General features: G+C 64.5%; 47 protein-coding genes and 1 riboswitch (1 of these 48 running past the window's edge). Of the genes, 17 read left to right on the forward strand and 30 right to left on the reverse strand.

Going from position 1 to position 57,671, the window contains the following annotated elements; genetic code table 11:
* Positions 1 to 663: 663 nt before the first annotated feature.
* Together ASG27_RS26495 and ASG27_RS05280 are read right to left on the reverse strand one after the other, a co-directional pair.
* Positions 664 to 1,257, reverse strand: coding sequence for a hypothetical protein (locus tag ASG27_RS26495; protein WP_156371508.1), 594 nt, complete (start codon positions 1,255 to 1,257; stop codon positions 664 to 666).
* Between the two features lie 641 nt (positions 1,258 to 1,898).
* Positions 1,899 to 3,269 carry a hypothetical protein gene (locus tag ASG27_RS05280; RefSeq protein ID WP_156371509.1) on the reverse strand — a complete coding sequence of 457 codons (1,371 nt, stop codon included), beginning with the start codon at positions 3,267 to 3,269 and terminating at the stop codon, positions 1,899 to 1,901.
* Between the two features lie 274 nt (positions 3,270 to 3,543).
* Here ASG27_RS05280 and ASG27_RS26500 point away from each other — a divergent pair, with 274 nt between their 5' ends.
* Together ASG27_RS26500 and ASG27_RS26505 are read left to right on the forward strand one after the other, a co-directional pair.
* On the forward strand, positions 3,544 to 4,320 hold the full coding sequence (locus ASG27_RS26500) for a hypothetical protein (RefSeq protein WP_156371510.1): 777 nt from the start codon (positions 3,544 to 3,546) through the stop codon (positions 4,318 to 4,320).
* Positions 4,321 to 4,377: 57 nt separating this feature from the next.
* Positions 4,378 to 5,082: a hypothetical protein gene (locus tag ASG27_RS26505; protein ID WP_156371511.1), complete on the forward strand. Its 705-nt coding sequence runs from the start codon at positions 4,378 to 4,380 to the stop codon at positions 5,080 to 5,082.
* Between the two features lie 380 nt (positions 5,083 to 5,462).
* On the opposite strand, the gene ASG27_RS05290 is transcribed toward ASG27_RS26505, so the two are convergent.
* Entirely contained in the window at positions 5,463 to 10,388 is a 4,926-nt protein-coding gene (locus ASG27_RS05290) for an ATP-binding protein (RefSeq protein WP_235503968.1), read from the reverse strand.
* Positions 10,389 to 10,809: 421 nt separating this feature from the next.
* Between ASG27_RS05290 and ASG27_RS05295 the strand changes: the two genes are divergently transcribed.
* Positions 10,810 to 12,861 carry a DUF4238 domain-containing protein gene (locus ASG27_RS05295; protein WP_056414248.1) on the forward strand — a complete coding sequence of 684 codons (2,052 nt, stop codon included), beginning with the start codon at positions 10,810 to 10,812 and terminating at the stop codon, positions 12,859 to 12,861.
* Positions 12,862 to 13,243: 382 nt separating this feature from the next.
* Here the strand turns inward: ASG27_RS05295 and glmS are convergent, their stop codons facing one another.
* On the reverse strand, positions 13,244 to 15,184 hold the full coding sequence (glmS, locus tag ASG27_RS05300; RefSeq protein ID WP_056414251.1) for a glutamine--fructose-6-phosphate transaminase (isomerizing): 1,941 nt from the start codon (positions 15,182 to 15,184) through the stop codon (positions 13,244 to 13,246).
* Between the two features lie 136 nt (positions 15,185 to 15,320).
* Between glmS and ASG27_RS05305 the strand changes: the two genes are divergently transcribed.
* Both ASG27_RS05305 and ASG27_RS05310 read left to right on the forward strand, forming a co-directional pair.
* Positions 15,321 to 15,809: an Lrp/AsnC family transcriptional regulator gene (locus ASG27_RS05305; protein ID WP_056414255.1), complete on the forward strand. Its 489-nt coding sequence runs from the start codon at positions 15,321 to 15,323 to the stop codon at positions 15,807 to 15,809.
* A 282-nt stretch (positions 15,810 to 16,091) separates the two neighbouring features.
* Positions 16,092 to 17,144: a GGDEF domain-containing protein gene (locus ASG27_RS05310; RefSeq protein ID WP_056414256.1), complete on the forward strand. Its 1,053-nt coding sequence runs from the start codon at positions 16,092 to 16,094 to the stop codon at positions 17,142 to 17,144.
* A 139-nt stretch (positions 17,145 to 17,283) separates the two neighbouring features.
* Here ASG27_RS05310 and ASG27_RS05315 read toward each other — a convergent pair whose 3' ends face one another.
* The 3 genes from ASG27_RS05315 to ASG27_RS05325 all read right to left on the reverse strand — a co-directional run bounded on the left by ASG27_RS05315 (position 17,284) and on the right by ASG27_RS05325 (position 20,588).
* Positions 17,284 to 18,108: a sensor histidine kinase gene (locus ASG27_RS05315; protein WP_056414259.1), complete on the reverse strand. Its 825-nt coding sequence runs from the start codon at positions 18,106 to 18,108 to the stop codon at positions 17,284 to 17,286.
* Between the two features lie 137 nt (positions 18,109 to 18,245).
* Positions 18,246 to 19,673: a bifunctional UDP-N-acetylglucosamine diphosphorylase/glucosamine-1-phosphate N-acetyltransferase GlmU gene (glmU, locus tag ASG27_RS05320; protein ID WP_056414263.1), complete on the reverse strand. Its 1,428-nt coding sequence runs from the start codon at positions 19,671 to 19,673 to the stop codon at positions 18,246 to 18,248.
* A 156-nt stretch (positions 19,674 to 19,829) separates the two neighbouring features.
* The gene (locus ASG27_RS05325; RefSeq protein ID WP_056162864.1) at positions 19,830 to 20,588 is read right to left on the reverse strand and encodes a Crp/Fnr family transcriptional regulator; all 759 of its coding nucleotides are present in this window, start codon (positions 20,586 to 20,588) and stop codon (positions 19,830 to 19,832) included.
* Between the two features lie 138 nt (positions 20,589 to 20,726).
* On the opposite strand from ASG27_RS05325, the gene ASG27_RS05330 reads away from it, so the two are divergent.
* Entirely contained in the window at positions 20,727 to 21,125 is a 399-nt protein-coding gene (locus tag ASG27_RS05330; RefSeq protein ID WP_056162862.1) for a BLUF domain-containing protein, read from the forward strand.
* A gap of 136 nt (positions 21,126 to 21,261) precedes the next feature.
* On the opposite strand, the gene fabF is transcribed toward ASG27_RS05330, so the two are convergent.
* Positions 21,262 to 22,545 carry a beta-ketoacyl-ACP synthase II gene (fabF, locus tag ASG27_RS05335; protein ID WP_056414264.1) on the reverse strand — a complete coding sequence of 428 codons (1,284 nt, stop codon included), beginning with the start codon at positions 22,543 to 22,545 and terminating at the stop codon, positions 21,262 to 21,264.
* A 324-nt stretch (positions 22,546 to 22,869) separates the two neighbouring features.
* Between fabF and ASG27_RS05340 the strand changes: the two genes are divergently transcribed.
* Positions 22,870 to 23,466 (forward strand): TetR/AcrR family transcriptional regulator, encoded by a 597-nt coding sequence (locus tag ASG27_RS05340; RefSeq protein WP_056414268.1) that lies wholly within the window; start codon positions 22,870 to 22,872, stop codon positions 23,464 to 23,466.
* Positions 23,467 to 23,661: 195 nt separating this feature from the next.
* On the opposite strand, the gene ASG27_RS05345 is transcribed toward ASG27_RS05340, so the two are convergent.
* Together ASG27_RS05345 and ASG27_RS05350 are read right to left on the reverse strand one after the other, a co-directional pair.
* Entirely contained in the window at positions 23,662 to 24,072 is a 411-nt protein-coding gene (locus ASG27_RS05345; RefSeq protein ID WP_056414271.1) for a DUF2917 domain-containing protein, read from the reverse strand.
* Positions 24,073 to 24,177: 105 nt separating this feature from the next.
* Entirely contained in the window at positions 24,178 to 24,744 is a 567-nt protein-coding gene (locus ASG27_RS05350; RefSeq protein ID WP_056414274.1) for a DUF2917 domain-containing protein, read from the reverse strand.
* A 137-nt stretch (positions 24,745 to 24,881) separates the two neighbouring features.
* Here ASG27_RS05350 and ASG27_RS05355 point away from each other — a divergent pair, with 137 nt between their 5' ends.
* Positions 24,882 to 25,886: a LysR substrate-binding domain-containing protein gene (locus tag ASG27_RS05355; RefSeq protein ID WP_056414277.1), complete on the forward strand. Its 1,005-nt coding sequence runs from the start codon at positions 24,882 to 24,884 to the stop codon at positions 25,884 to 25,886.
* A 50-nt stretch (positions 25,887 to 25,936) separates the two neighbouring features.
* Here ASG27_RS05355 and tyrS read toward each other — a convergent pair whose 3' ends face one another.
* Positions 25,937 to 27,169, reverse strand: coding sequence for a tyrosine--tRNA ligase (gene tyrS, locus ASG27_RS05360; RefSeq protein ID WP_056414280.1), 1,233 nt, complete (start codon positions 27,167 to 27,169; stop codon positions 25,937 to 25,939).
* 205 nt (positions 27,170 to 27,374) lie between these two features.
* On the opposite strand from tyrS, the gene ASG27_RS05365 reads away from it, so the two are divergent.
* Both ASG27_RS05365 and ASG27_RS05370 read left to right on the forward strand, forming a co-directional pair.
* Positions 27,375 to 28,733: a M23 family metallopeptidase gene (locus tag ASG27_RS05365; RefSeq protein WP_056414283.1), complete on the forward strand. Its 1,359-nt coding sequence runs from the start codon at positions 27,375 to 27,377 to the stop codon at positions 28,731 to 28,733.
* A gap of 137 nt (positions 28,734 to 28,870) precedes the next feature.
* Positions 28,871 to 29,992: an anhydro-N-acetylmuramic acid kinase gene (locus ASG27_RS05370; protein WP_056414286.1), complete on the forward strand. Its 1,122-nt coding sequence runs from the start codon at positions 28,871 to 28,873 to the stop codon at positions 29,990 to 29,992.
* Between the two features lie 62 nt (positions 29,993 to 30,054).
* Here the strand turns inward: ASG27_RS05370 and mdtD are convergent, their stop codons facing one another.
* The 8 genes from mdtD to ASG27_RS05405 form a co-directional block, all read right to left on the reverse strand.
* Positions 30,055 to 31,482, reverse strand: coding sequence for a multidrug transporter subunit MdtD (gene mdtD, locus ASG27_RS05375; RefSeq protein ID WP_056414444.1), 1,428 nt, complete (start codon positions 31,480 to 31,482; stop codon positions 30,055 to 30,057).
* A gap of 199 nt (positions 31,483 to 31,681) precedes the next feature.
* Positions 31,682 to 32,047, reverse strand: a complete 366-nt coding sequence (erpA, locus tag ASG27_RS05380; RefSeq protein ID WP_056414289.1) for an iron-sulfur cluster insertion protein ErpA — start codon at positions 32,045 to 32,047, stop codon at positions 31,682 to 31,684.
* Between the two features lie 63 nt (positions 32,048 to 32,110).
* Complete coding sequence (locus ASG27_RS05385) at positions 32,111 to 32,509, reverse strand: bactofilin family protein (protein WP_056162836.1); 399 nt, start codon at positions 32,507 to 32,509, stop codon at positions 32,111 to 32,113.
* Between the two features lie 228 nt (positions 32,510 to 32,737).
* A complete protein-coding gene (locus ASG27_RS05390) occupies positions 32,738 to 33,448 on the reverse strand; it encodes a DUF6776 family protein (protein ID WP_056414292.1) in 711 nt (236 codons plus the stop codon).
* 3 nt (positions 33,449 to 33,451) lie between these two features.
* Positions 33,452 to 33,598 (reverse strand): hypothetical protein, encoded by a 147-nt coding sequence (locus tag ASG27_RS26510; protein WP_156370546.1) that lies wholly within the window; start codon positions 33,596 to 33,598, stop codon positions 33,452 to 33,454.
* Between the two features lie 139 nt (positions 33,599 to 33,737).
* Positions 33,738 to 34,130: a 30S ribosomal protein S9 gene (gene rpsI / locus ASG27_RS05395; RefSeq protein ID WP_007856955.1), complete on the reverse strand. Its 393-nt coding sequence runs from the start codon at positions 34,128 to 34,130 to the stop codon at positions 33,738 to 33,740.
* An 11-nt stretch (positions 34,131 to 34,141) separates the two neighbouring features.
* On the reverse strand, positions 34,142 to 34,573 hold the full coding sequence (gene rplM, locus ASG27_RS05400) for a 50S ribosomal protein L13 (RefSeq protein WP_056414298.1): 432 nt from the start codon (positions 34,571 to 34,573) through the stop codon (positions 34,142 to 34,144).
* Between the two features lie 204 nt (positions 34,574 to 34,777).
* Positions 34,778 to 36,775 (reverse strand): serine/threonine protein kinase, encoded by a 1,998-nt coding sequence (locus ASG27_RS05405; protein ID WP_056414301.1) that lies wholly within the window; start codon positions 36,773 to 36,775, stop codon positions 34,778 to 34,780.
* A 307-nt stretch (positions 36,776 to 37,082) separates the two neighbouring features.
* Between ASG27_RS05405 and ASG27_RS05410 the strand changes: the two genes are divergently transcribed.
* Complete coding sequence (locus ASG27_RS05410; RefSeq protein ID WP_056414304.1) at positions 37,083 to 37,970, forward strand: 23S rRNA (adenine(2030)-N(6))-methyltransferase RlmJ; 888 nt, start codon at positions 37,083 to 37,085, stop codon at positions 37,968 to 37,970.
* 153 nt (positions 37,971 to 38,123) lie between these two features.
* Here ASG27_RS05410 and ASG27_RS25760 read toward each other — a convergent pair whose 3' ends face one another.
* From ASG27_RS25760 to ahcY, 4 genes are all read right to left on the reverse strand, one after another.
* Complete coding sequence (locus ASG27_RS25760) at positions 38,124 to 38,732, reverse strand: septal ring lytic transglycosylase RlpA family protein (protein WP_235504174.1); 609 nt, start codon at positions 38,730 to 38,732, stop codon at positions 38,124 to 38,126.
* A 20-nt stretch (positions 38,733 to 38,752) separates the two neighbouring features.
* The gene (gene metF, locus ASG27_RS05420) at positions 38,753 to 39,604 is read right to left on the reverse strand and encodes a methylenetetrahydrofolate reductase [NAD(P)H] (protein ID WP_056414307.1); all 852 of its coding nucleotides are present in this window, start codon (positions 39,602 to 39,604) and stop codon (positions 38,753 to 38,755) included.
* The gene (locus ASG27_RS05425; RefSeq protein WP_056414309.1) at positions 39,601 to 40,605 is read right to left on the reverse strand and encodes a TlyA family RNA methyltransferase; all 1,005 of its coding nucleotides are present in this window, start codon (positions 40,603 to 40,605) and stop codon (positions 39,601 to 39,603) included. The genes metF and ASG27_RS05425 overlap by 4 nt, the downstream gene beginning before the upstream one ends.
* Positions 40,606 to 40,918: 313 nt before the next feature.
* Positions 40,919 to 42,355, reverse strand: coding sequence for an adenosylhomocysteinase (gene ahcY / locus ASG27_RS05430; RefSeq protein ID WP_056414449.1), 1,437 nt, complete (start codon positions 42,353 to 42,355; stop codon positions 40,919 to 40,921).
* A 68-nt stretch (positions 42,356 to 42,423) separates the two neighbouring features.
* Positions 42,424 to 42,503: riboswitch (S-adenosyl-L-homocysteine riboswitch) on the reverse strand.
* A 277-nt stretch (positions 42,504 to 42,780) separates the two neighbouring features.
* On the opposite strand from ahcY, the gene ASG27_RS05435 reads away from it, so the two are divergent.
* From ASG27_RS05435 to ASG27_RS05450, 4 genes are read left to right on the forward strand one after another with little or no spacing between them, the layout of a single operon-like run.
* The gene (locus tag ASG27_RS05435) at positions 42,781 to 44,409 is read left to right on the forward strand and encodes a peptide chain release factor 3 (protein ID WP_056414312.1); all 1,629 of its coding nucleotides are present in this window, start codon (positions 42,781 to 42,783) and stop codon (positions 44,407 to 44,409) included.
* A complete protein-coding gene (locus tag ASG27_RS05440) occupies positions 44,406 to 46,844 on the forward strand; it encodes an acyltransferase family protein (protein ID WP_056414315.1) in 2,439 nt (812 codons plus the stop codon). Before ASG27_RS05435 ends, ASG27_RS05440 begins: the two co-directional genes overlap by 4 nt.
* A gap of 28 nt (positions 46,845 to 46,872) precedes the next feature.
* Positions 46,873 to 47,184 carry an EamA family transporter gene (locus ASG27_RS05445; RefSeq protein WP_442854081.1) on the forward strand — a complete coding sequence of 104 codons (312 nt, stop codon included), beginning with the start codon at positions 46,873 to 46,875 and terminating at the stop codon, positions 47,182 to 47,184.
* A gap of 10 nt (positions 47,185 to 47,194) precedes the next feature.
* The gene (locus ASG27_RS05450) at positions 47,195 to 48,163 is read left to right on the forward strand and encodes a glycosyltransferase (RefSeq protein WP_056414318.1); all 969 of its coding nucleotides are present in this window, start codon (positions 47,195 to 47,197) and stop codon (positions 48,161 to 48,163) included.
* A gap of 131 nt (positions 48,164 to 48,294) precedes the next feature.
* On the opposite strand, the gene ASG27_RS05455 is transcribed toward ASG27_RS05450, so the two are convergent.
* Complete coding sequence (locus ASG27_RS05455) at positions 48,295 to 50,376, reverse strand: ArnT family glycosyltransferase (protein WP_156371512.1); 2,082 nt, start codon at positions 50,374 to 50,376, stop codon at positions 48,295 to 48,297.
* 101 nt (positions 50,377 to 50,477) lie between these two features.
* On the opposite strand from ASG27_RS05455, the gene ASG27_RS05460 reads away from it, so the two are divergent.
* On the forward strand, positions 50,478 to 51,266 hold the full coding sequence (locus ASG27_RS05460; protein WP_056414324.1) for an HAD-IIB family hydrolase: 789 nt from the start codon (positions 50,478 to 50,480) through the stop codon (positions 51,264 to 51,266).
* Positions 51,267 to 51,466: 200 nt separating this feature from the next.
* On the opposite strand, the gene ASG27_RS05465 is transcribed toward ASG27_RS05460, so the two are convergent.
* The 5 genes from ASG27_RS05465 to ASG27_RS05485 form a co-directional block, all read right to left on the reverse strand.
* Positions 51,467 to 52,702, reverse strand: a complete 1,236-nt coding sequence (locus ASG27_RS05465; protein ID WP_056414452.1) for an ROK family transcriptional regulator — start codon at positions 52,700 to 52,702, stop codon at positions 51,467 to 51,469.
* A gap of 52 nt (positions 52,703 to 52,754) precedes the next feature.
* Positions 52,755 to 53,207: an RbsD/FucU family protein gene (locus ASG27_RS05470; protein WP_056414327.1), complete on the reverse strand. Its 453-nt coding sequence runs from the start codon at positions 53,205 to 53,207 to the stop codon at positions 52,755 to 52,757.
* A gap of 24 nt (positions 53,208 to 53,231) precedes the next feature.
* Positions 53,232 to 54,044: an ATP-binding cassette domain-containing protein gene (locus ASG27_RS05475; RefSeq protein ID WP_056414330.1), complete on the reverse strand. Its 813-nt coding sequence runs from the start codon at positions 54,042 to 54,044 to the stop codon at positions 53,232 to 53,234.
* A gap of 2 nt (positions 54,045 to 54,046) precedes the next feature.
* Positions 54,047 to 55,006 carry an ABC transporter permease gene (locus tag ASG27_RS05480; protein ID WP_056414335.1) on the reverse strand — a complete coding sequence of 320 codons (960 nt, stop codon included), beginning with the start codon at positions 55,004 to 55,006 and terminating at the stop codon, positions 54,047 to 54,049.
* Positions 55,007 to 55,093: 87 nt separating this feature from the next.
* Positions 55,094 to 56,101: a sugar ABC transporter substrate-binding protein gene (locus ASG27_RS05485; RefSeq protein WP_056414454.1), complete on the reverse strand. Its 1,008-nt coding sequence runs from the start codon at positions 56,099 to 56,101 to the stop codon at positions 55,094 to 55,096.
* Between the two features lie 253 nt (positions 56,102 to 56,354).
* Here ASG27_RS05485 and ASG27_RS05490 point away from each other — a divergent pair, with 253 nt between their 5' ends.
* Positions 56,355 to 57,362: a PfkB family carbohydrate kinase gene (locus ASG27_RS05490; protein WP_442854082.1), complete on the forward strand. Its 1,008-nt coding sequence runs from the start codon at positions 56,355 to 56,357 to the stop codon at positions 57,360 to 57,362.
* Between the two features lie 78 nt (positions 57,363 to 57,440).
* On the opposite strand, the gene ASG27_RS05495 is transcribed toward ASG27_RS05490, so the two are convergent.
* Positions 57,441 to 57,671: the 3' end of an NYN domain-containing protein gene (locus ASG27_RS05495; RefSeq protein WP_056414338.1), read on the reverse strand. Its footprint extends 1,509 nt past the window's final position; only the last 231 of its 1,740 coding nucleotides appear in the window; its start codon lies off the right edge, out of view; its stop codon occupies positions 57,441 to 57,443.

Here is a 57,671-nt window from a genome sequence, read left to right on the forward strand (position 1 = left end):
TGCTGCTCAACAAAGCAGCAGGTTAGGGTTAGTACGTGGGTCAGGTTTGGATGGAAATCCTGGGGGTCAGTGGGTCACTTCTGCGTGGAAATCAACACACCGGGTGATCGCACGGTTGCCGAGCTGCTCCTCCATCCAATGAGGCGCTGCAGCCCCACCAACCTACTCAAGATTGCGCAGGCAGCAATGAGGTGGTTGTAGCTCCCAAACTGCGCATGTCGTCTTGCGTCCGCATGGATCTCGACGTGCACGACGTTTCTGGTGTTTGCTGATGCCGAATCGCGGAGCGTGAAGCGAGATGAAGCGTCCGAAGGCCGCCAAACGGGATCGTTGCGCGGTTGTTCCCTTGTCGGAATGCCCTGATCCGCCATAAAGAACGTGATTCTCGATGGTGTCGAGTGACCCGCTTGGATTGCTTCCCTGCCAGTTCAAAATGGCCTGCTGGAGGCGGTCAAGAGACAGTGGTGGGTAATGTGGCTTGCGCATTGCTGTGGTCCTTGATCTGAGGTTGATTACCGGCAGTCCAAAGATGTGCGCAATTGTTAACCCTTGACCATGTTTTGCAATCGTTCCGTGTTGGCGTTCTCGGTCAGCACTGCCTCAGACCCAAAGTCAGTGCGGCAGCACCGGAGAGACGGCATGGTCCATCGGATGCGCGGGATCCTACTTTTTAGGCCGAACGTACGCGGCGATTCTGGTTGTGATCGATGGCCAGTAAATGTGAGCTTTGATCCCTTTCGCCGCAGCTTCCCGCTTGATGCTGGTGGTAGCGCCCATGCCATGCAAGTGCAGTTCGGTCGCACCATATTGGAGCGCTAGTTCAAAAGCGTGCCGGCACGCACCTATCTTCGTTGGATATGCTGACGCCCGATGCTTCTCAGGCATGGCAATGGCCGCCGCCTCCAGCGCATGCGCCACACCCCAATAGCCCGAAGAGTCTTCAAAGATCGTGAACTCAGCTTTCACTTGTTCTTTGGCTGTTGAGTGCTCTCGCTGGAGGTTTTTGGTTTGAAGGAAAGCCTTTGAACTTTTAGCGGTTACGACGCGATTTTGCGAATCAACCATAAACTGGACGCCATGTGGGCCCCCGGTCCTCGGGAGGTCCTCGGCCGCAGCATCGGCAGCTTCCATCGATTCAAAAAGTCGTATCGGGGCACCGTTATAGAGCTTGCCATCGGGCAACCATGCGCCTGATTCCAGGTGATATTCCATTGAACCCATTCCGTAGAACCGAGCTATACCCCACGTCTTGCTCATATTCACCTCTTTCCAAGTGTTTCGACCACTGTGCCACCTCGCGAGTTGTGCGCATCCATTTCTCGCCACCGTGTTCCGCGACCGCATTGATTTTGACAGCACCGTGCGGATGCAGATGCACCGTGAGCAGTGCACAAGCCGGAAAAACGCCGACAGTTAGTCGGCCAACATTCACGCGCTAAGTTCCGCGGACATGGTCACTGCCATGCGTTTTGCTGGTGTGCGACACACATTCCGATTACCTGCAGCCATAGATGGCCCCTGCCTTCGCGCACGACTGCTTTCATTCACACCGGTCTTTCGCCGCGAGTCATGTGAGCGGCTGCTCGCAGCCTGAAGCTGACTTTGTGCAGCATGTGGTTGGTGGATGACATGCCGCGGACAGTTAGCCAGTATTGGATGGAGGCTGCATAAAATCAAGTGCGAGGCTAGAAGAAAGGTGCTGCTAGGTCCAGAACCTGCGCGGTCGCCGAAAATTCTCCCAAGCGGCGGCATGCTAAGCCCTCACAGCGGATTGGGTCACTACATTTGGTGAAGTTGGCATCAAGGAAAACTTTCATCGCTTGGCTCCTTCGCGTGGTTCGTAGTACTTCGCGGACATAGATACCGTTTCGTAAACTGCAGCTTAAAAGTCCAACGCACTAAAAGCCCGCGAATGACAAGGTGTAGCGCATGTAGCGGCCATAGTTGTCATTGGGAGATGTCGATTGGGTGTCGCGAACGGCGAGAACTACTCCTGCGCCATTCTGTGCAACGCTTCGGTAGTTCAAGTCGGTATCGCTTGGATCAAAAACCGACATGTACGCACCGGACTGCAAGTTGAACGCGCCAGAAAACGGATGGCCTTGCCCAAACTGTTGAAGGTGGCCTTCGAGTTCCAGCGGATTGGCGAGTGTGGTGCAGTAAGAAAAGTGAAGCGCACCTGGATACGCTACCCCAAACACCACGAACTTGCCTCCCACCTTGCGCACCGCTTGCGCCATGGCCATGTTGGCCATCCACTGGCCCGGCAAGTTGCCTCGGTAGAAAACGTATGGTTTGATCGGCGCCTCAGGCACGCTGGCATCGGCCCACTCCCACCGAGTGATGTACTGCCACGCTCCGGCGTTGTTAAAGATTTCCCAGTAGTGGCCGTTTCGGTTGTTGGGGTTACCGGTCTGCCCGAGCAACGAGGTGGCGCATCGCAAAAGCACGGGGCCGGCCTTGCCAGCTGGAGAGTCAGGTGCACCAAAAGGGTTGACCATCGTTGGGTTCTGGGTCGCAGGAATATGCTGCGCAAACGTGTAAACGTAGCCGTTGTCTTCGATGAGGTTGGACGGGTGCAAAAAACCATAGTGCGCCAACTTGCCCAGCCTGCCGTATTGGGGCAGCGCTGGGTGAATGATCATGTGATGGTCGCTGTGTGTGGTCGTGCCTGAGAAAGGCACGGGGTTAAACGCGTAGTTGAACTGGTCGTGATCGCCAGTTCGAGGCTCCGTCTTGAAGAGCGACAGGCTGTTAAACCACTGAAACGTACTGCTGCCCTCGTTGGGCCAGTAGGTGCCGGCATCTGCCGCGAGTTCGGTGTAATTCTCCGAGTGTGCAATGGCGAAAGCTTGGGTCTGATCCACGTTGAAAACCGAAAACAGCCAGTGCCGCATGTCCATGCTACCCATTTGCGGATTGCGTGCCGACGTCATCGTCATCGGTGCGACAGGTGACAAGCTGGGCGCCGCCATCGATCCCGGCACCAGATACATGGTGCGGTTCTCGCTGTGTGGAACCACCGCACGCATGACGTCTGTTGAGCTGCGGCGGTAGGGGTTCAAGGGACCATCTGCCCAGCTTCCGTAAGGCCTACCTGCACCTACATATGTCTTGTAGTCTGGCAACGCGTTGAAGTCATAGATGTTGCTGGCCGCAGCGAATGAGAGAGACACCGTGGGAGCAGACTGCGCGAGCACATTCCCAGACATTGAGACTGCGGCCAATCCCACAGTGCTGGCTTTAAGAAATTCACGACGATTGTTCAATGGACTCTCCCTTTGGTTGATCTATTCAGCCTACAGATTGCTGTCACAACGGCACTTTGGATCGTAGTGACGACGCTGGGATTTGCATGTAAGGGCTTGTTCCTTGTGTAACTACGCGGTGGTACTCGAAACATGTTTGCGCACAATTAAACAACTTGCGGATAGATTGAAGACGCGGGTCTTATTGCCAGTGCCCGTGCAGTTGGGAGGGTGCCTGCGCTCTTGTGCGTTGAGCTCCTAAAAATTTGTTCAACATCAATTTGGAAGCGTGATCATGATCAAAAAACTTCTGGCCATCACTTCGATTGCCTTAGCGCCATTGGTGGCCAGTGCAGGTGCGGAAAACGGAGTTCTGGCTCACCCTGGCGGCGGGCTGGACTTCCAATACCCCAGCACGTTTGCGAAAGCCCGTGCCAGCATTCAAAACGGTGGGCAAATCAAATTGCAATCGCGTTTCGTTTGGGGTGGTCCTGCCGGGAGTCCTATTGGCGGAGATGAGCACGCCATCGTTGCCTTTACGCAAGGCGCCAACAACAGTTACGTCAATGGATTTCTGCAACCGTTGTGGACTCACGGTGTGGGTGCATTTGTGCATCCCAACGGACTGCATCTGGAACTCTGGTTCCGCAACGATGACAACGGCAATGGAACCATCGCAGACGACGTGACCAAGGCGGACGTGTGGGGTCAATATCCCAACAACTGCCGTACCGAGATCAACGGGGTGGGGAACACCAATGTCGACTGCCTGGGGGGCACCCCACACTCTGGTGGCTACATCACCCCTTCGGCGTTTTCGCTGAAGAAAGGCGGCATCTACTGGGTGCGTATCACCGTCTCTGATATCCCGACGAATCCTCTGTTCGCATCACTGCAAGCCGACTTGTTGGAGGAAACACCCAGTGGCGTTGTTCTGCGCCAGCAGGGCCTCGTCAATTTCGACAAAGGACGTCACTTCCCAGACTACTCGTCCCCGCTGAAGGGAACCATTGCGCGCACGGGGGGCAGCGGAGAGGTCATCCAGTTCAACGCATTTGACTATGGCTTCTGACGCGCATGCCCGGATGTGTGAGCCGCTCACTAAGTTGAACTGTGACAAAGGAAGAATATGAAGAAAGCAATCGCTGGATTGGTGATCGCAACCGTTGCGTTGTTACCGAGCGTGGGGAGCGCCCAGACGGGGCACCCTTACTACCCAATGAATGCTGGCACGCAGATCGTCTACCAGGTCTATGAGATACAGGGGCACTGGGACGAAGCAACCATGCAGCTATCGGTGACCAGCCGCACTCCCTGGAATCGTCCTATTGCCATTCAGTACTCGAACACGACGTGTCCTGCTTACTTTGGCAACGGCCCCCTGTATCGCGCGACATACGTTGACTCAGGTACCGCTGGCGGTGCACTGATTGATGGCGGAGGTGTGAGTCCCGGCGGCATCTCCTACATAGGAGAGGCCATCAACGAGATTGGCTGGGTGCATGTACCGTTCATTGCCAAGCTCGCTGTTAATCCCTCAGCAGGACAAACGATAGATGCTACCTCGACCGTAACAAGAGGATGCAGTGATACAACGTTCCAACAGACCTTGCGGTGGCGAAATAGAACCATTGCACACGCCAGCAGTTGGGGGCCTTTTCAGGACGTGTGGAGAACCGGGCTGCACGAGTACGGCTCTGAAAGCGGCGGTGTGGATCGCGTCTACAACTATGTTTTTGCCAGAGGCAAAGGCATGGTGAATTTTTGGTACGGACAACTAGGACCAGACGGAACCATCACCAACGGACAAGAGTTCTACGCTATTCAGTACTAGGTATGAATGCGAATGAAGCCGCCTTAGGGCGGCATTTTTATGCTGTGTGACGCATGCGAGAAGACCGAGTGTCGACTTCCATACAAAACTGCCTCTGAGCGAAATTTGAGTCAAATACAAATCGAATTGCGTGTCCAAGAGCTGTCGAAAGCGGCCGTTGGCGATCGCAGCCAGCGTGAAGCTGACTTCCCAAGGTCATAGTCAGCTCTGCAGCGATTGCCGTCGCACAATCGCGAGAGCGCAGAGACCGCATTGCTCTGCCTTACCGTCTTTGGATCGAACTTAGACAGTTGACGTCGGCGTCCCAGCTATTGCCAGCTGTCCCATATATCCATGCGTGACGAAACGCGATCAATAATCGCCAAAGGACTGTTCGTCGTTCAAAGCTTGAGAAGCTCCTCTTCCAGCCGCGTGGCCTCAGGCACGCCGAGCGCAACGAGCGCTGCGACGAGGTTGTCGATGGCAGGCCGCAACGGTGCGTTGCTACTGAAGCTGGAAGGGCTATGTACACGGATGGTCTCCATCACCAAGCACCAGCGGTGGCCCACCCCGTGATCGATCCACAGCTGTCGGAAATCAGGATATGCCTCAAGCCATACACCTCCAGCCTTAACCAGCACATCCAGTTGCTCGGCTCGTGGAGCAATTTCAAGCAGGTTGAGTAATGCCATGGCGACGAAGAGTGACGGCCCTTTGCTGACCAGTTTGTCCAGAACAGGAAGAAACGGACCGACTCGCTCCACGCCCTTCTCAAACAGGTAGCACTTCGATCCCTGCCCGTACATGTAGTCGTTAAAAAACAAGACGGCGATTGCTGGGCCAATGTGTATTTCGATGGACAAGCCCCTGCTTCGGCTGAGGCGCTCCCATCCACGCGTTGTCAGCATGTGGTCGGCGAGTGCACTCCGAATGTCTACGGCCACCTGCGTCGGAATGCTGTCGCCCCCGAAGTACACCGCATCGAGGCTGCGCAAGAAATCGACGAGCACGTCGTAGAAATGCCGGTCTGGAAGCCCAACGATATGCCGCACTGCCAGTTCAGTAGCCTCAGACGTTGACGGACCGACAATGCAGCGCGCAACCGCCGCAAAGAACGTATCGTTCCACTCAGATGGCGGACGGTCCGTTTCGTCTCCGTCGTCTAGGTTCGCTCCATTCGCGAGGGCCGTCCAAGGCATGTAGGCTCTCACGATCTCACTGAGCCAAGGGCGGGTGTCATCATGGGAAAGAGCGTGCGCTTGGCGCAACCAGAGAGCCGCTGCCTGATGATTTACATGCTCTGCTAGCGAAAGCGCCGACGCTTCCGGTGCAGCAATCTGGGTTTCGTACAAGCTTAGTTGCCTTCTCGACCGAGCTCGCTCTACCGGGAATTTTGGCCACGTTGGCTCTGAGCCTTTACCTTCAAGCCACGCCATCTCAGCCGCAACGGCAGCCAGTACCCGTTCATGACTGCGCGCTTTGCTAGCGTCGACTTCTTCCTGTGACGCATTCCAAACTCGATCCTCTACGACACTCGCGCTGAATGCACATCGGAGCACAGCTCTCGGCAGGCGAATATCGACATCCGCGAGGACTGCGGCGGACGTCCCAAAGCCGTGCGCTGCAGCGTGGTTTCCTGTCGCCGCTACTTCAAGAAGCGACCGCACGTCTTCCGGCGTTGTCTGATGTCGCAACGCGTGGATCAATCCGGCATAAGCGATTGCGGTCGGATTGAAGCGCAGCCCCCCTCGCATCTGACGTGCAGGACCATCGTCGAGAGCTGCAAGAGTCTTGTCCAGTTGAGATCGGGCCCATTCTCCGTGCTCGGCGCGAAAGGCGTCATCGCCGTCCCGCATGACGATCATCGCGGCCGTCACGACCGCTTCCTCTTGCATGCGCCGCTCTCCGCCGTCGTCGTCAGATTCGACTTCTGCCATAGCTGTCGCAGAACGCCGCGCCCAAGCCACCGCTGCAGACCGACCTTCTGGTAGCAACCGAGGGGGATCCTCGACCGCAAGGGCCAGCGCAGCCCGCGTGGCGAAGTCTGAATCTCGCTCAGTCGCGGCGTCTCGCAAAGCTTGTAGATGGGTCTGCTCTGCCGTTGGCGATAGATACTGGCGCGCAGTCGCGGATGATCCGTCCTTGAGCGTCACTTCAACTTCCTGCCAATTTGCGGCATCCGAGAGGTTTAGCGCGTACTGAACCATGAATTCCGGATTGCCCAAATGCGCGCTCGCGGCAGGTTCACCCAATCGTGCTGCTGCGGTCGCCAACAGGGTTCTCAGTGTCGCGAGTTGATCCGGAGATGCCAGGAACGTGAAGTTGCCAATCAGTTCGTCGAGCGTTGTCCGTCGGGATGGCCGGCACTTCAGGTCAGCGGCGGTCACGCTGCCACGCGGTTCGCTATGCAAGGCGCCAAACCCGAAGAAATCCGGCATTTCGACGCGATCATGCACCTGACGTGTGTGATCGATGCACAACAGTTCGGGGTTACTGAGAAAAGCTGCCGCCACGTCAAGCGACTTGGGCCAATGCGAAATGATGAGATCAACTGCCACCAGCAAATACGCAGCACACGAGCCCTGCGGTCCGAGCACGTCTGTTAGCACACCTTCGAGTGCTTCGCCTGCCTCGATGCGGCGGTGCGCCCATGCTTCGAGTGCCATCAGCGCCGACGTGACGGCGTAGAAGTTGCTGTTGCGTGACCAGAAGTAGGTCTGCGCCCACGGGAATGTGCGCGCACCTCCTGGCAAAGCCAAGTCGAATCCATTCGTTCCTGGGTCTGCACCTAGGCTTCGGTGTGCGACTGCGTGTGCGACCAAGCGATGAACCAAGGCTAACCCGTTCTTGGGCGAGTTGGTCAACAAATCGAGGAATGGACCTTGTGCCGGCGATGCTGGAATGAACTGATAGTCGAGATAGGTAAACGCCTCTTCGCGCTCCCGGTTGAAGCGGTGCTCGTGTCGCCGGGGCTTTGTGATCAACGCCCGTGCAGTCAGGTTAGCCAGTTCTGCCGGAGCTGCTTGCGCCAGCGTGCCGCGCATCTTCAAGATGCTGCGCACGATATCTTCGTTGTGCTCACTTTCCCCCACTGCCGTCAGGTATTCAGCGGCAAGCTCTGGCGTAGTCTCCGCGAACATGACGAACGCTTCGCGAAGATCCGATTTCAAGCCCCCGCTTCGCATCGACATTGAATCTATTGGCTCCACCAACCTCAGCCAACGGTAAATCTGTCGTGTCGTAAACGGCGTGATATCGGAGGCGCCAAGCGTGCCAAGCGAGAAATTCGTGTATAGCTGAACAACCTCTGGGATAGCATCTTTAGGAATGCCATTTCCTACACCCAAGAGCCAAACAATCAATGTCGTCCATGCCAAGCCGCGCGGGACGTTGATTGATGAGGGTATGAGCGCAGGGTCGACTCCCGCAGCCGCAAAGACTTGTGTGGCAGGAAGCACTTCGACAGCAATGACCGTTCGGATGAGTTCGCGCAGCAGTTCGGCGCCATTGGCGAGAAGCTCGGGCGATGCGCGATGGAGAAGCGCTTCCGCAGCTTCGGATCGAGCGATGGCAAGCAACGCGGCGCGGCGCCAAGAACGATGAACTCCCGCTTGGCTCAGCCGATCAACGAGCGTATACCACCTCACGCCATCAGTCGCCCGCTCGATTGCCATACGCGCTGCCAGCTCAACACCACGTGCAAACATTGCCGTGGCCGGCCGATCTAGTTGTAGCCTGTCGACGAGTTCGGAGTGGGCGTGCAGGGTGCCTGCAATTGCCCACTCGCGCAGTACGTCATGACGAAACGCGACCCGGTCAATACCCAAATCCCGCAGAGTGCCGCTGAATACCAGCGCATCGATTGGCGCCGCAGCTTGGCCTGTAACGTCAAGGAAGTCAGCGCCAGCCAGGGTTTGCGTTGCTGCGGCTTGCAGCAGCCGCGCCCGATCACGCCAACCGGCATCGCGGGAGCCATCCGCTGTGGTCCACCACTGCTCAGCCATATCGACTTCAGTGCGCGGTACGGGATCAGATGCTGGCTGACTTGCTAGGCGTGCGAGGCGAAACAGGTTTCTGGCGACCTGGCGTGCGGGATGGCTGTCCGTTAGAAGGGAGGCAAGCGCAGGATCAGTCACCTTCAACTGCTCAATCTCCACCTTGCTCAGCTCACCGAGCATGACGGGGTCGGTTTCACCCAGGCGTGCCAGTGCATCGCTCGGCAGCCAACTGGGCTCATCAATCCCAAATTCGCTCCGAGCCGTCGCAACAACGGAAACTCCCGGAACGACAGAGGCTTCCCCGAGGACATCGACGACCGTGAGCCTCTCCTCTGTGCTGAAAGAGTCGAGGTTGTCGACAAAGATCGTGGCGCCGCCGTCATTGGCCAGTTCGACAAGCAACTCGCGAAGCGTTCCGTCGAAGCCGAGCTGTGCGCGCAACGCGGTCCACCCGCGGGGAACACACCGTCCTGGGCTGAGAACGATGACCTGACTTTCGGCTTGCATGGCCTCGGCCATCTGCCGCAAGACACCAGATTTGCCGACGCCTGCATCACCACGGATCTCCACATAGCGTCCACGATCCAATGCTTCACGCATTGCGGCCACACGCTCCTGTCGTGGAAGTACGACCTTGCCCACGCGATTACGAATGTCAGCAAGTGCCAAACGGGACGACTCGGCTAGCGCTGCTCGGGCCATAGCGTGCCGACGTTCGCCTAGGAGCCGATAGCCCAGCTGCGCAAGAGCTTGCAATGCTGTCTCGCGAGTTCTGTCGCCACCACTTTTCGCCACATCGATTGCTAGTTCAATGAGGCTGCCCCAGAAGGCGCCGACGCGCGATCCATCGTCAGTGTGCAGCACACGCACAGCGCGTTCTAGCGCCAGGTCATGAGATGCAGAGCCTGGGGCCGTGAAATCGAAGGTCAGAATCTGCAACCGGCGCAGCAATAGCCAGACGGTCTCGTTGTCGTCTGGCGAACCTTCGTCTCGCATGTGGCTTTTGAACGTCTTGACGAGGGCGCGCATGTCGTCGTTTGCCACTCCCGCCAGATCAATTTGAGCGGCGAACGTAGCCGCGTCGCCAATCTGGCGCGCGAGCGTGAGTACATCCTGATATGCCCCATCGATCTTGCGCGATCCCTTCGTCGTTGCAATCGCCAGCTCATATCGCTGAGTCAGGAAGTCAGGCCGTTGCGATGCTTTGACGATTTGGCCTACGACTTTGCGAAAGATGGGATCGGCGGCAGCGAAGGTGATGGATCGCTTGACCTGAACCTCCAGCACCGCCAGCTTCCCAGACACATTGTCGTGGGCATAGATGACCACGTCGTCGAGCGGACGCCCCGCATTGGCTTGCTGTAGCGCCACTCGATCTATCGTGGCACCGGGAAGGCCGCGGGCGGGTGCCCTGGCGAGCATGGCTAGCAAGTATGACGCACCGACCTGGGCTTCGAAATGGGCGCCCGCTGGCCCACTGGCCAACGTGCTCGTTCCTGGACTACTGTCAGTTGGAGGTATTTCCTGCTCGCTCATGCTTCGCTTCGTTGGCATGCTTGCTATTGTGGCGGCATCGCAGAGTCTTCGAAGGACAGGGTGCCGGAGATGTTTCCCGGATCGACCACTGCAGTACGCCAACCCGTTCGGAACTTCTGAAGGTCAGTTAAGCATGCCAGCCGGTGGCAACGAAGCGCAGGCGCCAATACAAAGCCACCGGCCCCATAGCGCTGGAAATTTACGCACGAGGAGCATGAACAAAATGGCAGGTCGAAAGCAGCATTTCATTCCGCAAGCCCTTCAACGCGGCTTCGGGGTGGCCAAGGGGAAGAAAACACAGGTGTATGTCTTTAAGAAAGGGCAAGAGCCCTATCATTCTTCAACCGAGGGAGTTGCGGCGCAGCGAGACTTCTACTCTGAGCCTTCGGACGAACAATCGCTCGATGACAAGATCACGACTTATGAGCGCTTAGTCTTGTCCCCTGCCATCAACGCGCTGCGTGAGGCCCCAGTCGGACCTGTTGACTCACACGTGGCAGCAGCGGTGGTTGTTCATCTGTCAATCCGTTCAGCATTCTTCAGGGACAGTTCCTCCGCTATCGCGACCCAGATTTTGGGTAGTCTCACAGACGCTATGCGCAGCGACGAGACCGCGCGCGTCTTTCTCGAAATTGACTCACTCCAATCCGAGGCGGCTTTCGTCAAGTTGATTGAAGAAGAACTTTTTCTACAATTTGAAGCTATTCCTGAAAGCGGCAGAAAAGTGCTTGCAAAGCTGGTTCACTTCCGGGCACGAGAGAAGTTTCCCGAGATGTTTCCGGCCATGGCCACGATGTTTTTGCAACAGCTCGGGATACTGCTCGATAGAGTTCCCCAGATGATTATTAGCGGACACAGCAAGGCACTGGATACAAATATGGCTCCACCGCCTCGCGTGGAACGCCTGAAGGCGATGAACTGGCAAATCTTCGGAGTTGAACCGCCGAACCACTTCATACTCCCCGATTGCCTTGCGGTGGGATCAAAAACATCGGACTTCCGGGAAGTGTTGCCATATTCCCTCATGAGCGACGATGAATTTTCCGGAGTAGCGATGCCTATTGGCTCCACGAAAGTGCTGGTGGGCAGCTTCAGTAGTCCAGAGGTCAATGTGACATCTCTGAACCGCTGTCTCGCCCAGTGTTCTTTGAACTTCTTTATCAGTTCGCAGGTTGACGAGCAAACGCTCGATGCCGCGCAGTTCCTCGGAAGCACAGTTTCCAAGTACGTTGACAGTTTGGTTGAGGAACAGCCGTTTGACGCACCTGAGAGTAGTGTCGAATCGCAAAAAACCAATGGTCAAGTGCCGGAACTGGTCAGGGTTCCCATCATGTTCGATCCAACGAGTCGCAAGAGCGGCAAGGCACAGGCCGCTGTTCGCAATCTGATGGGCGCACCCGAACTTCAGGCTGGTTTGCGAATCGTTGAAACCATCGTAGTTACAGACAACATAGTACGCTCCATGCGCGAGCGCGGAGTGCTTGTGAACGACTACACCGCTCAAGCCGTGCAGCTAGGAACCTGCCATGTGAATGCACGCCAAGACGGCGTCTCCTGTCAACTCTTCGTCACTACGCAAGCTGTCAATCTAGTCGCCAAGAGGCATCCGCTTGCCCGCGCTGCAGCAGCACTGATTCGTCACCAAGCAGGACGGGCGGTGTACTACGCCGCGGTGATCTCTAAGATTCCCCAGGAAATAATGGAACGACAGAGGCCACCGCTTGAAGCGATTGGCTTGCGCATCGCACACCTCTTCTGCTCGCATTACTTTGGTGGTCGGCTGTCGGGGCTTGGCCGCATGTCGGACGAGGATTTCACAGCCGCCGACGACCTCTACAGCCAGACTCTGGCTGCTTGTTTTCAAGGAATTGCCGATGCACGTTTGCACTTCATTCGGCATCGGGATGTGGATGCAGCCCTGCTTCCAGCGCTTTGCCATGTGGAGCAAATGCTTTGCGCCACAGCCAGTGCATGCGCGGCTACTTGCGGTGAAGTCGGCCGCTGGAAGGCCAGCAAGAGCATTGAGATACTGAAGGCGGTCAGCCTAAGTGACTGGTTCGAACTCCTTTCTCTTGACCTAGGGCGCTTCTTTGACTCCCACAAGGACGTCGCAGGAGACGCCGACCTTGTACTTCTCGGCAGTCACGTCGAGCGCGTGCTTTGGTCTTTCGGTATCGCGCTGTCAACACCGACTCCGGAACAGGTCTGGATGGATGTATTTGTGGACGAGCAATTCGATAATGTGCGTCTGATGCTAAGGGCCTGATGCGGCGAACTCGGTGCTTGTCTGTCAATGTCGCATTACCGCGAAAACTGACATTCCCGACGCAAATCAGAACGGCCACTGTCAGCCTCTTGCAGTCATCGGAGCATTTTGGGGCTGCTCGGACCGCAAGAACTTCTGGGAAAACCAAAGAAAAAGAGCGCTCACCTTGAGCGCTCTTTTTTGTATAGCAACAAGTCCAATCCAGACCAAGGCGACATTCGCATGTATTGGTCTTCTTTACCCGTTGAATTCGAGTTTACGACTTTACAGTTACAAATGGCCGCCCCGCAAACCCGCATGAATGCTAGAGGTCTGTTTACGACTTTATTTGCGAGTTTACGACTTTAATTACCCGGATTAACGGATCAACTGCTCCCTCCCCTCACTCCACCGTCACACTCTTCGCCAAGTTCCTAGGCTTGTCCACATCCGTCCCCCGCGCACACGCCGTGTGGTACGCCAGCAGCTGCAGCGGCACCACGTGCAGCAGCGGGCTCAGGGGGCCGTAGTGTTCGGGCATGCGGATCACGTGCAGGCCTTCGCCGCTTTCGATGCGGGTGTCGCCATCGGCCAGCACGTACAGCACGCCGGCGCGAGCGCGCACTTCCTGCATGTTGCTCTTGAGCTTTTCCAGCAGTGCGTCGTTGGGCGCCACCGTGACCACGGGCATGGCGCTGGTGACCAGCGCCAGGGGGCCGTGCTTGAGTTCGCCGGCGGGATACGCCTCGGCGTGGATGTAGCTGATCTCCTTGAGCTTCAAGGCGCCTTCCAGCGCGATGGGGTAGTGCAGGCCGCGGCCCAGGAACAGGGCGTTTTCCATGCGGGCGAAGTCTTCGGCCCAGCTGATGAGTTGGGGCTCCAGCGCCAGCACGGCCTGCAGGGCCACGGGCAGGTGGCGCATGGCCTTGAGGTGTTCGGCCTCCTGCGCGTCGGTCAGGCGGCCCTTGGACTGGGCCAGCGCGAGCGTCAGCAGGAACAGGCCCGCCAGTTGAGTGGTGAAGGCCTTGGTGCTGGCCACGCCGATCTCCACACCCGCACGGGTGATGTAGGCCAGCTTGCATTCGCGCACCATGGCGCTGGTGGCCACGTTGCAGATGGTCAGCGTGTGCAACATGCCCAGGGACTGCGCGTGGCGCAGCGCGGCCAGCGTGTCGGCCGTTTCGCCGGACTGGCTGATGGTGACGACCAGGGTGCGGGGGTTGGGCACACTGGTGCGGTAGCGGTATTCGCTGGCCACTTCCACCTGCGTGGGGATGCCGGCGATTTCTTCGAGCCAGTATTTGGCGGTGCAGCCGCTGTAGTAGCTGGTGCCGCAGGCCAGGATGAGGACGCTGTCGATCTCCTTGAACACGCGCCAGGCGGCAGCGCCGGGCTCGCCGTGCAGGCCTGCACCGTCGAACAGCTCGGGCACGATGCCTTCCACGCCTTCGAGCGTGTCGGCGATGGCGCGCGGCTGCTCGAAGATTTCCTTTTGCATGTAGTGGCGGTAGGGGCCCAGCTCGGCCGCGCCGCTGTGGGCCTGCACGGTGCGCACGGGGCGCTGCGCGGGGGTGAGCGCGGTGCGGTCCTTGCCGACGATCCAGTAGCGGCCCAGTTGCAGGTCCACCAGGTCGCCCTCTTCCAGGTACACGATCTGGTCGGTGACGCCGGCCAGGGCCATGGCGTCGCTGGCCAGGAAGTGCTCGCCCGCCACCGAGCCCGCAGTCCCGGAGCCCACGCCCAGGATCAGCGGCGAGCCGGCGCGCGCGCCCACCACGCGGTGCGGCTCGTCGCGGTGGATCACGGCGATGGCGTAGGCGCCATGCAGCTCGGCCACGGTGGCCTGCACGGCCTCGAACAGGTCGCCGCTGTAGTGGCTGTCCACCAGGTGGGCGATGACCTCGGTGTCGGTCTGGCTGGCAAACACGTAGCCGCGGGCCTGCAGCGCGCGGCGCAGTTCTTCATGGTTTTCGATGATGCCGTTGTGCACCAGGGCCACGCGGCCCGCGCTGTGGGCCTGGGCGTCGGCACCCGTGCCGTGGCTGAAGTGCGGGTGGGCGTTGTGCACCACGGGCGCGCCGTGGGTGGCCCAGCGGGTGTGGGCGATGCCGGTGGCGCCGTCCAGGTGGTCGGTCTGCACCTGCTCCAGCAGTTCGGCCACGCGGGCGGTGCTGCGGGCACGCTGCAAGCCACCGCGCTCGGTGCCGTGGCGGGTAGGGTCCAGGCTGGCGCCGTGCACGGCCACGCCGCAGGAGTCATAGCCCCGGTATTCCAGCCGCTGCAGGCCTTGCACGAGGATGGGAACGATGTTGCGCGTGGAGACTGCGCCGACGATGCCGCACATGGAGATGCCTTTGTGTGAAACGGATGAGGGATGGTAGGCACCCTCCCAAACAATTTCTCATCGATATTTGCACCGGTATGAACTTAAATTTCATCCATCCACCACCGTGAATTTAAGTTTCATAATTGCGGGCAATATGGAATCTATAACACTCGATGCCACCGACCTGCAGCTGCTGAACCTGCTGCAAACCGACTCCGCCCAGAGCAACCAGTCGCTGGCCGAGCAGGTGCATGTGTCCCCGCCCACCTGCCTGCGGCGGGTCAAGCGGCTGCAGGAGGCCGGGCTGATCGAGCGCCAGGTGGCCATCCTGCAGCCCGACCGGCTGGCCGCCATCCAGGGCCACGGCCTCTCCTGCATCGTGGAGGTGTCTCTGGACCGCCAGGGCGCCGAGCACCTCGATGCCTTCGAAGCCCGCGCGGTGGCCGACGACGCGGTGCAGCAGTGCTGGCGCGTGTCGCCGGGGCCCGACTTCGTGCTGGTGGCGCACACGCGGGACATGCCGGGGTATCTGGCGCTGTCGCAGCGGCTGTTCACCGGCGATGCGAATGTGCGGAACGTGAAGGCCTTCTTTGCCACACGGCGGGCCAAATTCGATACCAAAGTGCCTGTATCGCTGGATTAGCAAGCGCCAGAAGCTATACAAAATATAGCAAACCAATCACCAATTGAATCGTGGCTTGGGCCGTGGTGAAGTGGCGGTTGAGTCGTGGGCGCTTCAGGATCGATCCGCGGCCGACCTGTGCAGCGAGGTGGCGACCTGTCCGCCCCGCGTCAGATGTAGGTCATTTCTCTCTGGCCTGCGTCAGCGGCCCACGGTAAGCTCCCCGGCAGCCCTTTTTTACACAGACCTCCGCCCCATCGCACGCCGCCCCCGGCGGGCGCGGCCCACACCCCTTCGCCATCGATGCCGACACCCGAACGCCAGATGCCCCGCCGTATCTACCCGCTGCGCGTGTTGGGTATGGGCCTGGGTGGCGCAGTGGTCGGCGTGGTGCTGTGGGAGCGGCACGCCTCGTTGTACGCCTGGCTGGGCATGGTGCTGCCGGCCTTTGTGTGGCCGCACGTGGCCTATCTGCTGAGCCGGCGCAGCACCGACCCGTACCGGACAGAGATGCGCAATCTGCTGGTCGATTCGGCGGCGGCGGCGGCCTTTGTGCCGCTGATGCATTTCAACCTGCTGCCCAGCGTGCTGCTGCTCACGCTGACCCTGGTGGACAAGGTGACCACCGGCATCCGCGGACTGTGGGCGCGGTCCATTCCGGTGATGCTGCTGGCGGGCGTGGCCAGCGCGGTGCTCACGGGCTGGCACTGGGCACCCGAGACGTCGTTCGCCGTGCTGCTGGCCTGCCTGCCGGTGATGACCTTGCACACGCTGTCGGTCAGCGTGGTGAGCTACCAGCTCATCCGCCAGGTGTCACGCCAGAACCAGATGCTGGACGAGCTGCGCCGCATCGATTCGCTCACCGGCCTGTTCGGCCGCGGGCACTGGCAGGAGCAGGCCGAGGCCGCACTGCGGCGCCACCACACCACCGACGAGCCCGCCTGCATGCTGATGATGGACATCGACCACTTCAAAGAGGTCAACGACGAGCACGGCCATGCCGTGGGCGACGAGGTGATCCGTGCGCTGGCCCACGTGGTGCGCGGCCATGTGCGGGCGGGCGACTGTGCGGGGCGCTATGGCGGCGATGAGTTCGCCATCATCCTGCCCGGCATGCGCGCACAGGATGCGCTGGCCATTGCACAGCGTATTCGCGCCCAGGCCGAAGGCGTCCGGCTGCGCGAGCTGCCCGATCTGCGCCTGACCAGCAGCATCGGCGTGGCCCCCGCCGACCACCGCCACAGCAACCTGCGCGCCTGGATCGAGTCTGCAGACGCCGCGCTGTACGCCGCCAAGAAGGCGGGCCGCAACCGCGTGGCGGGGTGCATGGAGCCGGAGCTGGTGCCTGCGGTGTGATGACCACCGACATGGGACGGCACCCAGCCCTTTCACGCTGAGCGCGTAGAAGCGCCGCGCAAGGTTTCGACAGGCTCAACCCGAACGGTTTGGGGCGATCCACCGCGGGTCCGTCTCAACCACTGCCTGAACCACGGCATCAACCACCGCCCCAACCACCCGCAGCAGCACCGGGCAGCGCCGCCGGCCATTGCACCCGCACCGTGCAGCCCGCGCCCACCCCCGCCGTAGCGGTGATGGCGCCGCCATGGCGCTGCGCGATCACCCGGCACAGTGCCAGGCCCGCGCCCACGCCGTCGAACTCGGTCTCGCGGTGCAGCCGTTGGAACACGCCAAACAGCTGGCCCGCACGTGCCGGGTCGAACCCCGCGCCGTTGTCCGTCACCGTGAACCCCACCTGACCCGGCGCATCCGCCGCCACGGCCTGCACGCTGATGAGGGCGGGCTGGGCGTTGTTGCGCGTGAACTTGAGGGCGTTGCCCAGCAGTTGCCCGAGCAATTCCTGCAGCAGCTCCGGGTCGGCATTCAACGTGGGCAGGTCGGGGGCGATGCGCCACTGCGCGTCACGCCCTGCCTGCGCGCTGGCAAGGGCTGCGCGCGCCTGCGCCACCGCTTCGGCCAGCGGCACCGGCTGCCAGCGCACGGGGGCCTTGCCGGCGCGCGCCAAGGCCTGCAGCGCGTCGATCATCAGGCCCATGCGGCGGGCCGACTGGTCCATGGTGGCCAGGAAGCCCAGCGCCTCCTGCACCTCGGCCCCCTGCACCACGGCGGCAGGCAGGTCGCCCAGCGTCTCGCGCACCAGCGTGCCGTACGACGTGAAGTGCCGCAGCGGCGCGCGCAGGTCGTGCGAGACCGCGCGCAGAAAGTCCTCGTGCGCCGCGGCCATGTCGGCCACCTGCTGCTGGCTGCGGGCCAGCTCGGTGCGCAGTTGCAGCAGGGTCTGCGCGGTGTCGTTGTCGCTCATCGTTCACACCCCTTGAAGTTGGCGCGACGCCCGGGCCAGGGCCAGCCAAAGCGCCATCGGCCGCACCGGGCCACCGGGCGCATTCTTGCCCCGCACCATCAGGGCGGAGGAAGGCGCGCAGCGGCTCACAGCGCTCCTCACTTCTTCGGCCGCGCCCAGTTGGCGATGCTGACCTGCTTGCCGCGCGCCACGCTCAAAGCGCCCGGTGCCGTGCTCTTGGTGATGGTGCTGCCGCCCCCCACCGTGCCACCTGCGCCGATGGTGACGGGCGCCACCAGCACGCAGTTGCTGCCGATGTGCACGTCGGCCTCGATCACCGTGCGGTGCTTGTTCGCGCCGTCGTAGTTGGCGGTGATGCTGCCGGCGCCGTAGTTCACGCGCTCGCCCACCGTGGCGTCGCCCAGGTAGGCCAGGTGGTTGGCCTTGGCGCCGTCGGCCAGCGTGCTGTTCTTCACCTCGACGAAGTTGCCGATGTGCACCTCGCGGCCCAGTTGCGCACCGGGGCGCAGGCGGGCGAACGGGCCGATGAGCGCACCGGCGCCCACGCTGGCACCGGCCTTTTCGCCGTCGATGTGGGTGTAGGGGTGGATCACCGCGCCCGCGGCGATGGTGGCGTTGGCAATGCAGCAGTGCGCGCCGATGCTCACGCCGTCGCCCAGCTCCACGCGGCCGGTGAAGATGCAGTTCACGTCGATCTCCACATCCTGGCCGCACTGCAGCTCGCCGCGCGCGCTGGTGCGGGTGTCGTCGCGCACATCCAGGCGTGCCGGGTCGGCCAGGCGCACGCCCTGCTCCATCAGGCTGCGCGCCACGCGCAGCTGGTGCGCGCGCTCCAGCTCGGCCAGTTGCAGCGGGCTGTTCACACCGGCCACCTGCAGCGCATCGGTGATGCGGTGCGCCACCACGGGCACACCGTCGGCCACGGCCATGGCGACGATGTCGGTCAGGTAGTACTCGCCCTGGGCGTTGTCGTTGGTCAGGCGTGCCAGCCAGCCTTTGAGCTGGCGCGTGGGCACGGCCATGATGCCGCTGTAGACCTCGGTGATGGCGCGCTGGGCCTCGCTCGCATCTTTATGTTCGACGATGCCCTGCACGGCGCCCTGGGCGTCGCGCACGATGCGGCCGTAGCCGGTGGGATCGGCCAGCGTGACGGTGAGCAGCGCCAGGCGCCCGCCGCCATCCTGCGTGCTCGCATCCACCAGCGCGCGCAGCGTGCCGGCGTGCGTGAGCGGCACGTCGCCCGACAGCACCACGGCCGTGCCGTCGTCAGCCACCAGCGGCGCCGCCTGCTGCACCGCGTGGCCCGTGCCCAGCTGCGGCTCCTGCCGCGCAAATTTCACATCCAGACCACGGCTGCCACTCGCGGCCCCCGTGCAGGCGGCTTCTACTTCGGCAGCACCGTGGCCGGTGATGACCACCGCGCTGCGGGCCTGCAGGTGTGCGGCCTGGTCGAGTACGTGGTGCAGCAGCGGGCGCCCCGCCAGGCGCTGCAGCACTTTGGGGATGCGGCTTTTCATGCGCGTGCCCTTGCCGGCCGCCATGATGAGGATGTCGAGTTGCGTCATGAACGATGAGGGAGAGTGCGGGCCGCGCCACGGTGCGTGCGCAGGTCGGTACGGGATTATCGGCTGCAGCGCACACCACGCCGCATGCTATGCAAAACATAGCGCCTGGCGCTTGCCAGATGCGCGGCAAGGCCGTTTTTGATGCCTGTCGGCAGGCTACAGCAGCGGCAGCAGGCGCGGGGGCGTGTCGTAGTACTCGGCGATGCGGGCCAGCGCGCGGGTGTTGAGCAGGCGCAGCCGCCCGTCTTTGAGCTCGTGCAGGCCCAGCATCGACAAGCGCCGCAGCGTCTTGTTGGTGTGCACCAGCGACAGCCCCAGGGCATCGGCGATGTGCTGCTGGGTGAGCGGAAACGCCACGGTGCCGCCCTCGGCCATGCCGATGCGGTCGAGCCGCCGGTACAGGTGCATCAGCAGCATGGCCACGCGCTCGGTGGCGTTGCGCCGCCCGGCGGTGAGCAGGTTGTCGTCCACGTGGCCCTCTTCGTGCGCGGCCAGCCAGGTCATGTCGTAGCCCAGGCGCGGGTGCTCGCGGAACACGGCCCACAGGCTGTCGTTCTGGAACACGCACAGCGAGCACGCAGTCAGCGCCTCCACGCCATGCGCCGAGGCATCGCCGAACTCCTGCTGCAGGCCCACCAGGTCGCCCGGCAGCAGGAAGTTGAGGATCTGGCGGCGCCCGTCGCTCAGCGTCTTGTAGCGAAACGCCCAGCCCGAATACAGCGTGAACAGCCGCGCATTGCCCTGCCCTTCGCGCACCAGCGCGTCGCCGGGCTGCACCGCCATGGTGTCGCTGCGAAACCCCTCGATGAAGTCCAGCACCTGCGGCTCCACCAGCGTGAACGCGCCGGTCTTGCGAAGTCCGCAGGCTCGGCAGGCAGGAGGGCAGGCGGGGACTACAGGGGGGACAGCGCTCATGGTGCGGCGATTTTAGAAGCGGTCCTTGCGCGCGCAACACAGCAAGAGCGCAGATGTTGCGCAAGTGACGCGCCAATGCCGCGTATGTCTTTTGACATTGCGCGACCGCGCTGCCCCGGCCTACATTGGGGCATCCCTATGAACCTTTCCCCCGCACTGTACGAGGTGCTGTACGTCAGCATGCTCGCGCCCGACCAACCCCTGAGCGTCGTGGCCGAGATCGCCGCCGCCGCCCGCGTGGCCAACACCAGGATGGACATCACCGGGCTGCTCATTTTCGACGGCCAGCGCTTTTGCCAGCAGTTCGAGGGGCCCAAGAAAGCGGTGCTCAAGCTCATCGAGCGCATCCGCAACGACCCGCGCCATGTGAACGTCGAAGTCCTTCACCACGGGCTGCTCGCAGGCCGGCGGTTCCAGAACTTCAACCTGGCCTTCAGCACCGTGGAAGACGTGGACGCGCTGGCGCGCATGGAGCAGCTGGACGGCGAGGCCGCGCTGGCCGCCTTCACCGCCGTGTGCGAAGAACTGGATTACTGAGACCTACCCTCCCCCGGTCACCCGCGCACGGCCCGGCCGCCTTCCCAACGCGCCTGGCCTGGCCAGGCCAAGCAGTTGCACGGCAACCCGCCCGACGCTCACGCTGCCACTCAGGCTTGTCGCCAAGGTCTTCCGTTCAGGCCTGCCCGTGCGGCCAGCGCCGCAGCACCAAGGTGGCATTCACCCCGCCAAAACCGAAGCCGTTGACCATGGCGTGCGACAGCGCCATGGGCCGGGCTGCCAGCGCCACCATGTCCAGGCCCGCCGCCTGCTCATCGGGCGTGTGCAGGTTGAGCGTGCCGGGCACCACTTGGTCGCGCAGCGCCAGCACCGTGAAGATCGCTGCCACCGCACCTGCCGCACCCAGCAGGTGCCCGGTGGCCGACTTGGTGGAGCTGACGGCGATGCCGCCGTCAGTGCCGAACACGCGGCGGATCGCTGCCAGCTCGCCCCGGTCTCCGACCATGGTGGAGGTGGCGTGGGCGTTGAGGTACTGCACCTCGCCAGCGCGCAGCCCCGCCTGCGCCAGGGCTGCCTCCATGCTGCGGGCCGCCCCATCGCCATCCTCGGGGCCCGAGGTGATGTGGTACGCGTCGGCCGACGTGCCGTAGCCCACCAGCTCGGCCAGCGGCTGCGCGCCGCGGGCCAGCGCGTGCTCCAGCGCCTCGATGACCAGCATGCCCGCGCCCTCGCCCATCACGAAGCCGTCACGCTGCGCATCGAACGGGCGCGAGGCCTCGTGCGGCGCATCGTTGAAGCCCGTGGACAGCGCCTTGGCCGCAGCGAACGCGCCCAGGCTCACCCGGTCGATGGCGGCCTCGCTGCCGCCGCACACGGCGATGTCGGCCTCGCCGCAGCGGATCATGCGGGCCGCATCGCCCAGCGCCTGCACGCTGGCGGCACAGGCCGTCACCGGCGCACCCAGCGGGCCCTTGAGCCCGTGGCGGATGGACACATGCCCCGCCGCCAGGTTGACCAGGAACGACGGCACGGTGAACGGCGACAGCCGCTGCGGCCCGCGCGTTTCGGTGGTGCGCACCGCATCGGCAATGGCGCCGAACCCGCCGATGCCCGATGCGATGACGGTGGCCGTGCGCGCGAGCGCAGCCGCATCGCCGCCCGCCACGGGCCAGCCGGCCTGCGCCAGCGCCTGCTGCGCTGCGCCCAGCGCGAACGGGATGAAGCGGTCCATCTTGCGCTGGTCCTTGGGCGAGACGATGGCGTCCACATCCCAGCCGCCCTCGGGGTCCTCGGCCAAGCTCAGCACACGCCCTGCGACCTGGGCGGGGACGCCTTCTGCGACCCCGTCCGGCAGGCGGGTGATGCCCGAGCGCGCGGCGAGCAGGCGCTGCCAGGCCAGTTCCACCTGGCTGCCCAGGGGCGAGACCAGACCCATGCCGGTGATGACGACGCGGCGCATCAGCCGATGGCTCCAGGGCAGCGGGCGGCGGTCAGCGCGCCAAGGGGGGTCACAGTGGATTTCATGAAAACATCTCGCTGGTAATGGGCCTGCCCTGCAGCGCCCCTGGCGGCGGCTGCAGCGTCAAAGCGGCGCGGCCCTCACGACCTCACTGCGTGAAGGCCACGCGGTGCACCGCCCGCGCGGGCCCGAGGGACGGCGCAGCATCACCACCGCATTCACAGGGGCAAGGCTGGATTTCAAAGCCGAGGCTTATGATTGGAGCCGTCATCATAAGCACAAAACAACTTATTGCGTACGACCGCAATCATTAAAAGGTTTTCCATGAAGGTGTCCAAAGCACAGGCCGCAGAGAACCGCCAGGGCATCCTGGACGCGGCGTCGCGGCTGTACCGCGAGCGCGGCCTGACGGGCGTGGGCGTGGCCGACATCACCCGCGACGCCGGGCTGACGCACGGTGGGCTGTACCGGCATTTCGCGTCCAAGGACGCCCTGGTGCGCGAGGCCTGCGCGCGTGCGTTCGACTGGTCGATCGCGCCGCTGGACGGGCACACGCCCAACGCCAACATGGCGGACCGCATCAAAAGCTATCTCTCGCCACAGCACCGCGACGAACCCGGCAACGGTTGCCCGGCCGCTGCGCTGGCGGTGGACGCGGCCCGCGCGGGGCCCGAGTTGTCGCAGGTGTTTGCCGAAGGCATCGAGCGCAACATCCAGCGCTTCACACAGTTGCTGGCCGACCACGCGCCGGGCGCCCCACCCTCGGCCCAGCGTGCACGGGCCATGGAAGTGCTGGCCACCATGGTCGGCGGCCTGGCGCTGGCGCGGGCCACGGCTGCGGGGCAGCCCGAGCTGTCGCAGGAAATCCTGGTCACGCTGCAGGCGCAGCTGATCGACCTGCTGGAGACCCCGCCACGCTGACGCAAGGCGCGCACCCCGCTGCCTTGGGCGTGTCGCGTCTTGTTTGCTATCAAAAAAATAGCTTCTGGCGCTTGCGGGACAAGCGGCAGAAGCTCTCAGGGCATTGATTTCCGGGTCGTTCCCTGCCGTGCCGGTGATGGCACGGCGTCGACACCCTGGCGCAGGGTCTGCAGGGCAGCCCCGGGCCGGCGTGCCTCAGGCGCAGCAGGCGTCCGTGGACACGCGCTGGTCGGAGGCTGCGGCACTGCCGAAAGCCGCGCGGCGCCACCAGGGTGCAGCGCCTTCGGCATGCGCCGCTGCGGCGGCCACCGCGGCCACGCGGTACTGCAGGCGCTGCGTGCCCAGGGGCTCGACCACGGCATGCTGGCCGGCAGCGATCTGCAGCGTCTGGCCGGCGTGCAGGAAGAAGTCGCCGGCCTCGGCGCCCGTGCCGTACGGGCCGGCATCGAGCGTGACCCAGGCGTGGCCTTCGGCGACGCGCAGGGCCAGGGCCGCGCGGGGTGTCAGGCTGACTGCGTTGCCGGGCAGCACGGTGGTGGCGCCCTGGGCGGACTTTGCCGTGGCAGCGGCGGATTGGACTTGGAAGGTGTGCGAGGTGGTGTTCATGGCGTTCTCCGGGTTTACCCTTGATGGACTCTATGGTGCGGCGTGCTAGACACGGCGTCCAATGAAAAGGAATGTGCCGATTGATGCTCTTCTTGCATGTCGCCCTCAAGCCGTGGTGCGAGCACGGGGCGCTGCTATCCGAAAGAGAGCAAACCGCGCGATTCCGACCGCCAGCCGGCTGCCTGCGCCCAACACCTGCACGCCCGCCTGGCCCACGGCACGGCCGCCCTGGCCCAGGGCCTGCATCAGGTCGCGCAGGGGCAAGGCGACGCTGCATTCCCACTCGGCACCGGGCCGCAGCAGGCGCTGTGCTGGTGCAGCGGGCTGCGCCGCCCACTCGAAGGCCACGGTTTCAGGCAGCGCGCCCGCAGGGCTCCAGGCTTCCATCACCACATGCTGGCCGGGCGCGACCACCAGGCGCTCGCCGGCCTGCAGCACGTGGTCGGCCAGGCACAAGGGCAGGTCAGAGCGCAAGTCCGCCGGCAGCCCGGCCAGCGACGCGCCCCGCAGGGTGACCCAGGCGCGGCCCTGCGCGATGGCCAACACGCCGTGCTCGCGCGGGTGCAGCGACAGGGCTCGGCCAGGGTTCAGTTTCCAGCAACCGGCCGCAGGTCGGCCAGCCGATGGGGCTTGGGCGGATTGTTGCGATTCCAGAACGTTGCGGGCTGGCATGACGGACTCCTTCAGGTGCGCTCAATGCGCGTTGATGAGCATCAATGTTGCCGCCAGCGCCCTACCCAGTCCAATGAAAACGCGGTACGCTATTCATTCCATCGACGCATGAATCTGGACCTCCTCAGGAACCCGCCATGGCCTCAGCCGAGTACTCTCCCGCCGTCCTTCGCACCCGCGCCGTGGCCACCGGCCACTGGCGCGCCTTTCTGGCCGTGGCGCGGCACCTGAACTTCCGCGCCGCCGCCGACGAGCTGTCGCTCACCCAGTCGGCCGTGAGCCGCCAGATCCAGGCGCTGGAAGAAGAAGTGGGTGTGGCGCTGTTCCTGCGCCACACGCGCGCGGTGGAGCTGACCAGCGCGGGTGCGCAGCTGCAGCGCGCCGTGGCCCCGGCCATCGAGCGCATGGACGCCGCCGTGCGCCTGGTGCGCCAGACGGCCGGCCGGCGCAGCGTGGCCATCACCACCTGGGCCAGCTTTGCATCGATGTGGCTCATCCCGCGCATGGAGGAGTTCCAGCGCGACAACCCGGGCATCGACATCCGCATCGATGCAAGCGACGTGCAGATCGACCTGGACACCTCGGATGTGGACCTGGCGCTGCGCTACGCCATGCCCGGCGGCGCCACGCAGGGCGGCACGCGCCTGTTCGGCGAGCAACTGGCCGTCGTGGCGAGCCCCTGGCTGCTCAAAAGCGGCAAGCCCCTGCGCACGCCGGCCGACGTGGCGCAGTTCACCCTCATCGAGGCGGGCGACGCCCACCGCACGCATTACCTGGAGTACCTGAGCTGGCGCCGCTGGTTCGACGCGCGCGAACTGGCCAAGCTGCAGCCTGAGCGCTGGCTGTACTTCAACTACGCACACCAGATCGTGCAGGCCGCGCTGGCCGGCCAGGGCCTGGCGCTGGCCCGCATGCCGCTGATCGCAGACGCCCTGGCCTCGGGCGACCTGGTGGAGGTGCTGCCCGGCCACCGCATCGACTCGCCCCTGACCTACTGGCTGATGGTGGGCCCCCGCAGCGCCCAGCGCCCGGAGATCAAGGCGTTCTGCGCCTGGCTGGAGCTGCAGGCCCAGGCGACGCGCGAGGCGATTGGCGATGTGCCGGACCCGGATCTCAATGACGACCTGGACGGGGCCGATTAGCTACCAATTGAATAGCTGGCAGCGCCCCTAAAGCGAGCGCTGCAGGCCCGTCAAGCCAGCGTCACCCGTGCGAATTTCCGCTTGCCCACCTGCACCACGTAGGTGCCCGCGTCGAGCTTCAGGCCCTTGTCGCTGACCACGCTGCCATCCACGCGCACGCCGCCGCCGTCGATCAGGCGGCTGGCCTCGCTGCCCGACGGCGCGAGGTTGGCCTGCTTGAGCAGCGCACCGATGCCCAGCGGCGCGCCCGACAGGCTCACCTCGGGAATCTCATCGGGCACGCCGCCCTTGCTGCGGTTGATGAAGTCCTGCTCGGCCGCCTCGGCCGCGGCCGCGCTGTGAAAGCGCGTGGTGATCTCCTTGGCGAGCATCACCTTGGCGTCCTTGGGGTTGCGCCCGCCGGCGATCTCGGCCTTGAGCGCAGCGATGTCGGCCAGGCTCTTGAACGACAGCAGCGTGTACCAGTCCCACATGAGCGTGTCGCTGATCGACAGCACCTTGGCGAACATGGTGTTGGGCTCTTCGGTGATGCCGATGTAGTTGTTCTTGGACTTGGACATCTTGTCCACGCCGTCCAGGCCCACCAGCAGCGGCATGGTGAGCACACACTGCGGCTCCTGGCCGTACTCCTGCTGCAGGTGGCGCCCCATGAGCAGGTTGAACTTCTGGTCGGTGCCGCCCAGCTCCAGGTCGCTTTTCAACGCCACCGAGTCGTAGCCCTGCATCAGCGGGTACAAGAATTCGTGCACCGAGATGGACTGCCCGGTGGTGAAGCGCTTGTGAAAATCGTCGCGCTCCATCATGCGGGCCACGGTGTACTTGGCGGCCAGCTGGATCATGCCGCTGGCACCCAGGGGCTCGCTCCATTCGCTGTTGTAGCGGATCTCGGTGCGCGCCGGGTCCAGCACCAGGCTGGCCTGGCGGTAGTAGGTCTCGGCGTTGGCCTTGATCTGATCCTTGGTGAGCGGCGGGCGCGTGCTGTTGCGGCCAGAAGGGTCGCCGATCAGGCTGGTGAAATCGCCGATCAGAAAGATCACCTGGTGGCCCAGATCTTGCAACTGGCGCATCTTGTTGAGCACCACGGTGTGGCCGATGTGGATGTCGGGCGCGGTGGGGTCCAGCCCCAGCTTGACACGCAGGGGCTGGCCCGACGCTTCGGAGCGCGCGAGCTTTTGGACCCACTCGTCCTGGGGCAGCAGCTCGTCGACACCGCGCAGCGAGATTTCGAGCGCCTTTCCTACACCATCGGACACCGGGCTTGTTGTAACAGCAGATTGATTCATAAGGGTTTTTTGGGATGTCTAGACAGCGTGCGCCGCTATACTTGCGCCCACCTTGCCAAGGCGGGATTCTAGTGGGCCCGGTGTTGCGACGCCTTCATCCCGCACCCGCTACCTTGCACCTGACAGCTTGTGACTCCAGCCTCGCCCTGCTTGCGCGCGCAGCAGGGGAGTGTCATGGAGCCACGTTCACCCTGGGGATAGACCTTTGATTCATGGCTTGACCACCGCCAGCACGGCTTTGCTTGACCGGCTGTCCCACACGATTCAGAAACACCCCAAGCGCATCACCGCCGCCATTGCAGCCATCTTGCTGACAGGCGGCGGCGGAGCCTTCGCCGTGGCCTCCTTCGCGCCCGACCCGGCCGAGATGCCGGTGCGCATGGTGACGCTGCCCGTCGAATCGCTGGCCGAGAACCTCGTGCTGGGCGAGCTCGATGCGCCGGGCTTCTCGCTCTACCGGTCCGAGCAGGTGCGCAGCAGCGACACACCCGAATCGCTGCTGCAGCGCCTGGGCGTGGCCGATCCGGCCGCTGCCGCCTTCATGCGCGGCGACACGCCCGTCAGGCAGAACATGCTCGGCCGCACCGGCCGCGTCGTGTCGGCCGAAACCACCGACGACCACCGCTTGGTGCGCCTGACGGCCCGCTGGGTGCCGGACGACAGCGGCAACTTCCGCCGCCTGATCGTGGAGCGCGCAGGCAACAACAAATTCACCTCGCGCGTCGAGACCGCCAAGCTGACGGCCAGCAGCCGTCTGTCGGGCGGCGTCATCAACAGCTCGCTGTTCGCCGCGACCGATGCGTCCAATATCCCCGACGGCGTGGCCGTGCAGATGGCCGAGCTGTTCTCGGGCAACATCGACTTTCGCCGCTCGCTGCGCAAGGGCGACCGGTTCTCCGTGGTGTACGAAACCCTGGAGGCCGACGGCGAACCCCTGTCCAGCGGCCGCGTGCTGAGCGCCGAGTTCGTCAACAACGGCAAGACCCACCAGGCCATCTGGTTCCAGGAGCCGGGCAGCAAGGGCTCGTACTACACCCTGGACGGCGAGAGCATGCGCCGCGCCTACCTGACCTCGCCCGTCGAGTTCTCGCGCGTGACCAGCGGCTTCAAGATGCGCCTGCACCCCATTTTGAAGACCTGGCGCGCCCACCTGGGCACCGACTTCGCAGCCCCCACCGGCACCGCCGTGCGCACCGTGGGCGACGGCGTGATCGAGTTCGCCGGTGTGCAGAACGGTTTTGGCAACGTGGTCTTCGTCAAGCACCGCAACCAGCACGTCACCGTGTACGCCCACCTGAGCCGCATCGACGTGCGCCAGGGCCAGTCGGTCGAACAGGGCCAGACCCTGGGCGCCGTGGGCTCCACCGGCTGGGCCACCGGCCCGCACCTGCACTTCGAGTTCCGCGTGAACGGCGTGCACCAGGATCCGCAGACCATCGTGGCCGCCAGCGACGCTGCCGCCCCGATCTCGGCTGCATCGCGCCCTGCCTTCCAGCGCCTGGCGTCCAACATGCGCATTCAGCTGAATGCCGCAGCGCTGATCGAGCAAGCCAGCGCAGAGTGATGTGACCCCCCCTGAGTCGCCTGCGGCGCCTTCCCTCCAGGGGGACGACGCCAGCGGCCTGGCAAAGCCAGTTCCGCGGCGTCCCTGGTTGGGTCCGCGCCCATAGCAAACGCCCTTGCCCGTTCGCAGGCCTTCCCATGAGCATCACCACCAACGAGCTGTACATCGGCCTCATGTCGGGCACTTCGCTCGATGGCATCGACGGGGTGCTGGCCGATTTTTCGGGGTCGCGCATGGTGGTCACGCACCACGCCAGCGCGGGCTTCGAACCCGAGCTTCGGGCCGAGCTGCTGGCGCTCAATACCTCTGGCAACGACGAACTGCACCGCGCCGCGCTGGCGGGCAATGCGCTGTCGCGCGCGTATGCCGGGGTGGTGCACACGCTGCTGGCGCAGAGCGGCCTGCCCGCCACCGCCATATGCGCCATCGGTGCCCACGGGCAGACGGTGCGCCACCGCCCGCAGGAGTTCGATGGCACCGGCTACACGCTGCAGCTGGGCAGCCCCGCCCTGCTGGCCGAGCGCACGGGCATTGCGGTGGTGGCGGACTTTCGCAGCCGCGATGTGGCGGCCGGCGGCCAGGGGGCGCCGCTGGTGCCGGCGTTTCACCAGGGCGTGTTCGGCCGGCCCGATGAAACGGTGCTGGTGCTCAACATCGGCGGCATCTCCAACCTCAGCGTGCTGGGCGCCGACGGCAGCGTGCTCGGCTTCGACTGCGGCCCGGGCAACGCGCTCATGGACCACTGGTGCCAGCAGCACACGGGCCAGCCGTACGATGCAGGCGGGGCCTGGGCGGCCAGCGGGCAGGTGCTGCCGGGCCTGTTGGCATCGCTGCTGCAGGAGCCGTTCTTGCACAGGCCCGCGCCCAAGAGCACCGGGCGCGACCTGTTCAACCCCCGCTGGCTGGAGACGCACCTGCACGCATTGGCGGACGCCCGGCCTGTGGATGTGCAGGCGACCTTGACCGAATTCACCGCTACCGCATGCCAGATGAGCGCAAGCAGCTATCAAAAAGATAGTAAATCGCTGGCGGTGTGCGGCGGCGGCGCACTCAACGCCCACCTCATGGCCCGGCTGCAGGCCCTGCGCCCCGCCCTGCGCGTGGTGGCTACCGATGCGCTGGGCCTGCCTGCCCTGCAGGTGGAGGCCGCCGCGTTCGCCTGGCTGGCCCGCCAGGCGGTCACGGGCCAGCCGGGCAACCTGTCGAGCGTGACCGGCGCAGCGGGGCCCCGCGTGCTGGGCGCCATGTACCCGGCGTAGCAGGCCGCCATGGGCCTGCGCGGCGGGTGCCGCTGCAGGCGCAGTGCCCCGCCCCCTTCGTTTCAGCCCGGCTCTGCCGCGTCCGCCGACGCCGCCGCCCGGCTGCTGGCCTTGTCGTGCGGCGACAGCTGCCAGAAGATGCCGGCCGACGCCACGGTGATCAGTCCCATGCACACAAAGGTGGCCTGGAACGCCGCCAGCGCCTGCCCTGCGGCACCCGCCGGAAAGACGTTGGTGAAGGCCGCCAGCACCGCGCCAGCCGACGCCACGCCCATGCCCATGGCGACCATCTGCACCATCGACAGCAGGCTGTTGCCGCTGCTGGCCATGGCGTGCTCCAGGTCCTTGAGCGTGACGGTGTTCATGGCCGTGAACTGCAGCGAGTTGACCGCGCCGAACGCCGCCAGCTGCACGATGTGCACCCACAACGGCTGTGCGGGGCTCGCCAGCCCGAAGCTCGCCATGGTGAGCCCCACCAGCAGCGTGTTGACCACCAGCACGCGCCGGTAGCCGAAGCGGGTGATGAGCGGCGTGGTGAAGCGCTTCATCGACATGCCGGCCATGGCCACGGGCAGCATCATCATGCCGGCCTGCATGGGCGAGTAGCCCATGCTCACCTGCAGCAGCAGCGGGATCAAGAACGGCATGCACGAGCTGCCCAGGCGCGAAAACAGATTGCCCAGCAGGCCGATGCGCAGCGTGTCCACCGTGAACAGGCTGGGCGAGAACAAGGGGTCCGGCTTGCGCGCGGCGTGCAGCCAGTACGCCACCAGGCTGGCCAGCCCAAAGATCATCAGCACCAGCACGCTGGCCTGGCGCAGGCCCATGCTCGCCAGGCCGTCCAAGGCAAGCGAGAGCGACACCATGCCGAACGCGAGCATCAGGTAGCCCGACAGGTCGAAGCGCGCGACGAAGGTGACCGGCCCGCCGGGCATGAAGCGCAGCGTAGCCAGGCAGCCCACGATGCCCACCGGCACGTTGATGAGAAAGATCCAGTGCCAGGACGCGACCTCCACCAGCCAGCCGCCCAGCGTGGGCCCGATGAGCGGCCCGATCAGCCCCGGGATGGCCACGAAGCTCATCGCCTGCAGGAACTGCTCGCGCGGGAAGGTGCGCAGCACCACCAGCCGCCCCACCGGCAGCAGCAACGCCCCGCCCAGCCCCTGCACCACGCGCGCGGCCACCAGTTGGCTCAGATTCTGCGCCAGCGCGCAGAACACCGAGCCCAGCACGAACAGCACGATGGCCGCCAGGTACACGCGGCGGGAGCCGAAGCGGTCGGCCACCCAGCCCGACGCCGGGATCAGCATGGCCATCGCCAGCGAGTAAGCCACCACCACCGACTGCATGCGCAGGGGACTCTCGCCCAGGCTGCGCGCCATGGCGGGCAAGGCGGTGTTGACGATGGTGGCGTCCAGCGTCTGCATGAAGAAGCCGACGGCGACCAGCCACAGCAGCAGCTTCAGCGACTGCGGTGAAGGCGTCGGCATGGGTGCCGGCATCGGCGTGGTGGACGGTGGCGGGGGCGAGGATGGCTGCTGCATGGACGGCTCACAAGATCGTTGGCAGGCGTGGCGCTGACAGTGGCTGCAAATTCAGGTGGGCGCCAACGAAAAAGCCGCCCGAAGGCGGCTTGTGTCGTCGGCAGGGCAGCTATCGCAGTGCCCTGCTGGCATGCCCGTGCATCGATCAGGCAGAGAAGCTGGAGCCGCAGCCACAGGTGGTGGTGGCGTTCGGGTTCTTGATCACGAACTGCGCACCCTGCAGGTCTTCCTTGTAGTCGATCTCGGCGCCCACCAGGTACTGGTAGCTCATGGCGTCGATCAGCAGCGACACGCCATTCTTGGTCATGGTGGTGTCATCTTCGTTGGTGATCTCGTCGAAGGTGAAGCCGTACTGGAAGCCGGAGCAACCGCCACCCTGCACGAACACGCGCAGCTTCAGGTCAGGGTTGCCTTCTTCGGCGATCAGGTCCGCCACCTTGGCCGCCGCGCTGTCCGTGAACAGGATGGGGGCTGGCATTTCGGTCTGGATGTTGTCGGCAACTGCGCTCATGGGGTGTCCTTCCGGTTTTCAATTTTGCGGGTAATAGTACTGCAGACCGCTCGGGAATTCAGGTCACTGCCCGTTTGACGCTAACTTCAGTGGGGGCTTTTCCTCCACCAGCACCGCCACCGGGCACATCTGCCCGGCAATCACGGCGCCCTGGTGCATCTCCAGCGCCTTGTAGTGCACGTTTCCTGTGATCTTCGCCTTGGGCTGGAGTTCCAGCAGCTCGGTGGCATGCACCGGCCCCTCCACCTGGCCATTGACGATCACATGGGTGGCATGCACCGCGCCCTCGACCCGGGCGGTCTCGGAGATCACCAGGATGCTGGGCTGCTCGGGCGCTGCACGGATATCGCCCACCACCTCGCCGTCGATGCGCATGCCTTCCACGAAGTGCACGTTCCCCTCGATCTTGGTGCCCTGCGCGATCAGGCTCTTGATGGGGGGCTGCTTTTTACGGGAAAACATGGGCAAAACTCCTGGAGAAGCACGCCGGCTCACCGGCACGGCATGCAGCAAAGATAGGGGCCGACGATACCTTGCTCAGGCGTCCTCGCGGCACGAAAACCATGGCACAAAATGCCGAACGGAGCCCCGAGACCCTTCAGGCCGAAGCGCCGGGGCCACAGGCGCCGTGCGCCCGCTGACAAGGCTTGCTGACGAGGCTCGCCGCCAAGGCAGCAGCCCTGCCCTGCATCACTCGATGGTCATGGCCTGCACCGCCCGGACCGTGCTGCCTTCCAGCACGCGCGCGGTCACGGTTTTTACCACGGCGTTGGGCGGCAGATCGAGCACGCCCTCGATGCGCCGGTACTGCTTGACCTGCACCGGTTGGCCCTGCGCTGGCTGGGTCTGTGTCCAGGGCTTGCCGTCCTGCGTGCCTGCCAGCACCAGTTCCAGCCGGCCGTTGAAGTCCGGGGCGTTGCGCGCCGCCTGGATGACCAGCACCTGCCAGCGCAGCTGCATGCCCCCCAGCACTTCGGCCTGCAGGCTGCGGATGGCCAGGCCTTCGGTCTTGGCCGCAGGGATCAGTTTTTCAAAGAAGCCCAGGTCTTCGCGCAGCGTGCGGTTGTCGGCTTCGAGCTGCCGCACCTGGGCCATCAGGTTCTCCTTGGCCGCACGTTCGGCAATCAGCAGGCTGTCCGCGGTGTGGGCCACGGTCTGCTGTTCCTGGCCGGCATCGCGCAGGCGGGTGAGTTCGGCGCGCATCTTGTTCAGCTCGTCGCGGGAGATGCTGTCCAGGCCCGCGATGGACTTGCCGAATTCGAAGGCCCACAGGGCCACCGCAGCGCACAGGCCCAGAACCACGGCCAGGGCCAGCCAGCGAAACGGCCAGGGCAGAGCGCTGCGAATGGCCACCCGGGGGGCACTGATGGTCAACCGGCGGCGCAGCAAACGAAGTCGCATGGCTCAGAGCCCCTGGCACCACAGCCGCTGGCCCCGCGCGGCGCTCTGCACAGCCGCCGTCCGGGCTGCACCCACCGCGGCTTCCTCGGCGGCCACCGGGCCGGTGAGCAGGCTGCGCGCTACCGCGTGGTCATTCAGGGGTTGCAACATGAGAATGGTTCGCAAGGAAAAAGGCGCACCTTAAACGAAAAAACCGCCCTGGGGCGGTTTTTTGATCTGTAAAGAGGCCCCGAAAGACCTCTTGCAGATGCGAAGGCCACACAGGGCAGCCTTCGGGCAGAGCCGAAGCTTAACGCTTGGAGAACTGCTTGGCGCGGCGTGCGGAGTGCAGACCGACCTTCTTACGTTCCACTTCGCGGGCATCGCGCGTCACGAAGCCGGCTTGGCTCAGTGCGGGCTTGAGCGTCGCGTCGTAGTCGATCAGGGCGCGGGTGATGCCGTGGCGGGCAGCGCCGGCCTGGCCGGATTCACCACCACCGTGCACATTGATCTGGATGTCGAAGGTCTCGACATGGTTGGTCAGTGCGAGCGGTTGCTTGGCGATCATGATCGAGGTTTCGCGGCCGAAATAGGACTGGATGTCCTTGCCGTTCACCGTGATCTTGCCAGTGCCTTTTTTCAGAAACACGCGGGCGACGCTGGACTTGCGACGGCCGGTGCCATTGTTCCATTCACCAATCATCTCAAGGCTCCTTAGATTTCCAGAGCCTTGGGCTGCTGGGCGGTGTGGGGATGCTCTGCACCGCCATACACCTTGAGTTTCTTGATCATTGCGTAGCCAAGGGGACCCTTGGGCAGCATGCCCTTGACAGCCTTTTCCAGCGCACGGCCAGGGTGCTTGGCTTGCATGTCGCGGAAGTTCGTGGCCGTGATACCGCCGGGGTAACCCGAGTGGCGGTAGTACACCTTGTCCAGGGACTTGGTGCCGGTGACCTTGAGCTGGGCGGCGTTGATGATGACGATGAAGTCACCGGTATCGACGTGAGGCGTGTAAATGGCCTTGTGTTTGCCGCGCAAACGGAGAGCAACTTCGCTGGCTACTCGTCCGAGGACCTTGTCGGTCGCGTCAATCACAAACCACTCGTGCACGACCTCAGCGGGCTTGGCGCTGAAAGTAGTAGTCATGAGTTTCTCTCTATGAAGAGGGTTTGGCGGGTCCTTTTCCACGGTCGGTGCTTCTCTGAAGGAAGCCTCTTAGGTGGCAATGAATCTCCGCCGCGGGACCACAAAAGCGCTGCGAAGCCCTCGATTATACGAATTTACGCCTGATGGGCGCAAGCGGCCGTTGCGGCTTCATGGCACCAGGGCCACCACCGCCCCTGCCCCGCCTCAGTTGGGCGTCTGGCGGCGGCGCTGTTCTTCGGCCTCGTAGCGGCGCCGGCTCTCCACGCAGATGGGGTGGGCGGCGTGCGTCGGCTTCTGGCATTCCTGGTGAATGCACATCGGCCGCGCGAGGAAGTTGGCGTCCGCGCAGCTCTCCTGGGGCGACTGCGCCCGGGGCGGCTGCGGGCGGGGCCTGGGCTCGGCCACCACCGGTGGCGGCGGGGGTGCGGGCTCCTCCTGCACGACGATGGGGGCCGGCGCAGGCTCTGCCACGGGGCGCTTGGGCGTGCGTGCCGGCTTGGTCGCAGGTGTCGATGCCGCCGCGGCCGCAGGCGTGGGTGCAGCCGCCGGTGCAGAAGCGGCCGCGGCCACTGCCGCAGCACTGGCCGCGGCGTCCGATGCGGCCGGCTCGGCGGCCGGGGCTGGCGCAGGGTCGGTCAGGGCAGCGTCGACCACCGCCGGGGCGGAGGGCTCGGCCATCTCGGTGATGATGTCGTCCTTGGGGGGCTTGTCGCTCCGGGCCCAGCGCAGGCCGCCCGCAGCGGCCACCACGGCGAAGACGGCCACCGCCAGCCACGCCACGATGGGCACGCGCCGGCCCTTCCTGGCGGGCTTGGCCGCGGCGCGCGCACCGGCGTCCCGCTCGACCGCAGGCTTGCCATGACCCTGCTCGCCCATGCTGCGGTAGGTGGCAGGGTCGTCGTAGCGCGAGTCATCGGTCGCCACGCTGTCGCCCGCGTCGATGAACACCGTGTCGGCCGCATCGGCGGCCACGGTGTCGGGCCCCAGCATCACGGTATCGCCACCCAGATCGGCATGGGCGTTGGCGTTGGCATGGGCATGCGCTTGGGTGCCCGCGACCTCAGCGGCCAGCGGGGCTGGCGGCGCGGCGGGGGCCTGCGCCGCACGCGGGGTCTGCGCCTGCAGCTCGCTCACGGCCTGTGCCGCCGACGTCACATCCACCGTGGGGGTGAGCAGCCCCGGGCCGGGCCGGTCGGCCGGCTCCACCCAGATGTCGCCCAGGTCGGCCCTGAAATCGAAATGCTCACTGCCCTCCGGGGCGGTGGTCATCTCCATGATCTGCAGGAACTCGTCGATGTTCTGCGGCCGGTCTGCAGGGCGCAGCGCCAGCGACTTGGCGATGGCCGCGACGAAGGGCGCGGAATACTCCACCCCGAACTGGCGCTTGACGGTCCTGGCCACGCGGGAGAACGACACCATGCGGTCGCGGATGGAGCGCAGCGTGGCTGGCAGGGGCGTGTCGTTGCACAGGCAGCCGTGCATCACGGCGGCCAGCGAATACAAATCGCTCCACGGGCCCTGGCGCAGCTCCTCGTCGCCATCGGAATATTGCTCGATGGGGGCGTAGTTCACCTTGAGCACGGCGGTGTGCTTGCGGTCCTGGTCGTTGATGGCGTGCCGGGCGGCGCCCAGGTCCAGCAGCACCGGCGGGCCGTTGTCCTGCAGGAAGATGTTGTCCGGCGAGATGTCGCGGTGCAGCGTCTTGCCCTCGTGCAGCACGCGCAGGGCGCCCAATATGGACCACAGGAGCTTGCGCAGCCAGGCTTCGGACGGGGGCGTGCGCATCTGGGCGCGGGCCTGCTTGAAGGTCATGCCGGTATAAAGCGGCATCACCATGTAGGCGGTGTTGTTGGCCTCCCAGAAGCGGAAGACCTTGACCAGCGAGGGGTGGTCGAACTGCGCGAGCAGCCGCGCCTCCCCCACGAACGACGCCAGCCCGGCCCGGAAGGTCTGCTGGTCGGACGACGACCGCACCCACAGAGACTGCCCCTCGGAGCGCCCTGCCAGCGCGGACGGCATGTATTCCTTGATGGCCACGGCCCGGTGCAGCGAGTGGTCGAAGGCCTTGTAGACCATGCCGAACCCGCCCACCCCCAGCAGCCCCAGGATCTCGAACTCGGCCAGCCGGGTACCGGGCGGCAGCGCATCCGTGTGGCTGATACCGCTGGCAGGGGCAGAGGCGGGGCTGGAGACTGCGTTCATGTTGAAGAGTGCGTGGCGTGCATGCGTGCTTGCATCGGCAACGCCGTGAGGTCAAGGCGGTTGCAGTTGGAATGATGAAGCATGCGGTTACGGTTGCTGAAACAAAAGGCTTTCTGTCTGCAAAAAACATCACGCTTGGGCAAACCACCCGATTGTGCCGCGCCCGGCCACCCCGCACCACCGGCACGCCATGACGATACGTCATCGGGCCATGACTTCGCTGGGTGGTAGCCCGCGGACAGTCCCCCCCTGCCGGCCGCCGCCTGCACAATCGTGCCGCCGGTACCCGCACCCGTTACCATTGGACATGTTCAGTTATCGCCACGCCTTCCATGCAGGCAATCATGCCGACGTGCTCAAGCACACGGTCCTGATCGCCGCCCTGCAGTACCTTATCGAAAAAGACGCGGCCCTGACCGTGCTGGACACCCATGCCGGCGCCGGGCTGTACCGGCTCGATGGCGACTACGCCAACACCAGCGGCGAAGCGGCAGACGGCGTGATCCGCCTGTTCGCGCCCGAGGCCCCGGCCCTCACCCCCGCCCTGCAGGCCTATGTGGACCTGATCCGCGGGTTCAACCAGGGCAACGCGCTCAGGGTCTACCCGGGCTCTCCGTTCATCACCCAGCGCCTGTTGCGCGACCACGACAAGCTCAAGCTGTTCGAGCTGCACCCGACCGACCTGCGCTCGCTGGCGGGCAACGTGGCCCAGCTCGAAGCGGGCCGCCAGGTGGCCGTGCTGCATGAAGACGGGTTCGAAGGCATCAAGAAATTCCTGCCCCCACCGGCCCGCCGCGCTTTGGTGCTGTGCGATCCCAGCTATGAAATCAAGAGCGACTACGCCAAGGTGCTCGACATGGCGGCAGACTCGCTCAAGCGCTTTGCCACCGGCACCTATGCCGTCTGGTACCCCATCATCCCGCGCCCCGAGGCGCACGACCTGCCGCGCCGCCTGAAAACCATGGCCACCAAGGCCGGCAAAAGCTGGCTGCACGCCACGCTCACGGTCAAGTCCAGCAAGATCACCAGCGATGCCGCGGGCGACACCAAACGCCCCGGCCTGCCGGCCAGCGGCATGTTCCTGATCAACCCGCCTTTCACGCTGAAGGCCGCGCTGAAAACCGCGCTGCCCCAGATGGTGGAACTGCTGGCGCAGGACAAGCACGCAACCCACACGCTCGAATCCGGAGGGTAGGACCGCCCATTGGGCCGGCGCCTGCGGCGCCGTTTCTCAAAGACTCCGTGGAGCAACCCGGGTGGCCCGGCCCGGCCAGGTCGGCGCTGACACTGTGCCGAAGGGCAGCCGCCCCCCGAGACGGCGGACCGTGCGTGCACCCCTTTCGGTGGGCTATGGCGCCGGGCAGTCGCGCTCCCCGTCGTCCAGTGCAAACAGCTCCACGGGCTTGAGGCCCAGCCCCACCATGCCCAGCACCTCGGCCGCGCCGCGGCTCAGGTCGATCACGCGTTTGCGGGTGTGGGGGCCGCGGTCATTGATGCGCACGACCACCGACCGCCCCGTGGCCTGGCTGCGCACGCACACCAGCGAGCCAAACGGCAGGGTGGGGTGGGCGGCGGTCAGGGCCTTCATGTCGAACAGCTCGCCGCTGGCCGTGCGTCGCTTGTGGAACTTGGCGCCGTACCACGACGCGAGCCCCACCTCATCGGCCGACAACTCCAGCTGCGCGCCCGGGACGATCGGCGGCACGATCAGCGGCGCATCGACCGGGGGGCGCTCGGGACGAACCGGGTCGATCAGCATGGCCTCACCCGGCACGCTCAGCAGGTTGGGCGCCAGAGCATCTGCTTCTGCCGAAAACCCCTGCGCCCACACAGGCGCGGGGCCGCACAGCGCAGCCAAAGCGACCGCCCCGCCCAGCACCGGCACGGCCAGCAACGCGCGCGGCCATCGCTGGCGCCACAGCCCGGTGACCGCGGACCACGGGCCATGCAGCAGCACGGCGCGGTGCCCCTGCCCCATCAGATCCCCAGCCTGCGGCAAATCTCCAGGGTCGCAGCGCTCTGGTTCATGGTGTAGAAATGCAGCGCCGGCACGCCGGCACTGCGCAGCCGGTCGCACAGGTCGGTCACCACATCCAAGCCAAAGGCCTTGATGCTGGCGGTGTCGTCACCAAACGATTGCAGGCGCAGACGGATCCAGCGTGGAATCTCGGCGCCGCAGGCATCCGAAAAACGCATCAGCTGCGTCGAGCTGCCGATCGGCATGATGCCCGGCACCACAGGCACCTCGGCGCCCAGGCGCTTGGTCTCTTCCACGAACCGGAAGTACGCGTCGCTGTTGTAGAAATACTGGGTGATGGCGGAATCCGCCCCCGCGCGGACCTTGGCCACATACGCCTTCAGGTCTGACTCGGGCGACCGGGCCTGCGGGTGCACCTCGGGGTAGGCCGCCACCTCGATCTGAAAATCGCGCCCCGTCTCTGCACGGATGAAGGCCACCAGGTCGCTGGCGTACTGGAACTCGCCACCGGCACCGTAACCGCTGGGCAGATCGCCCCGCAGGGCCACCAGACGCTTCACGCCCATGGCCTTGAGCTGGGCAAGCTCCTCGCGCACCGACTGGCGCGTGGCGCCGATGCACGAGAAGTGCGATGCGGCGCTCACGCCTTCGGCCAGGATCTCGCGCACCGTGCCGAACGTGCCCTCTTGCGTGGAGCCGCCCGCGCCATAGGTCACCGAGCAAAAGTCCGGGTGCAGCGCGTACAGCTGCTGGCGCGCGGCCCGCAGCTTCTCGGCGCCCTCGGGCGTCTTGGGGGGAAAGAACTCGAAGCTCACCGGAAAGCCGGTGCCTTGTGCGCTGGCAGCATTCATGCAGCAGCCCTCCTCGCAGAAACAAAAAATTCTCGATTGCCGTCGCCACCGTCGATCGCGCTGGGGAGCCAGTCGCTCACCGTCAGCCCGACGTCGGCGCAGCAGTCGCGGATGCGCTGTTCGACCACCGCGTACAGGGACTCGTCCCGCACGATGCCGCCCTTGCCCACCTGGCCCGGCTGCAGCTCGAACTGGGGCTTGACCAGCATCAGCAGCGCACCGCCCGGCTTGAGCAGCGGCACCAGGGCCGGCAGCACCAGCGTGAGCGAGATGAACGACAGATCGCCCGTGATGACGTCGAACGCGGGCGTGATGTCCACCTGCTCGAGCCCCGCCCTGCGCTGGCGCTTGGTGGGCACGATGCCTTCGGCGCGCGCGCGGGCCTTGGCAGCGCGCTCGGCCTTGAAGGCCTCGACATCCTGCTCGCGGGCGTCATCGCTGTCGTCGTATGCCTCGTCCACCTGGCCGCCGTTGCGCATCCAGGCATAGGGCGCCACGGGCTGGGTGTCGTTGTCGTCGACATCGGTTTCCACGTGCTCGGAGAGCGCTTCCTCGCTCGCGTCCTGCAGCGATTGGGCCGTCATGGAGCGGGCGTTCAGCCCCTCCACGCCCACCACACGCGGGTCGTTGCGCAGCCGCTCGTGCAACTGGCCATGGCCCACATCCACGCCGATGACCTGGGCGGCGCCGTGCTGCAGCAGGCAGTCGGTAAAGCCCCCGGTGCTCTGGCCCACGTCCAGGCAGCGCAGCCCGGTCACCACCAGGCCCGTGGCCTTGAGCGCGCCTTCCAGCTTCAGGCCGCCGCGCGAGAGGTACTTGGCCTCGGCGCCGTCCAGCAGCTCGACCAGGGCGATCTCGGGAATGTCGTCGCCGTTCTTGGCCACCTTCTGCCAGGGCATGCCCGGCGACAGGCGCCACTGCACGCCCGCGGCAATGAGCCGCTGGGCCTGGGACCGGGTCGCGGCGTGCCCGCGCTCTACCAAATACACATCTGCGCGCATCGCGCCCGTCCTTCTTATGAATAAAAATAGCCGCTACCGCTTGCTCAGCAAGCGCTACCAGCTATATTTTGTATAGCAAACTCACGTGAATCCAGCACTGGCCACTGATACGGCAAGCAGCTACGCTGTGTGCCAGGAGGCGACCCGTGTGATGCCAGACGGCGCCTTGCTGCAGGCAATGCAACAAAGCTGCAAAGCATCAACCCGTCGCTCGACAGCCTGGCTGGCCCGCCCCAGAGCCCAGCGCCTGGCGGAGCTCAGCGCAGACCGGGCCCACGCGCTGGCGCCCCCAGCGCGCAGCGCCCTACTGTGATCAATACCGGTACGTGTCAGGCTTGTAAGGGCCTTGCTTGGCCACGCCGATGTAGGCAGCCTGCGTATCGGTCAGCTCGGTCAGCTGCGCACCCACCTTCTTCAGGTGCAGGCGGGCGACCTTCTCGTCCAGGATCTTGGGCAGCACGTACACCTTGCCGGCTTCGTAGTCGCCTTGCTTGGTGAACAGCTCGATCTGGGCGATCGTCTGGTTGGCGAACGAGCTGCTCATCACGAAGCTCGGGTGACCCGTGGCGCAGCCCAGGTTCACCAGGCGGCCCTTGGCCAGCAGCGTGATGCGCTTGCCGTCCGGGAAGATCACGTGGTCGACCTGGGGCTTGATCTCTTCCCATTGGTACTTCTCGATCGACGCGACGTCGATCTCGTTGTCGAAGTGGCCGATGTTGCAGACGATGGCCTCGTTCTTCATCGCGACCATGTGCTCGTGGCGGATCACGTCCTTGTTGCCGGTCGTGGTCACGAAGATGTCGGCCTTGTCGGCAGCGTATTCCATGGTCACGACCTTGAAGCCTTCCATCGCGGCCTGCAGGGCGTTGATGGGGTCGATCTCGGTCACCCACACCTGGGCGCGCAGGGCGGCGAGCGCCTGGGCGCAGCCCTTGCCCACGTCGCCATAGCCGGCCACCACGGCGACCTTGCCGGCGATCATCACGTCGGTGGCGCGCTTGATGCCGTCCACCAGGGATTCGCGGCAGCCGTACAGGTTGTCGAACTTGCTCTTGGTGACCGAGTCGTTCACGTTGATCGCGCGGAACAGCAGCGTGCCCTTGGCGGACATCTCGTTCAGGCGGTGCACGCCGGTGGTGGTCTCTTCAGTCACGCCGATGATCTCGGCCGACTTGCGGCTGTACCAGGTCGCGTCTTCGGACAGCTTCTTGCGGATGGAGGCGAACAGGATGCGCTCTTCTTCGCTGGCGCCGTTGCCGGCCACCAAAGATGCATCCTTCTCGGCGCGCTGGCCCAGGTGCATCAGCAGCGTGGCGTCGCCGCCGTCGTCCAGGATCATGTTGGGGCCTTCGCCCGGCGTGCCCTTGGCACCGAAGTCGAAGATGCGGTGGGTGTAGTCCCAGTAGTCTTCCAGCGACTCGCCCTTGACGGCGAACACCGGCGTGCCGCCCGCAGCGATGGCGGCGGCAGCGTGGTCCTGCGTGGAGAAGATGTTGCAGGATGCCCAGCGCACGTCGGCGCCCAGCGACTTCAGGGTCTCGATCAGCACGGCCGTCTGGATGGTCATGTGCAGGGAGCCGGTGATGCGGGCGCCCTTCAGGGGCTGGGCGGCAGCGAATTCCTCGCGGATCGCCATGAGGCCGGGCATCTCGGTCTCGGCAATGGCGATTTCCTTGCGGCCCCAGGGGGCCAGGCCGATGTCGGTGATGACACAGTCGGTGTTGACGGGTGCGTTGACGCGTGCGTTCATGATGGTTTGCTCCAAAGCATGTTTGAAAAAACCACTGGTCGGGGATTGCCTGGGCTCACCACGCGAGAAGTGGTTGAGCGTCGTTGCTGGATGACTCCGAGCCTCACGCCCCGCCTGTGCTGGGGACGCTGCAACGCTCCTCGGATCGGCGGATTATAAAAGCAAGTGCGGTAGTGCGGCCAGAGCAGCGCGGCCCACCCCGGCGCAAACCTGGCAGCATTGCGCCCCGCACACGCCCTGCAGACCGCAGAATCAGGCAGCCCTGCGCCTGGCGGGCGCCAGCGTTGCAGACCCTGCGGCCGCACCGCCGCAAGCGCCGCAGCGGACACCGTTAAAATCCCGCGATTCGGGCGCATGCGCCTGCCGCGCCGCCAGCCGCAGAGCCCTGCCGCAGCGAGCCTCGACTCCCCCTTCTGGAACCCCCTGTGTCCTACGCCCCCGAAACCCGGCGCCGCCGTACCTTTGCCATCATTTCCCACCCCGATGCGGGCAAGACCACGCTGACCGAAAAGCTGCTGCTGTTCTCGGGCGCGATCCAGATCGCCGGCGCCGTCAAGGGCCGCAAGGCCAGCCGGCACGCCACGTCGGACTGGATGGAGATCGAAAAGCAGCGCGGCATCTCGGTGGCCTCGTCGGTCATGCAGATGCTGTACCGAGAGCACGTGATCAACCTGCTCGACACACCCGGCCACAAGGACTTCTCGGAAGACACTTACCGCGTGCTCACGGCCGTGGACTCGGCCCTGATGGTGATCGACGCGGCCAACGGCGTGGAAGCGCAGACGCGCCGCCTGATCGAGGTCTGCCGCCAGCGCGACACGCCCATCATCACGTTCGTGAACAAGATGGACCGCGAAGTGCGCGACCCGCTGGACATCATGGACGAAGTGGAGCGCGAACTGGGCATGCCCTGCTGCCCCATGACCTGGCCCGTGGGCCAGGGCAAGGCCTTCGGCGGCATCATCAACCTGCGCACCAAGACCATGACGGTGTTCGAGTCCGGCAGCGAGCGCCGCCCGCAGGACTTCGAGGCCATCCCCCTGTCCGATGAGACCACGCTGCGCGCACGCTTCGGCGCCGAGTTCGATGCCGCGCTCGAAAGCATGGAACTGGCCGTGGGCGCATCGCCCGCGTGGGACCACGAGGCCTTCCTGGCCGGCAAGCTGACCCCCGTGTTCTTCGGCTCCGGGGTGAACAACTTCGGGGTGATGGAGGTGCTGGACGCCCTGGTCGACATGGCCCCGCCCCCCGGCCCGCGCGTGAGCACGCTGCAGGTGAACAAGCAGCCCGTGGTCAAGACCATCCAGCCCGAGGACGAGGGCTTCGCCGGCGTGGTCTTCAAGGTGCAGGCCAACATGGACGCCAACCACCGCGACCGCATCGCCTTCGTGCGCGTGGCCTCCGGCAAGTACACGCCCGGCATGAAGCTCAAGGTGCAGCGCAGCGCCAAGGAACTGCGCCCGACATCGGTCGTGACCTTCATGTCGCAACGCCGCGAGGCCGTCGAAGAGGCCTACGCGGGCGACATCATCGGCTTTACCACCCACGGCGGAGTACAGCTGGGCGACACCATCACCGATGGCGCCAACCTGCAGTTCACCGGCCTGCCGTTCTTCGCACCGGAAATGTTCATGACCGTGGTGCTCAAGAACCCACTGCGCACCAAGCAGCTCCAGCAGGGCCTGGCCCAGCTGGGCGAAGAAGGCGCCATCCAGGTCTTCAAGCCCGACGCCGGCGGCAACATGCTGCTGGGCGCCGTGGGCCAGCTGCAGTTCGAAGTGGTGCAGCACCGCCTGAAGGCCGAATACGACGCCGACGTGCGGCTGGAAGGCTGCCAGTACACCGGCGCGCGCTGGATCACGGCCGACAACGCAGCCGACCTGCGCGCCTTCACCGACGCCTACCCGCTGCGCCTGGCGCACGATGCGGCGGACACGCTGGCGTACCTGTGCACGTCTCCGTATGACGTGCGGCTGGCGCAGGAGCGGTTTCCGAAGATTCATTTTCATCCGCTGCGGGAGCATGCGGGGTTGGCTTTGCAGGCCAGCGCATGAGCGCCCCGAACTCCGTGCAGGCCCCCACAGGGGCGCCATCCCCAGCCACCCACCCGGGCAACAACTTCGACGCGATCCGCATCGTGGCCGCGACGATGGTGCTGTACAGCCACCACTTCGCACTCACGGGCCAGATGGAGCCGTCTTTCTTTGGCATCCACAGCCTGGGCGGACTGGCCGTCACGATCTTCTTCGTGCTCAGCGGTTATCTGGTGAATGCGAGTTGGCAGAGAGATCCAAACCTCTGGCGGTTCGGGCTTCGGCGGTTTTTGCGCATCTGGCCTGCCCTTACCGTCGCCGTTGTATTGACCGCCTACGTGTTGGGCGCCTGGGTCACGCAACTTCCGTTGACGGAGTACCTGACACACCGTGCAACGGCCAACTACCTGCAGGCGCTGGGGATGAAGATCCACTTCGTGCTGCCCGGGGTGTTTGAGAACAACCCCTACCGCCTCGGCGTGAATGGGTCGCTGTGGACCATTCCCATCGAAGTACGCTGCTATATCGCGCTGGGACTGGCGGGTTTGATCGGTCTGCTCAAGTACCGGCCTGTACTGCTTTTGAGCATTGCGGTGCTGATCGGCTGGTTTCTCGTCCGCAGCAATCCTGACGTGACAGGCACGGTTCACCACGGCCGCGAGCTGAGCGCGTTCTTCTTGGCCGGCGCCGCGCTCTACACCCTGGAGCCGTACTGGCGCCGTCGGCCAGTGCTGTGGGGCGGAGCCATCGCTCTTGCCACCGCCGCAGTATGGGCGGCGGGCTGGCGGCACAGCGCGTTGCTGCTGGGGCTGCCATTTTTCATCATCTATGCCGGAACGCAAACCACAGCGTACATCCGGCGCGCTGGCCGGTGGGGAGATCCATCCTATGGCATTTATCTGTTCGCATTTCCCATCCAGCAAACCGTCATTCAATATGGCTGGCCCCAGTTGGGATTCGCAGGGACGCTCTGCATATCGCTCGCCATTACCGTGGCACTGGCCTACGCCAGCTGGCATCTGGTGGAAAAGCAGGCTTTGAAATTCAAGCCGTCGTCCTCGCAGGCGTGGTTTGGAGCGTCTGCCGTGCGCACCGCCAAAACCCGCTTTCTGGCGCTGACCGAACTGCAGTACTTCGCCATCGTTCTGGGGTTCATTGGCGTCGTGTATGCCGCTTGGCTCGTCGCCTCCTGGCCCGGAATTCTGGGGCAGGACAGCCTCGCCATCATGCTGGAGGTAGACACCGATCGCGTGCATCAGGCCAACAAGCCGGCATTCTGGTATCTCTATGCACTACTCACCTACGGAGCCACCGGGCGGGTCGAAGTACCCATCGCTTTGCAGATGCTGATTTGTGCAGCAGTGTGCGCCCGCATACTGGCCTGGATGCTGACGCGCCGCATGTGGAAGAGCTTTGCCTACTGCCTCGTGTTTGTCGCTCTGGCACCCAGTGTGGTGTATTACTCCAGCAGCTTCTACTCGGACGGCATCTACGCGATTGCACTGAGCGGCATGCTGTTCGAGGCATGGAGGAGCATCCGCCGCCGCAGCGTTGATCTGCCGTCGCTGCTGATTCTCTTCGTTACCGTACCGTTTGCAATCTTTGGACGGCCCAACGGGGTGCTGAACCTGATTCCCCTCGTGGCGATGGCGTGGGTACTGTCCAATCCCTACAGGCTTCGCCTGGGCTTGGTCATCGTTCCTTGGCTCGTCGTCGGCTTTGGTAGCCAGTTCGTCTACAAGTACGAGAATCCTATCGGCTCGGTATTCCCGCTGGCCCTGTATGAAACCGTGGGATTCCTGGAAGACAGACCGATGGGATTGTGGGAACACAACCAACCGCGGGTCACCGCCAAAACGGTCGACGCGCTCACCTCCACTGGCCAATCGCTGGACAAGATCCGGGAGTTCCACGACCACTACTACTGGGACCCGTTGATCTTCTTTCCTGCAGGCCCAGCGCTTCTGTCGCTTTCGAACAAATCCAAGAGAACCATCATCAAGGAGTTCTTCAAGTACAACCTGTGGCACAACTTTCCTGCCTTCATGGCCAGCCGTGTCAACATCTTCCTGTACTCGGCGATGGCCAATGGCGGCATACCCGGCCCACCGGCTACCGCCCAAATACTGCCGCTGACCCAATCCGTATCGAGCGTGCAGCCCCTGAAATTCTCGCCGCGCAAGTACCTTCACGCCTGGTACGACTTTTCCATCCAGCATCGTGCTCTCCTGTGGGCTCCGTGGGGCGGACTGGTGTTGTTGATGCTTGCGCTTCGCCGATCGCTGGCGCGGCGCGACAGGATTGCGGCCCTGATTTCAGGCACCTACGCCGTGCAACTGATCGCCATATTCATCTTTTCGATCGCGGGCGAGTACCGGTATCTCCTGGCATTCTTCACCGCGCCGTTGGTTCTACTTCCCGTCATTTGTTGGTCACCGGATAGAGAGAATGCCTAAATTCACCATCGCGCTCACACTGCTGTGTGTGCTGTCCATCAGCGTGGGGCAAATCCTGTTCAAGAAGGCGGCTGGCGCGTTTGCAGCGCCGCTCACGTGGCAGGCGTTCGTTTTCAATGGCTGGCTTATCGCGTCACTGATTCTTTATGGTCTCACGACGCTGGGCTGGGTATGGATCCTGCGCAACGTGCCCCTGCACCTCGCCTACCCATTCATGGGTTTGGCCTTCCTCATAGTCCCCACGCTGGCCTGGATGTTCCTCGGCGAGCCGCTGCATTGGCGCACGCTGGCAGGCGGAGCGCTGATCATGCTGGGCGTGGCGTTGGCATCCACCAGCTGAGAAAACAAAAATGCGCATTGCGGTCGCCATTCCCTGCTACAAGGTATTGCAGCATGTCCTCGGAGTCATCGAGGCCATCGGTCCGGAAGTCGAAGTCATCTATGCCGTGGACGATGCCTGTCCCGAAGGCAGCGGCCGGTTCATCGAACAGAACAACAGGGACCCGCGGGTCCGAGTGCTTTACAACCCGCAAAATCGTGGTGTGGGTGGTGCGATCGTGACGGCCTACCAGGCGGCCATAGCGGATGGTATGGACATCGTTGTCAAGATCGACGGGGATGGCCAGATGAATCCGACACTCCTCCCCAAGTTCGTCCGCCCTCTTCTGCAAAAACGGGCTGACTACACCAAAGGAAATCGCTTTTACCGGCCTGAGTCGGTGCAGGGCATGCCTCCGATGCGCCTGTTCGGCAATGGTGCGCTGTCTTTCCTGACAAAGTTAAGCTGCGGCTATTGGAACGTCATGGATCCGACCAACGGCTATACGGCAATCCGCACCCAAGTCCTGAAAGAACTGCCACTCGAAAAACTCGAGCAACGCTATTTTTTCGAGACTGACATGCTGTTCAGGCTCAACACCATACGTGCCGTGGTCAAGGATATTCCCATGGATTCTGTCTATGCAGACGAGGAATCCAACCTGAAAATCGGCAAGATACTCCCAGAATTCCTGCGCAAACACCTGTCGCGGCTATGGAGACGCTATGTGTACAACTACATCGTTCGCGACTTCAATGTAGGCACCTTGTACAGCCTCACCGGCGTACTCTTGTTTGTCTTCGGGTCGATTTTCGGAGTATCACACTGGATCATGAGCAGCCAGAATCATCAACCCGCGACCAGCGGAACCGTGATGCTGGCCGCACTGCCCCTTCTGGCAGGAATCCAGTTTTTGGTGGCATTCATGCATTACGACGTTGGCAATTTGCCCACGGAGCCGCTCAGCCAGAATCTCGACGAAGAAATTCTTGAATCCTGACCGTCGGCAGGCACCCAATGCTGGCAAGTTGGCGGCCTCGTCGATGAGGGGCTCAATGCCGTGCCCCTTTCCCCCATAAACCCGTGGTGTCGGGAAAGCGGCCGGTTCCGGCAACCAACCGCGCACGCGTGCTACGGTTGCTTCTTGTCGGGCAATCGAGGCTCGTGAGGCTGATAGGGACTGAATGCGCTTCCATGGAGGACAAGTTCTCGGCTTGCCTCAGCCAACGTCGAACGCAGCAGTTCTGCGCCACCCCAATGGATCTCTATTCCCGCAGGGCAGGTGAATTTGAATATCAATTCTCCGCTCTCTCGCGGGCGCATGCTCTGCCCTGCGCTCAAGGCATAGCTGTGCATTTCGCCATCGCGTGAAAGAAAAACCCGAGGAGGCAAAGTGGATGTCGGACTGTCCGGCTGAGAATAGCTGACCGCCACATCGCGGCAGGCGCTGGGGATGTCTCCCCGCATTTGCAGCCTGACGCGCCAGATGGCCTCATACACGCTCTCTCTCGACAGGCTCAAGCCCCGAGGAATGTTCACCTGTATAGCCAATTCGGACAGATAGTCGCGTGTGACCCATCGGTTGTCACCCCTGGCCTCCATGCCGGACACCCGTGCCGGGCCAAATGCGTCACCGTTCAATACGACGGCAGCGGGGCCCAGCCGGTGGGGGTCGAGGGAGAGCCTTTCATGGCGCAACGCCCAGTCGCCAGCAGCCCTGTGGACACAAAGAAGCAGCACGAGGAAGGCGATCTGTCCGGCCGCCCTGGGCCACTTGCGCAGGTTGCGCAGGTTGCCTTGTCCTGCTTCATTACCTGCGAACAATAGGCGAACGTGCCGGGTCAGCATGGCCAATGCTACGGACCCAAGAATGACGAATAATGGATCCAGAAACGCACCGTTGTAACGCGCGTTATAGAGTATCGGAAGAAACTGGGCAATCATTCCACCCGTCAATAATACCAAGGCGACGCAACAAAAAATCATCCCCTTGGCTTGGTCCGATGGGGTCCACGCTACGGGACAGGATCCACTCCTTGCATGGGGAGCGGGTATCAGCTGTTCAAAAATTTCCACAACCGCCCGACGCCCTCGGAACAGCGCCGTCTGGCACAGCAACCCCATGCCTGCGCAAAGCAAAATCACTTGCAACTGCCGTTTTTCGCGCCATTCGGGATCAAAGTGATTTTCGACTGGACTGTACAGAAGCCATGCGCGCGCCTTGCTGGCAAAAAACCGCAAATTATCCAGAAAACTGGTCTGCGTGATCATGTGGACCGCGATTTGTTTTTGCCAGCGATCAGCCTCAATTTCAAGATTACCCCGCGTGGCGGGGTTGATGGTTGAGGCAGTGTGCCCGACATCGTACTGAAAATTGGTGTAGTACGGTTCCTCCCCCATGTGCAAGGGGTGTACGCCATAATACAGCCCCGCTCCCGCGCCTGTGCCAATGCTCCAACTGCCGAAATAGATGCCATTTTTGGCAATCACCAGCAGGGGAAGCACCAACGCCAACAACAAGGCATACGTTGCACGGCGAAATATCACCTTGACATGAGGTGCAGTGCCTTTGAGGGCGCCGATCCGCCAAGCGGCGTATGCTGCAGCCATCAAAGCGAGTACCCCCAGCACGACATATTGCAGCACTGGTCGCGATAGCAGGGTGATGGTCAAACCCAGCGAGGTTGCCGCAAACCAGCGGATCCTCGGATTGCCTGACACAATTGCCTCCACCAGCCCAAAGACGAACAGCAAAAACCCGAACATGTACATGGCCTCTGTCAATACCTGAGGTATTGCATGGAGCAGCGTATGGGTTGTCACCCATATGGCAGTGGCCGAAACGGCAGCTACGGCACCGCCCAACCGTAGCGCGATACGCCACACCAGGAATATGCAAATGATGAAAAGCCCGCAATTCGCGAGCTTGATAGCCAACTCATTCACACCCCAGACAGCACTCCACACATAGCCTAGCGGTGCCACGCTATAGCTCAATATATCTGTAGCTATAAATTCCAATGGATCTTCCAGAAGTTTTCTTCCGCCTGGCAGATAAATCCATTCCGCATCGCCATTCACCATTCCAACTGATCTGACATAGACCTTGTACAGGCCCCGGACCGCAACGGCGCTTACCAACAGCAACCAAGTCCAAGTCATTATTCTTCGCCAGGACGCAGCCGGGGCGGTAGAGGCATTCCAGGATTTCATACAATTTCAGTCAAAGACACGGGCGTTTTTCTTTCTCACTACACTCATCAACCTGAATCAAGGCTGAGCTTCCGATACTAACCCACCAGCCTTCCACTGCAATGCAATTGATTAACCTTCAGCGTACGCCCGACCTTGCGAAAATAGTCGGACTTCTCACGGATATCGACGACACCCTCACGACGGATGGCGCCGTCACGACGGATGCTGTCCGGGCGCTCGAGAGTTTGAAGTCAGCAGGGTTACCCATCATCCCCATCACCGGCCGCCCCGTCGGCTGGAGCGAACCTTTCGCGCTGTCTTGGCCCGTGGACGCCATCGTGGCCGAGAACGGCGCCGTCGCGCTGATCCGGCAAGCCGATGGTTCGCTGAACAAGCTCTACCAGCAGGACGCCACCACCCGCACTGCCAACTTCGCCCGCATGCAGCAGGTATTGGCCCAGATCGAGCACGAAGTCCCCGGCGCGCGCCGCGCCACCGACTCCGCGGGCCGCGAGTGCGACATCGCCATCGACCACAGCGAGTTCACGCAAATGCCGCAGGCGCACATCGATCAATGCGTTGCGCTGATGCAGGCGGCGGGCATGAACGCCACCGTGAGCAGCATCCACATCAACGGTTGGTACGGCACGCACAACAAGCTCGAAGGCGCGCGGTGGATCGTGCGCGAGCTGTTCGGGCGTGACCTGGATGCCGAGATCGACCAGTGGGTGTACGTGGGTGACTCCACCAACGACCAGCTCATGTTCCAGCACTTCCCGCACAGCGTGGGGGTGGCCAACATTGCGCGGTTCGTGCCGCAGCTGCAGCACCTGCCGCGGTACGTGACCGAGGGTGAACGGGGCGCGGGGTTCGCGGAAGTGGCGCAGGCCATTCTGGCAGGCCGGTGAAGCAGCGGACTTGATGGCGACGCCTGCGGCGGGGCGTTCGTTGGATGTCGGCGGGTGCACCCTCCACACCCTCCAATATCCCCCAGGCTCCCCATTGAAGGCCATCCCATCAAGAATGGCACCTACCGCTTGATAGACAAGCGCAAGCAGCTATTTAATTCATAGCAAACCACTCTGCACATAACGTCGAGCGCAGCGCGTCAAGCCTTCAAGAAAATCTCGTGGTCCGGCGCAAAGCACGCATGCAGCGGCAGCAGCGCACCGCCCAGCGCGCGGGCATCCGAGCCGATGCTGCCCAGCTCCAGCCTGGGCGGCTGGTGCAGGCCCTCCCAGTTGTAGTCGGCCAGCGAACGGCGTGCGCCTTCGCACAGCGCCTGCAACAGCTCCGGTGCGCAGGCGCCGTCCAGCACCACGGCGTCCAGGTCGAGGAAGGCGGTGGCCGACACGATGCAGTGCGCCAGCGCCGCCGCGGCGCTGTCGATCCACGCGCGGCTGTGGGCCAGCCAGGGGGCCTGCAGCACGCGCTTGTCGTAGGCGGCCATGGGGTCCAGGCCGTGGGCGCGAAAGCGCTGCTCCAGCTCCCACAGCGATGCCTGGCTGATGAGCTGCGCGGGGGCCTGGCCCGCCGGGGCGGGCGCCAGGGGCAGCGAGGCCACGGCGCCTGCGTTGCCGTGCAGGCCGCGGTGCAGGTGCGAGTTGATGACCAAGCCACCACCGATGAACGTGTCCATGAACAGGTACAGAAAGCTCGGGATGTCGCGCCCGCGGCCCTGCAGCAGCTCGGCCACGCAGGCGGCCGAGGTGTCCTTGGCAAAGCTCACGGGCAGCTCTGTCATCTGCTGCACCTGCTCGGCCAGGTCGATGTTGTTCCACGCTTCCGATTGCGCCTCGGTCAGCCCCAGCATGCGGTGCCAGCCGCCCAGCTGGAACGGGGCTGCCACGCCCACCCCCACCACGCGCGAGCGCAGCGGGCCCAGGCCGTCGAGCAGCTGGTTCAAGTGACGGCGGATGGCAGGCAGCAGCACATCGATGTCGGGGAACGCATAGTCCAGCACCACGCGCTCGCGCACGTGGCCGGTGAAGTCGACCAGCAGCCAGTCGGCGCTGCGCCGGCCGATCTTGATGCCGATGGCAAACGCGCCGTCCGGGTTCAGGCCGATGGGGACCGAGGGCTGGCCCACGCGGCCGCGCACGGGGGCTTCGCGGCGCAGCAGCTGGTCTTCGTCCAGCCGCGCGGTGATGAGACCGATGGTCTGCGCGGTGAGCCCGGTGACCCGCGCCATCTCGGCCTTGGCCAGGCTGCCGTGCGTGCGCAGGGCCTGCAGCACCACCCGCTCGTTGAACTGGCGCAGCCCCACGTGGTTGGAGCCCCGCTGGCGCAGCCGCACCGGACCGGCGGCTGCGGGCTCGGGTGCGTCTGCAATGGCGTCAGGCAGGTCTGCGGAGTCGAGGCGGATCACGGTGGTGGTGGCAGGAAAATGTGCGGCATCAGGGTTGCAAAGTGTCGCCGATGACGCCCTTGCGCAGCAGAAAGTTTCCCCAGGGCTGCCGCTCGCCGGTCACCACGATGGCGTAGGCGCGCCGGGCGCGGTCGTAGAACGCGAAGCGCTCCACGCCTTCGGCCTGCTCGCTGCCCACGCCTTCGCGGGCCAGCACCTGCAGGGTGTCGCGCTGCAGGGCCGAGCGGTACGGCGCCTCGGTGCCGCCCACCTGCATGTAGGCCACAGGGTGCGGCACGTCCTGCGCCAGCGGCAGCACGCTGGCCACGGCCTGCACGGCGCGGGCCATGCCGATGCCGGGCAGGCGCAGCACGGGCTTGCCAGCCCCAAGGCTCATGGCGGTGAAGTTGGCGTCGGCCAGCACGATGGCGTCGTCATGGCCCATCTCGGCCAGCACCTTGAGCAGGTCGGGGGTCAGCAGGGGGTCGATGTTCTTGAGCATGGGTAGGCAACGGAGCGGAAACGTTCAGGCCAGGCATTCAGCGGGCAGCTCCGACGCCGCCATGGCGCCGGTCATCACGGCCACGGTGTCGCTCATGCTGATCTTTTTAGGGTTGACGACGGCCGCGCGCTTGCCCAGGCGGGCGATGTGGATGCGGTCGGCGATCTCGAACACGTGGGGCATGTTGTGGCTGATGAGGATCACGGGCAGGCCCTTGTCGCGCACGCGGCGGATCAGCTCCAGCACCATGTTGCCTTCCTTCACGCCCAGCGCGGCAGTAGGCTCGTCCATGATGACCACGTGCCGCGCAAAGGCCGCGGCGCGCGCCACGGCCACGCACTGGCGCTGCCCGCCCGACAGCGTCTCCACCGCCTGCGTCATGGACCGGATGCCCACCTTCAGCTCGTTCATGCGCGCCACGCTTTCTTCGAGCATGCGCTTCTTGTCCAGCATGCGCAGCACGCGGCCGGCCATGCCGGGGCGCAGCAGCTCGCGGCCCAGGAACAGGTTCTCGGCGATGGTCATGGCCGGGGCCACGGCGAGGTCCTGGTAGACGGTCTCGATGCCCGCGCGGCGCGCGTCGATGGGGCTCCTGAATTGCACGGGGGCACCGTCGAGCAGCACCGTGCCCTCGTCCGGCACGGTGGCACCCGACAGCGCCTTGATCAGGCTGGATTTGCCCGCGCCGTTGTCGCCGATCACGGCCATGATCTCGCCGGCGCGCAGCTCGAAGTCGGCACCATCGAGCGCCACGACCTGGCCGTAGCGCTTGACCAGGCCCTTGGCCTGCATCACCAGCGGTGCGGTGGGTGGAGAAGATTGTTGAGCGGCGTTCATCATCAACGCACTCCTTTGCGCGAGAGTTGGTCGGTGGCCACGGCCAGGATCACGAGGATGCCGGTGACCAGGATCTGGTAGACGGACGACACGCCCATCAGCGTGAGCCCGTTGCGGAACACGCCCACGATGAGCGCTCCCACCAGCGTGCCCAGGATCACCCCGCGCCCGCCGAACAGGCTGGTGCCGCCCAGCACCACGGCGCTGATGGCATCCAGGTTCTCGGTCTGCCCCGCATTGGGGTCGCCCGCGCCGGTGCGTGCCACCGACAGCAGCGCGGCGATGCCGTAGAACACGCCGGCCAGCATGTAAACGAAGAGCAGCACGCGGTCCGTCGGGATGCCCGTGAGGCGCGTGGCCTCGGGGTTGTTGCCCACGGCGTAGATGTGGCGGCCGGGCGCGGTCTCGCGCAGGAAGAACCACATCGCCACGTACAGCGCCAGCATCAGCAGCGCGCCCCACACCACGGCCGTGCCGCCGACCTGGAAGGTGTTGCCCAGCACCGTCATGCCGCCCGGGATGTCGGTGATGGTCTGCGCGCCCGAGTACAGCTGCGTGGCGGCGAAAGCGATGTTGAGCGTGCCCAGCGTCACGATGAACGGCGGCAGCTTGACCTTGGTGACCAACAGGCCGTTGACCATGCCGAACAGCGTGGTCACCGCCATGCCGCAGGCGATCGCCACGGGGGCCGACAGGCCATAGTCCGACGCCACCTTGGTCATCACGATGCCGCCGAGCGCCATGACCATGCCGCACGACAGGTCGATGCCCGCGGTCAGGATGACCAGCGTCTGCCCGATGGCGATCACGCCCACGACCATCACCTGCTGCAGGATGAGCGCGAAGTTCTGCGCTGACAAAAAGCGGTCGCTTTGCAGCGCGAAGAAGCCGCAGGCCAGCAGCAGCGCGATGAAGGGCCCGAGCGTGGCCAGCGGGGGGAGCTTGGAGGCGTTGGTGTTCATGGCATTCGGAGGATTCGGTCAGTCAGCGCGCCGGGCCCGGGCCCGGCGCAAAGCGGCCAGCTGTCTGCCGGCCGGTCCACGGCACGTTTACTTCGCGCCCCAGCACAGGTCCGTGCCGGTCTTCACGTCCTTGCTGTCCACGCCCGGCACGGCCTTGGCGGCGATCAGCGTCACGCCGGTGTCGGTGTAGCCACTGACCTTCTTGCCGGTCTTGGCGTGCTCCACGCCAGCCGCCACGCCCAGCGCGGCCATGCGCAGCGGGTACTGCTGGCTGGTGGCGGCGATGGCACCCTTGCCCACGTCGGCCACGCCGGCGCAGCCGCCGTCCACCGACACGATGATCGTGCCCTTGTCCTTGCCGGCAGCCTTCAGCGCGTTGTAGGCACCGGCGGCGGCAGGCTCGTTGATGGTGTAGACGAGGTTGATGTCGGGGTTCTTCTGCAGGCAGTTTTCCATGCCGGTCTGGCCCTTGGCGCGGTCGCCGAAGCTGTCGGCCATGCACACCACCTCGGCGGGGCGCGACAGCTCATTGCTCTTGGCATCGTTGGCCTGCAGGCCGAATCCCTTGAGGAAGCCGTTGTGGCGCTGGGCACCCACGGGGTGGCCGGGGTGCAGGTCCAGCATGGCGATCACGGGCTTCTTGCCGGCCAGCGCCGCCTTGGCGTACTGGCCGATCAGCTCGCCGGCCTTGTAGTTGTCGGTCGCGAACAGCGCATCGGTGGCGTCCACGGGGTCGGTGGGGCTGTCGAGCGCGATCACCATCACGCCCTTGGCCCGGGCCTTCTTGATGGCCGGCACGATGGCCTTGGCGTCGCTCGGGGTGATCAGGATGGTGGTGGCGCCCGCGGCGATCAGGTTCTCCATGGCCGTGACCTGGCCGGCGTTGTCGCCGTCGGTCTTGCCCGCGGCCGACACCACCTTGGCGCCGAGCTTCTTGGCCTCGGCCGTGGCGCCTTCCTTCATCTTCACGAAGAAGGGGTTGGTCTCGGTCTTGGTGATCAGGCCGATCACGGGCTCGGCAGCCTGGGCCAGGCCACAGGCCAGGGCGCCAGACAAGGCAATGGCGGACAGCACGAAAGCAGGGGCGCGTTGGATCACGGTTGTCTCCTTGGAACGGATGGCTGAAACCCCGGACGCCACACGGTGCGGCACCTCGGGAACACCACTCTTGTCGGGTGGATGGGATCGAACTATAGTGCGTTGCAATTTAATAAATCAAGTGGATTTAGTTATGGTTTTCCCTAGCCGATCAGCACCTGACACCGCCACCCTCACACCGCCCCCAAGGTCGCGCGCTGCCCTAGAACCAACGGCTTCCACGCCCACCGACGCAGCACCAGCCCTGCGGGTGGCCACCGCGGGAGAGGCCCTGTTCGACCTGATCCAGGAGGCTGACGGACGCCTGCGGCCCTGCGCGGGCGGGGCCGTCTACAACCTCACCCGTGCGCTGGGCCTGCAGGGCGTGGGCACGATGTACCTGAACCCGCTGTCGGCCGACCTGCTGGGCCGACAGCTTTTGCAGGGCCTGCACGACGCCGGCGTGGCCCTGGCATCGCCCGTGCCCGTGCGCGCGCCCAGCGCGCTGGCGGTGGCCGCGCTGGATGCCGAGGGCAAGGCCAGCTACAGCTTCTACCGCGATGGCGTGGCCGACCGCCAGGCCACGGGCGACGCGCTGATCGCCGCCTGCACCGCCCTGCCCGGCCTGCAGGTGGTGGCCACCGGCTGCCTCGCGTTGGTGGCGCAGGACGCAGGCATCTACCTGCCGTGGCTTGCAGCCCAGCGTGCCGCCGGGCGCATGGTGGTGGTCGATGCCAACCTGCGCCTGTCGGCCGTGGACGACGTGCCCGCCTACCGGGCCAACGTGATGGCCGCGCTGCAGCACGCCCACCTCATCAAGGTGAGCGACGACGACCTGGACGCCCTGGCCGTGCCGGGCGGCACCGCACTGCAGCGCGCCCGGCACCTGCTGGACCACACCCGCGCCCAGTGGCTGGCCCTGACGCTGGGGCCCGGCGGCGCGTGGCTGCTGCAGCGCGACGGCCAGGCCGTGCATGCGCAAGAGCACGCGCCCTTGGCCGTGGCCGACACCGTGGGGGCGGGAGATTGTTTTCTGGCCGGTCTCATCACCGCGCTGCTGGCGGGGCCGGAGCGGGGGCAGGAGGCCCTGAGCGAGCGCCCCGGGGGCCTGGTGGCCCCGCTGGCTACCGAGCGGCTGCATGCCGTGCTGTGGCATGCGCTCGCCAGTGCCAGCCATTGCGTGGAGCAGGTGGGCTGCGTGCCGCCCCGCTACGACACGGTGCGCCAGCGGCTCGCTGCGCAGGCGGGCGCGTCCGCCGTACAGGCAGCCGCCGCGTAGGGCTGGTGCTGCCTGGGTGGGCAGCGCTTGTCAGGGGCGCGCGGCCAGGCGTTCAGCCCGGCCGGCGGCTTGCGCCGCTCACTCAGCGGGCTTGGTGGTCTTGGCCGCGCTGCGCGGCTTGCGGGCGCGGGGTGCTGGGGTCTTTGCAGCGGCCTCTGGAGTTGCCGCTGTTGCAGCAGCCGCGGCGGCCTTGGGTTTGGCCGATGCTGTTCGTGGCTTGGGCGCTGGCGCGGGTTGCGATGCAGCCGCCGGTGCCTCCGAGTCGCCCGTTGCTGCCTTGCGCCCGCTGGTCTTGCGCGCAGCCGATCC

The sequence above is a fragment of the Acidovorax sp. Leaf191 genome (assembly GCF_001424425.1).
In the GTDB taxonomy this organism is placed as follows: domain Bacteria; phylum Pseudomonadota; class Gammaproteobacteria; order Burkholderiales; family Burkholderiaceae_C; genus Acidovorax.

Coding starts and splice junctions, on each gene's coding strand:
- ASG27_RS26495 (WP_156371508.1), bottom strand. CDS start 1,257: ATGAGCAAGACGTGGGGTATAGCTCGGTTCTACGGAATGGGTTCAATG.
- ASG27_RS26500 (WP_156371510.1), top strand. CDS start 3,544: ATGATCAAAAAACTTCTGGCCATCACTTCGATTGCCTTAGCGCCATTG.
- ASG27_RS26505 (WP_156371511.1), top strand. CDS start 4,378: ATGAAGAAAGCAATCGCTGGATTGGTGATCGCAACCGTTGCGTTGTTA.
- ASG27_RS05295 (WP_056414248.1), top strand. CDS start 10,810: ATGAACAAAATGGCAGGTCGAAAGCAGCATTTCATTCCGCAAGCCCTT.
- glmS (WP_056414251.1), bottom strand. CDS start 15,184: ATGTGCGGCATCGTCGGCGCAGTCTCCACGCGCAACATCGTTCCCATC.
- ASG27_RS05305 (WP_056414255.1), top strand. CDS start 15,321: ATGGAATCTATAACACTCGATGCCACCGACCTGCAGCTGCTGAACCTG.
- ASG27_RS05310 (WP_056414256.1), top strand. CDS start 16,092: ATGCCGACACCCGAACGCCAGATGCCCCGCCGTATCTACCCGCTGCGC.
- ASG27_RS05315 (WP_056414259.1), bottom strand. CDS start 18,108: ATGAGCGACAACGACACCGCGCAGACCCTGCTGCAACTGCGCACCGAG.
- glmU (WP_056414263.1), bottom strand. CDS start 19,673: ATGACGCAACTCGACATCCTCATCATGGCGGCCGGCAAGGGCACGCGC.
- ASG27_RS05325 (WP_056162864.1), bottom strand. CDS start 20,588: ATGAGCGCTGTCCCCCCTGTAGTCCCCGCCTGCCCTCCTGCCTGCCGA.
- ASG27_RS05330 (WP_056162862.1), top strand. CDS start 20,727: ATGAACCTTTCCCCCGCACTGTACGAGGTGCTGTACGTCAGCATGCTC.
- fabF (WP_056414264.1), bottom strand. CDS start 22,545: ATGCGCCGCGTCGTCATCACCGGCATGGGTCTGGTCTCGCCCCTGGGC.
- ASG27_RS05340 (WP_056414268.1), top strand. CDS start 22,870: ATGAAGGTGTCCAAAGCACAGGCCGCAGAGAACCGCCAGGGCATCCTG.
- ASG27_RS05345 (WP_056414271.1), bottom strand. CDS start 24,072: ATGAACACCACCTCGCACACCTTCCAAGTCCAATCCGCCGCTGCCACG.
- ASG27_RS05350 (WP_056414274.1), bottom strand. CDS start 24,744: ATGCCAGCCCGCAACGTTCTGGAATCGCAACAATCCGCCCAAGCCCCA.
- ASG27_RS05355 (WP_056414277.1), top strand. CDS start 24,882: ATGGCCTCAGCCGAGTACTCTCCCGCCGTCCTTCGCACCCGCGCCGTG.
- tyrS (WP_056414280.1), bottom strand. CDS start 27,169: ATGAATCAATCTGCTGTTACAACAAGCCCGGTGTCCGATGGTGTAGGA.
- ASG27_RS05370 (WP_056414286.1), top strand. CDS start 28,871: ATGAGCATCACCACCAACGAGCTGTACATCGGCCTCATGTCGGGCACT.
- mdtD (WP_056414444.1), bottom strand. CDS start 31,482: ATGCCGACGCCTTCACCGCAGTCGCTGAAGCTGCTGCTGTGGCTGGTC.
- erpA (WP_056414289.1), bottom strand. CDS start 32,047: ATGAGCGCAGTTGCCGACAACATCCAGACCGAAATGCCAGCCCCCATC.
- ASG27_RS05385 (WP_056162836.1), bottom strand. CDS start 32,509: ATGTTTTCCCGTAAAAAGCAGCCCCCCATCAAGAGCCTGATCGCGCAG.
- ASG27_RS05390 (WP_056414292.1), bottom strand. CDS start 33,448: ATGCGACTTCGTTTGCTGCGCCGCCGGTTGACCATCAGTGCCCCCCGG.
- ASG27_RS26510 (WP_156370546.1), bottom strand. CDS start 33,598: ATGTTGCAACCCCTGAATGACCACGCGGTAGCGCGCAGCCTGCTCACC.
- rpsI (WP_007856955.1), bottom strand. CDS start 34,130: ATGATTGGTGAATGGAACAATGGCACCGGCCGTCGCAAGTCCAGCGTC.
- rplM (WP_056414298.1), bottom strand. CDS start 34,573: ATGACTACTACTTTCAGCGCCAAGCCCGCTGAGGTCGTGCACGAGTGG.
- ASG27_RS05405 (WP_056414301.1), bottom strand. CDS start 36,775: ATGAACGCAGTCTCCAGCCCCGCCTCTGCCCCTGCCAGCGGTATCAGC.
- ASG27_RS05410 (WP_056414304.1), top strand. CDS start 37,083: ATGTTCAGTTATCGCCACGCCTTCCATGCAGGCAATCATGCCGACGTG.
- metF (WP_056414307.1), bottom strand. CDS start 39,604: ATGAATGCTGCCAGCGCACAAGGCACCGGCTTTCCGGTGAGCTTCGAG.
- ASG27_RS05425 (WP_056414309.1), bottom strand. CDS start 40,605: ATGCGCGCAGATGTGTATTTGGTAGAGCGCGGGCACGCCGCGACCCGG.
- ahcY (WP_056414449.1), bottom strand. CDS start 42,355: ATGAACGCACGCGTCAACGCACCCGTCAACACCGACTGTGTCATCACC.
- ASG27_RS05440 (WP_056414315.1), top strand. CDS start 44,406: ATGAGCGCCCCGAACTCCGTGCAGGCCCCCACAGGGGCGCCATCCCCA.
- ASG27_RS05450 (WP_056414318.1), top strand. CDS start 47,195: ATGCGCATTGCGGTCGCCATTCCCTGCTACAAGGTATTGCAGCATGTC.
- ASG27_RS05455 (WP_156371512.1), bottom strand. CDS start 50,376: ATGAAATCCTGGAATGCCTCTACCGCCCCGGCTGCGTCCTGGCGAAGA.
- ASG27_RS05460 (WP_056414324.1), top strand. CDS start 50,478: ATGCAATTGATTAACCTTCAGCGTACGCCCGACCTTGCGAAAATAGTC.
- ASG27_RS05470 (WP_056414327.1), bottom strand. CDS start 53,207: ATGCTCAAGAACATCGACCCCCTGCTGACCCCCGACCTGCTCAAGGTG.
- ASG27_RS05475 (WP_056414330.1), bottom strand. CDS start 54,044: ATGAACGCCGCTCAACAATCTTCTCCACCCACCGCACCGCTGGTGATG.
- ASG27_RS05480 (WP_056414335.1), bottom strand. CDS start 55,006: ATGAACACCAACGCCTCCAAGCTCCCCCCGCTGGCCACGCTCGGGCCC.